At 56.8% G+C, this 57,161-nt stretch carries 54 protein-coding genes and 1 pseudogene (2 of these 55 running past the window's edge); 36 read left to right on the plus strand and 19 right to left on the minus strand.

What is annotated here, in order from left to right; all coding sequences use genetic code 11:
• The 4 genes from AC2FJ5_RS00555 to AC2FJ5_RS00570 all read left to right on the plus strand — a co-directional run.
• On the plus strand, nt 1-2,734 hold the 3' portion of the coding sequence (locus AC2FJ5_RS00555) for a 2Fe-2S iron-sulfur cluster-binding protein (protein WP_496792020.1). It extends 137 nt beyond the left edge of the window; only the last 2,734 of its 2,871 coding nucleotides appear in the window; the start codon falls outside the window, past its left edge; its stop codon occupies nt 2,732-2,734.
• A gap of 1 nt (nt 2,735) precedes the next feature.
• Complete coding sequence (locus tag AC2FJ5_RS00560; RefSeq protein ID WP_496792021.1) at nt 2,736-3,233, plus strand: sarcosine oxidase subunit gamma; 498 nt, start codon at nt 2,736-2,738, stop codon at nt 3,231-3,233.
• 13 nt (nt 3,234-3,246) lie between these two features.
• Nucleotides 3,247-3,657 (plus strand): RidA family protein, encoded by a 411-nt coding sequence (locus AC2FJ5_RS00565; RefSeq protein WP_496691493.1) that lies wholly within the window; start codon nt 3,247-3,249, stop codon nt 3,655-3,657.
• Nucleotides 3,658-3,749: 92 nt separating this feature from the next.
• Nucleotides 3,750-4,682: an AEC family transporter gene (locus AC2FJ5_RS00570; protein ID WP_496691494.1), complete on the plus strand. Its 933-nt coding sequence runs from the start codon at nt 3,750-3,752 to the stop codon at nt 4,680-4,682.
• A 22-nt stretch (nt 4,683-4,704) separates the two neighbouring features.
• On the opposite strand, the gene AC2FJ5_RS00575 is transcribed toward AC2FJ5_RS00570, so the two are convergent.
• From AC2FJ5_RS00575 to AC2FJ5_RS00605, 7 genes are read right to left on the minus strand one after another with little or no spacing between them, the layout of a single operon-like run.
• Nucleotides 4,705-6,003: an amidase gene (locus AC2FJ5_RS00575; RefSeq protein WP_496792022.1), complete on the minus strand. Its 1,299-nt coding sequence runs from the start codon at nt 6,001-6,003 to the stop codon at nt 4,705-4,707.
• Nucleotides 6,000-7,190: a YlbE family protein gene (locus AC2FJ5_RS00580; protein ID WP_496792024.1), complete on the minus strand. Its 1,191-nt coding sequence runs from the start codon at nt 7,188-7,190 to the stop codon at nt 6,000-6,002. Before AC2FJ5_RS00580 ends, AC2FJ5_RS00575 begins: the two co-directional genes overlap by 4 nt.
• Nucleotides 7,190-7,816, minus strand: coding sequence for a hypothetical protein (locus AC2FJ5_RS00585; protein ID WP_496792025.1), 627 nt, complete (start codon nt 7,814-7,816; stop codon nt 7,190-7,192). The genes AC2FJ5_RS00580 and AC2FJ5_RS00585 overlap by 1 nt, the downstream gene beginning before the upstream one ends.
• The gene (locus AC2FJ5_RS00590) at nt 7,816-8,448 is read right to left on the minus strand and encodes a hypothetical protein (protein WP_496792027.1); all 633 of its coding nucleotides are present in this window, start codon (nt 8,446-8,448) and stop codon (nt 7,816-7,818) included. The genes AC2FJ5_RS00585 and AC2FJ5_RS00590 overlap by 1 nt, the downstream gene beginning before the upstream one ends.
• Nucleotides 8,445-9,815 carry a Rieske 2Fe-2S domain-containing protein gene (locus AC2FJ5_RS00595; protein ID WP_496792028.1) on the minus strand — a complete coding sequence of 457 codons (1,371 nt, stop codon included), beginning with the start codon at nt 9,813-9,815 and terminating at the stop codon, nt 8,445-8,447. Before AC2FJ5_RS00595 ends, AC2FJ5_RS00590 begins: the two co-directional genes overlap by 4 nt.
• A gap of 31 nt (nt 9,816-9,846) precedes the next feature.
• A complete protein-coding gene (locus AC2FJ5_RS00600; RefSeq protein WP_496792029.1) occupies nt 9,847-11,307 on the minus strand; it encodes an aldehyde dehydrogenase in 1,461 nt (486 codons plus the stop codon).
• On the minus strand, nt 11,308-12,330 hold the full coding sequence (locus AC2FJ5_RS00605) for a succinylglutamate desuccinylase/aspartoacylase family protein (RefSeq protein WP_496792031.1): 1,023 nt from the start codon (nt 12,328-12,330) through the stop codon (nt 11,308-11,310).
• A gap of 131 nt (nt 12,331-12,461) precedes the next feature.
• Between AC2FJ5_RS00605 and AC2FJ5_RS00610 the strand changes: the two genes are divergently transcribed.
• From AC2FJ5_RS00610 to AC2FJ5_RS00620, 3 genes are read left to right on the plus strand one after another with little or no spacing between them, the layout of a single operon-like run.
• Nucleotides 12,462-13,556, plus strand: coding sequence for a pyridoxal phosphate-dependent aminotransferase (locus AC2FJ5_RS00610; protein WP_496702613.1), 1,095 nt, complete (start codon nt 12,462-12,464; stop codon nt 13,554-13,556).
• On the plus strand, nt 13,556-14,104 hold the full coding sequence (locus tag AC2FJ5_RS00615; RefSeq protein ID WP_496702615.1) for a decarboxylase: 549 nt from the start codon (nt 13,556-13,558) through the stop codon (nt 14,102-14,104). The genes AC2FJ5_RS00610 and AC2FJ5_RS00615 overlap by 1 nt, the downstream gene beginning before the upstream one ends.
• Entirely contained in the window at nt 14,101-14,673 is a 573-nt protein-coding gene (locus AC2FJ5_RS00620; RefSeq protein ID WP_496792032.1) for a thiamine pyrophosphate-dependent enzyme, read from the plus strand. The genes AC2FJ5_RS00615 and AC2FJ5_RS00620 overlap by 4 nt, the downstream gene beginning before the upstream one ends.
• On the opposite strand, the gene AC2FJ5_RS00625 is transcribed toward AC2FJ5_RS00620, so the two are convergent.
• Together AC2FJ5_RS00625 and AC2FJ5_RS00630 are read right to left on the minus strand one after the other, a co-directional pair.
• Nucleotides 14,660-15,550: a LysR substrate-binding domain-containing protein gene (locus AC2FJ5_RS00625; RefSeq protein ID WP_496691505.1), complete on the minus strand. Its 891-nt coding sequence runs from the start codon at nt 15,548-15,550 to the stop codon at nt 14,660-14,662. The two genes, AC2FJ5_RS00620 and AC2FJ5_RS00625, sit on opposite strands and share 14 nt — an antisense overlap.
• 141 nt (nt 15,551-15,691) lie before the next feature.
• The gene (locus tag AC2FJ5_RS00630) at nt 15,692-16,270 is read right to left on the minus strand and encodes a helix-turn-helix domain-containing protein (RefSeq protein ID WP_496691506.1); all 579 of its coding nucleotides are present in this window, start codon (nt 16,268-16,270) and stop codon (nt 15,692-15,694) included.
• Between the two features lie 269 nt (nt 16,271-16,539).
• On the opposite strand from AC2FJ5_RS00630, the pseudogene AC2FJ5_RS00635 reads away from it, so the two are divergent.
• Nucleotides 16,540-16,640 (plus strand): annotated as a pseudogene (locus AC2FJ5_RS00635) (IS6 family transposase); the annotation flags it as partial.
• A 51-nt stretch (nt 16,641-16,691) separates the two neighbouring features.
• On the plus strand, nt 16,692-16,886 hold the full coding sequence (locus AC2FJ5_RS00640; protein ID WP_496702425.1) for a hypothetical protein: 195 nt from the start codon (nt 16,692-16,694) through the stop codon (nt 16,884-16,886).
• 199 nt (nt 16,887-17,085) lie between these two features.
• On the opposite strand, the gene AC2FJ5_RS00645 is transcribed toward AC2FJ5_RS00640, so the two are convergent.
• Nucleotides 17,086-18,087: a nuclear transport factor 2 family protein gene (locus AC2FJ5_RS00645; RefSeq protein ID WP_496792034.1), complete on the minus strand. Its 1,002-nt coding sequence runs from the start codon at nt 18,085-18,087 to the stop codon at nt 17,086-17,088.
• A 158-nt stretch (nt 18,088-18,245) separates the two neighbouring features.
• On the opposite strand from AC2FJ5_RS00645, the gene AC2FJ5_RS00650 reads away from it, so the two are divergent.
• The 15 genes from AC2FJ5_RS00650 to AC2FJ5_RS00720 all read left to right on the plus strand — a co-directional run bounded on the left by AC2FJ5_RS00650 (nt 18,246) and on the right by AC2FJ5_RS00720 (nt 33,348).
• Nucleotides 18,246-19,295 carry an ABC transporter ATP-binding protein gene (locus tag AC2FJ5_RS00650; RefSeq protein ID WP_142639930.1) on the plus strand — a complete coding sequence of 350 codons (1,050 nt, stop codon included), beginning with the start codon at nt 18,246-18,248 and terminating at the stop codon, nt 19,293-19,295.
• A gap of 83 nt (nt 19,296-19,378) precedes the next feature.
• Entirely contained in the window at nt 19,379-20,605 is a 1,227-nt protein-coding gene (locus tag AC2FJ5_RS00655; protein WP_496691510.1) for an ABC transporter substrate-binding protein, read from the plus strand.
• Nucleotides 20,606-20,670: 65 nt separating this feature from the next.
• Nucleotides 20,671-21,699 carry a carbohydrate ABC transporter permease gene (locus AC2FJ5_RS00660; protein WP_496792035.1) on the plus strand — a complete coding sequence of 343 codons (1,029 nt, stop codon included), beginning with the start codon at nt 20,671-20,673 and terminating at the stop codon, nt 21,697-21,699.
• A gap of 1 nt (nt 21,700) precedes the next feature.
• Nucleotides 21,701-22,582, plus strand: coding sequence for a carbohydrate ABC transporter permease (locus tag AC2FJ5_RS00665; protein ID WP_281972841.1), 882 nt, complete (start codon nt 21,701-21,703; stop codon nt 22,580-22,582).
• Nucleotides 22,583-22,760: 178 nt separating this feature from the next.
• The gene (locus tag AC2FJ5_RS00670; RefSeq protein ID WP_496792036.1) at nt 22,761-23,750 is read left to right on the plus strand and encodes a nuclear transport factor 2 family protein; all 990 of its coding nucleotides are present in this window, start codon (nt 22,761-22,763) and stop codon (nt 23,748-23,750) included.
• 132 nt (nt 23,751-23,882) lie between these two features.
• Complete coding sequence (locus AC2FJ5_RS00675; RefSeq protein ID WP_496702212.1) at nt 23,883-24,413, plus strand: ester cyclase; 531 nt, start codon at nt 23,883-23,885, stop codon at nt 24,411-24,413.
• 11 nt (nt 24,414-24,424) lie between these two features.
• Nucleotides 24,425-25,765 (plus strand): histidinol dehydrogenase, encoded by a 1,341-nt coding sequence (gene hisD, locus AC2FJ5_RS00680; RefSeq protein ID WP_496792037.1) that lies wholly within the window; start codon nt 24,425-24,427, stop codon nt 25,763-25,765.
• A 79-nt stretch (nt 25,766-25,844) separates the two neighbouring features.
• Nucleotides 25,845-26,909: an ester cyclase gene (locus AC2FJ5_RS00685; RefSeq protein WP_496792038.1), complete on the plus strand. Its 1,065-nt coding sequence runs from the start codon at nt 25,845-25,847 to the stop codon at nt 26,907-26,909.
• A 1-nt stretch (nt 26,910) separates the two neighbouring features.
• Nucleotides 26,911-27,678: an SDR family NAD(P)-dependent oxidoreductase gene (locus tag AC2FJ5_RS00690; RefSeq protein ID WP_496792039.1), complete on the plus strand. Its 768-nt coding sequence runs from the start codon at nt 26,911-26,913 to the stop codon at nt 27,676-27,678.
• On the plus strand, nt 27,678-28,697 hold the full coding sequence (locus AC2FJ5_RS00695; protein WP_142639914.1) for a LacI family DNA-binding transcriptional regulator: 1,020 nt from the start codon (nt 27,678-27,680) through the stop codon (nt 28,695-28,697). Before AC2FJ5_RS00690 ends, AC2FJ5_RS00695 begins: the two co-directional genes overlap by 1 nt.
• Nucleotides 28,694-29,668 carry a nuclear transport factor 2 family protein gene (locus tag AC2FJ5_RS00700; protein WP_496792040.1) on the plus strand — a complete coding sequence of 325 codons (975 nt, stop codon included), beginning with the start codon at nt 28,694-28,696 and terminating at the stop codon, nt 29,666-29,668. The genes AC2FJ5_RS00695 and AC2FJ5_RS00700 overlap by 4 nt, the downstream gene beginning before the upstream one ends.
• Before the next feature lie 150 nt (nt 29,669-29,818).
• Nucleotides 29,819-30,781, plus strand: a complete 963-nt coding sequence (locus AC2FJ5_RS00705; RefSeq protein WP_496792042.1) for a cupin domain-containing protein — start codon at nt 29,819-29,821, stop codon at nt 30,779-30,781.
• A 58-nt stretch (nt 30,782-30,839) separates the two neighbouring features.
• Nucleotides 30,840-31,964 (plus strand): cobalamin-independent methionine synthase II family protein, encoded by a 1,125-nt coding sequence (locus AC2FJ5_RS00710; protein ID WP_496792043.1) that lies wholly within the window; start codon nt 30,840-30,842, stop codon nt 31,962-31,964.
• Nucleotides 31,961-32,656, plus strand: coding sequence for an alpha/beta fold hydrolase (locus AC2FJ5_RS00715; protein ID WP_496704995.1), 696 nt, complete (start codon nt 31,961-31,963; stop codon nt 32,654-32,656). The genes AC2FJ5_RS00710 and AC2FJ5_RS00715 overlap by 4 nt, the downstream gene beginning before the upstream one ends.
• Entirely contained in the window at nt 32,653-33,348 is a 696-nt protein-coding gene (locus tag AC2FJ5_RS00720) for an RraA family protein (RefSeq protein WP_496702200.1), read from the plus strand. Before AC2FJ5_RS00715 ends, AC2FJ5_RS00720 begins: the two co-directional genes overlap by 4 nt.
• Before the next feature lie 110 nt (nt 33,349-33,458).
• On the opposite strand, the gene AC2FJ5_RS00725 is transcribed toward AC2FJ5_RS00720, so the two are convergent.
• From AC2FJ5_RS00725 to ugpB, 5 genes are read right to left on the minus strand one after another with little or no spacing between them, the layout of a single operon-like run.
• Nucleotides 33,459-34,394, minus strand: a complete 936-nt coding sequence (locus AC2FJ5_RS00725) for a glycerophosphodiester phosphodiesterase family protein (protein WP_496702637.1) — start codon at nt 34,392-34,394, stop codon at nt 33,459-33,461.
• Nucleotides 34,394-35,449: a sn-glycerol-3-phosphate import ATP-binding protein UgpC gene (locus AC2FJ5_RS00730; protein ID WP_496792045.1), complete on the minus strand. Its 1,056-nt coding sequence runs from the start codon at nt 35,447-35,449 to the stop codon at nt 34,394-34,396. Before AC2FJ5_RS00730 ends, AC2FJ5_RS00725 begins: the two co-directional genes overlap by 1 nt.
• Nucleotides 35,450-35,452: 3 nt before the next feature.
• Entirely contained in the window at nt 35,453-36,289 is an 837-nt protein-coding gene (gene ugpE, locus AC2FJ5_RS00735) for a sn-glycerol-3-phosphate ABC transporter permease UgpE (protein ID WP_281973021.1), read from the minus strand.
• Nucleotides 36,290-36,309: 20 nt separating this feature from the next.
• Entirely contained in the window at nt 36,310-37,191 is an 882-nt protein-coding gene (gene ugpA, locus AC2FJ5_RS00740) for a sn-glycerol-3-phosphate ABC transporter permease UgpA (RefSeq protein ID WP_142639899.1), read from the minus strand.
• 57 nt (nt 37,192-37,248) lie between these two features.
• A complete protein-coding gene (gene ugpB / locus AC2FJ5_RS00745; RefSeq protein WP_271949090.1) occupies nt 37,249-38,559 on the minus strand; it encodes a sn-glycerol-3-phosphate ABC transporter substrate-binding protein UgpB in 1,311 nt (436 codons plus the stop codon).
• 181 nt (nt 38,560-38,740) lie between these two features.
• Here ugpB and AC2FJ5_RS00750 point away from each other — a divergent pair, with 181 nt between their 5' ends.
• Nucleotides 38,741-39,646 (plus strand): LysR substrate-binding domain-containing protein, encoded by a 906-nt coding sequence (locus AC2FJ5_RS00750; RefSeq protein ID WP_496702643.1) that lies wholly within the window; start codon nt 38,741-38,743, stop codon nt 39,644-39,646.
• Nucleotides 39,647-39,885: 239 nt separating this feature from the next.
• Nucleotides 39,886-41,865 (plus strand): bifunctional 2',3'-cyclic-nucleotide 2'-phosphodiesterase/3'-nucleotidase, encoded by a 1,980-nt coding sequence (locus AC2FJ5_RS00755; protein WP_496792046.1) that lies wholly within the window; start codon nt 39,886-39,888, stop codon nt 41,863-41,865.
• A gap of 117 nt (nt 41,866-41,982) precedes the next feature.
• Here AC2FJ5_RS00755 and AC2FJ5_RS00760 read toward each other — a convergent pair whose 3' ends face one another.
• The 4 genes from AC2FJ5_RS00760 to paaG are packed head-to-tail and all read right to left on the minus strand — an operon-like array spanning nt 41,983 to nt 45,131.
• Entirely contained in the window at nt 41,983-42,579 is a 597-nt protein-coding gene (locus AC2FJ5_RS00760; RefSeq protein ID WP_496691524.1) for a TetR/AcrR family transcriptional regulator, read from the minus strand.
• Between the two features lie 3 nt (nt 42,580-42,582).
• Nucleotides 42,583-43,893: a phenylacetate--CoA ligase PaaK gene (gene paaK / locus AC2FJ5_RS00765; protein WP_142639891.1), complete on the minus strand. Its 1,311-nt coding sequence runs from the start codon at nt 43,891-43,893 to the stop codon at nt 42,583-42,585.
• Between the two features lie 24 nt (nt 43,894-43,917).
• On the minus strand, nt 43,918-44,343 hold the full coding sequence (gene paaI / locus AC2FJ5_RS00770) for a hydroxyphenylacetyl-CoA thioesterase PaaI (RefSeq protein ID WP_142639944.1): 426 nt from the start codon (nt 44,341-44,343) through the stop codon (nt 43,918-43,920).
• Between the two features lie 2 nt (nt 44,344-44,345).
• On the minus strand, nt 44,346-45,131 hold the full coding sequence (gene paaG, locus AC2FJ5_RS00775) for a 2-(1,2-epoxy-1,2-dihydrophenyl)acetyl-CoA isomerase PaaG (protein WP_496792048.1): 786 nt from the start codon (nt 45,129-45,131) through the stop codon (nt 44,346-44,348).
• Between the two features lie 103 nt (nt 45,132-45,234).
• On the opposite strand from paaG, the gene AC2FJ5_RS00780 reads away from it, so the two are divergent.
• The 10 genes from AC2FJ5_RS00780 to paaB all read left to right on the plus strand — a co-directional run.
• Nucleotides 45,235-47,268 carry an FAD-dependent oxidoreductase gene (locus tag AC2FJ5_RS00780; protein ID WP_496698300.1) on the plus strand — a complete coding sequence of 678 codons (2,034 nt, stop codon included), beginning with the start codon at nt 45,235-45,237 and terminating at the stop codon, nt 47,266-47,268.
• Nucleotides 47,269-47,337: 69 nt separating this feature from the next.
• A complete protein-coding gene (locus tag AC2FJ5_RS00785; RefSeq protein ID WP_496792050.1) occupies nt 47,338-48,357 on the plus strand; it encodes a TRAP transporter substrate-binding protein in 1,020 nt (339 codons plus the stop codon).
• Nucleotides 48,358-48,414: 57 nt separating this feature from the next.
• Nucleotides 48,415-48,921: a TRAP transporter small permease gene (locus AC2FJ5_RS00790; RefSeq protein ID WP_496691527.1), complete on the plus strand. Its 507-nt coding sequence runs from the start codon at nt 48,415-48,417 to the stop codon at nt 48,919-48,921.
• Nucleotides 48,918-50,270 carry a TRAP transporter large permease gene (locus tag AC2FJ5_RS00795; RefSeq protein WP_496693796.1) on the plus strand — a complete coding sequence of 451 codons (1,353 nt, stop codon included), beginning with the start codon at nt 48,918-48,920 and terminating at the stop codon, nt 50,268-50,270. The genes AC2FJ5_RS00790 and AC2FJ5_RS00795 overlap by 4 nt, the downstream gene beginning before the upstream one ends.
• Nucleotides 50,270-51,457 (plus strand): cytochrome P450, encoded by a 1,188-nt coding sequence (locus AC2FJ5_RS00800; RefSeq protein ID WP_496792052.1) that lies wholly within the window; start codon nt 50,270-50,272, stop codon nt 51,455-51,457. Before AC2FJ5_RS00795 ends, AC2FJ5_RS00800 begins: the two co-directional genes overlap by 1 nt.
• A gap of 106 nt (nt 51,458-51,563) precedes the next feature.
• Nucleotides 51,564-53,594 (plus strand): phenylacetic acid degradation bifunctional protein PaaZ, encoded by a 2,031-nt coding sequence (gene paaZ / locus AC2FJ5_RS00805; RefSeq protein WP_496792053.1) that lies wholly within the window; start codon nt 51,564-51,566, stop codon nt 53,592-53,594.
• Nucleotides 53,595-53,643: 49 nt separating this feature from the next.
• On the plus strand, nt 53,644-54,459 hold the full coding sequence (locus AC2FJ5_RS00810; protein WP_496792054.1) for a PaaX family transcriptional regulator C-terminal domain-containing protein: 816 nt from the start codon (nt 53,644-53,646) through the stop codon (nt 54,457-54,459).
• 203 nt (nt 54,460-54,662) lie between these two features.
• Complete coding sequence (gene pcaF / locus AC2FJ5_RS00815; protein WP_282021795.1) at nt 54,663-55,865, plus strand: 3-oxoadipyl-CoA thiolase; 1,203 nt, start codon at nt 54,663-54,665, stop codon at nt 55,863-55,865.
• A 15-nt stretch (nt 55,866-55,880) separates the two neighbouring features.
• Nucleotides 55,881-56,858 (plus strand): 1,2-phenylacetyl-CoA epoxidase subunit PaaA, encoded by a 978-nt coding sequence (gene paaA / locus AC2FJ5_RS00820; protein WP_281972861.1) that lies wholly within the window; start codon nt 55,881-55,883, stop codon nt 56,856-56,858.
• Nucleotides 56,859-56,881: 23 nt separating this feature from the next.
• Nucleotides 56,882-57,161: the 5' portion of a 1,2-phenylacetyl-CoA epoxidase subunit PaaB gene (paaB, locus tag AC2FJ5_RS00825; protein ID WP_142639870.1), read on the plus strand. It continues 5 nt past the right edge of the window; the window shows 280 of its 285 coding nt (coding positions 1-280); it begins with the start codon at nt 56,882-56,884; its stop codon lies off the right edge, out of view.

Consider the following 57,161-nt stretch of genomic DNA (forward strand, 5'->3'; position numbering starts at 1 on the left):
TATCACAGCCCGCAGTTTCAAATATCATCGCCCGCGCGGCATCGTTGGTCATGGACCTGAGGAACCGGCGACTTTAGTCGAGCTGGACGGTGAAGATTCATCGGGTAACCGTCCGGCAACAACTGTGCCGCTGCGCGATGGGCTGAGCGCCCGCTCAGTCAACTGCTGGCCTTCGCTCGAGTTTGATCTTGGTGGCGTTAATCAGCTGTTAGGACGTTTCATTCCAGCGGGCTTCTACTACAAGACATTCAAGTGGCCCAACTGGCATCTGTTCGAACCATCTATCCGCAAAGCCGCGGGGCTGGCGGCAGCACCCGCGCAACCTCCTACTTCGGGCCACTTCGAAGCGCGTCATGCCTATGCCGATGTGTTGATCGCTGGTGCGGGACCTGCCGGATTGCAGACCGCGTTGGAGGCGGGCAGGGCTGGCAAACGTGTGTTCATTGCTGATGAGGGAACAGAGGCAGGTGGCAGCCTGTTAAACCGGGATCTAAATATCAACGGGCGATCCGCATTGGACTGGGTGGCTGAAGCTGTTGAAGAATTGCGTGGGATGGGCAACGTTATCCATCTGCAAAATGCAACTGTCTGGGCTTATCGCGAACATAATCTTTTGATTGCGAATGAACGGGAACCCTTAGAAGCCAATATTCTGGAGCGGAGCTGGCGGGTGCGTGCAGACGAGGTGGTTGTCGCCACCGGGTCCACCGAACGCGCCATGGTTTTTGCAGACAATGATCGGCCGGGCGTCATGCTGGCTTCGTCAGTACAGGCTTATGTCAATCGTTGGGGTGTCACTCCGGGACAACGAGTTGTTCTTTTTACCAACAACAACAGCGTTTACGCAGTTGCAGCTGACCTAATGGCAGCAGGTGTGTTGGTCGTCGCAATCCTAGACAGTCGCGATACAGTGCCGCAAGCCGCACTGGATATGGCAAAGGGCGTCACCGTTCATACAGGCACCGTCGCCGCAGGTGTGCGAGGTCACAAGCGGGTGCGCGCGGTACGTGCGGTATCCGTCAGTACTGGGGCGGAGACCTGGATCGATTGTGACCTGCTGGGCCATTCCGGCGGTTGGAACCCAACCGTGCATCTGTGGTCTCAATCCAGAAGTACTCTGCGGTTTGATGAGGAGTTGTCCGCTTTCGTACCCGATCAGGCCGCCCAAGCTTGCCGCGCTGTCGGAGCTGCCGCAGGAGAGTTGACGCTTGACGGGATTATCGAAGGAGGTTCGGACCTGCCCTATGCCATCGAGCCGCTATGGCGCGTAGACGTCGCGGGGCAACGTGGAAAGGCATTTCTGGATCTGCAGAACGATGTGGCGGTTAGCGATGTACACTTGGCCCTGCGCGAAGGCTATGACAATGTCGAGCACGTCAAGCGATATACCACCGGCGGCATGGGCATCGACCAGGGAAAAACCGGTAATATCAACATTATCGGTACTGTTGCGATGCAAAAGGGTGTGCCCTTGCAGGATGTCGGAACGACAACCTTTCGCTCTCCCTACACACCAGTTTCCTTTGGCGCGATCGGAGGCTTGCGCGAGGAGACAGTGCTGTTCCCCTACCGCCACACGCCGGTCACGCAGTGGAACAAGGACAATGGTGCGGTGATGTACGAAGCTGGCGCCCGTTGGCAGCGTCCTGGATACTTCCCCAAACCTGGAGAAGGGTTGCAGGAGGCTGTGAACCGCGAATGTCGTGCGGTGCGCGACGGTGTAGGCGTCTATGACGGCTCCCCCCTCGGCACATTCGAGCTGAAAGGGAGTGATGTCCCGCACTTTCTCGATTTTCTTTACTCAAATGTCATGTCCAGCCTGAAACCCGGTGACGGGCGTTATGGTCTCATGCTGTCTGATGACGGGCTGATCCTGGACGACGGGGTGGTCTTTCGGCTGGACGAGCACCGTTGGATGGTCTCAACGTCGACGGGTCATGCAGACGCGGTCAACCAGCACATGGAAAAGCTTCTTCAGACCGAGTTTCCCGACTGGCAGGTCATGATCACTACTGTGACCAGCCAATGGAACAACGCCACCATATGCGGGCCCCATGCACGCCATGTCATGCAGGCGTTGGGAACAGATATTGACCTGTCGTCTGAGGCCTTTCCTTTCATGTCTTTCCGCGACGGCACCGTGGCTGGGATCCCGGCCCGCGTCGTGCGTGTCAGTTTTACTGGCGAGCTGTCATTTGAGGTCAACGTCGCGCCGCGCCACATGGCTGCACTGTGGAACAAAGTGATCGAGGCGGGCGCGCCCTTTGGCATTCTGCCAGTGGGTTCGGAATCCAGCCACGTTCTGCGGGTCGAAAAGGGCTTTCTGTCACTGGGGCATGAGGTGGACGGCACTGTAGATGCCCACGATCTGGGTATGGGATGGGTCATGTCGAAGAAGAAGCCTGACTATTTGGGTAAGCGTTCGATTGAGCTGCGTCGTGAAGGTGGCGGCACCCGGCGAGAACTGGTTGGTATTCTTCCTGAAGACCCCAATCGACAAGTGCCCGAAGGTGCACCGCTCACCCCCGGAGGCCGAAAAGAAGCCACCGAGGGGCTCGTCACCGCCTGTGTCTGGAGTGTGGTGAACGACCGTTGGGTCGGTTTGGCGTTGCTGGAAAAAGGGCACGCGCGGCATGGGGAATCCGCCCATGTGCGCCTGAAAGATGGGGTGATCCCGGTCACCATTACCAAGCCGGTGTTCCACGACCCCGACGGCAAATTACTGAGGTCCTGAGATGAGCTATGACGTACAGATCACACGCCAGATTCTGAACGCACTGTTCGATCTCAAAGGGGCGTCGGCAGCGATTGAAAACTGGGTGGGGGACGCTTTGCCCCGTTTGTCCGATAAGCCTAATAGACGAACAGAGAAAGATGCGATTGAGCTGTATCACATCGGGCGAGACCACTGGATCGCCCGTGCTTCGCTGGATTTGGAACAAACGTTGAGAGCTCAGCTCAAGCCTACCGATTGTCCCGCCAATATCAGTATTGTGCAGATTTCGGATACTCTGGCCTTTTTCAAAGTAGTGGGTCCGCAGGCGGGCGAAGTGATGGCCATTGCCTGCCCGTTGGATCTGCATGACACTGCATTCGGCAAAGACGCTGTCACCTATACTGAACTGTTTGGCCTCAAGGCATTGGTGATGCGATGCAAGGATGGTTTCGAATTCGCTGTCGAACAGAGCTTTAGTGACATGGTAGAGGACTATCTGGCTCGCGCCGTCACCTGAAGAAAGGGATGCCATGACCCGCACACATATCCACAAGTACCAGACCCGCTATCACGCGCAGGCGACCTATTCCAAAGCGATCCGGGCCCGAGGTGATTTTGTGTTCATGCAGGGACAGGTTGGTACTCTGCTGGACGGAACATTGATTGGTGAAGGCGATCCGGGCGTACAGGCAGATCAGGCCTGCCGCAACATCCAGCGCTGGATGGAAGAAGCCGGGGGCAGTTTGGCGGATGTCTGCAAACTTACCGTCTATGTCACCGACATCTCCTATCGCCCCGCCGTTTACGAGGTGATCAATCGCTGGTTTGACGGCGTGCACCACTGTTCGACCGGTGTTGTCGTGCAGGGATTGGCTGATCCATCGTTATTGGTCGAAATCGATGCAATGGGCGTCATAGACGACGAGTCCGAAGCATCCTGATGACCGAGGTACAATTTCGGCGTCGAATGACATTGATCTTCACTCTTTGAAAGTGTCGGGTTGGGTGTGTTCATTTTTGCCCACGGATCGCCATGCTGACGACACTGACTTCCATCCTGCCGATCTTTCTGATCATCGCTTTGGGCTTGGCTCTTCGAAAGGGCGGCATCCCCAGCACCGATTTCTGGAACCTGAACGACAAGCTTGTCTATTGGGTACTGATGCCTTGTCTGCTGTTTACCAAAATCTCGCTGTCGCCACTCGATAAATCCGCGCTTGGCCTTTACTCGGTTACCATTCTGGGCGGGTTTGTTGCGGCGCTGATCTTTGCCTTCATAAGCGCGCGCCTTTTTGGGTTCGCGGCGCCGCAAGGTACGTCGATACTACAGGGAAGCGCCCGGCATAACTCATTCATCGGGCTGGCGCTGGCGGCAAATCTTTTTGGTCCCACAGGATTAGATATCGCTATTCTTGCGACTGCGATACTGGTGCCGACCACCAATATCGTAATGGTGGTCATGCTGGTCGGTGCACTGCAACGCGACAATGCCACCAGTTTGCCTGTAGCAATCCTGCGCGAGCTTGCCCGCAATCCTTATGTTATTTCGATATTGCTTGCGTTCGGCGCCAACCAGCTGATCGGTGACCGGATCCCGGTTTTACATGATGTAGCAGACGTTTTAGGGGCCGGGGCTTTACCGATTACCTTGTTGGCCGTAGGCGCAAATTTGAGAGTGCGCGCTATGGCCGCCAGTGTGTTACCGCTGATCCTTGCGTTCTTAGGCAAGATGGTGGTCTTCCCCATAGCGGTACTGGTGGTCGGGTTGGCGGTTGGATTGCCCCGGGACGTGCTGCAAATTGCTGTCGTTTATTCTGTGGTGCCAACTGGTGCATCCTCGTACACGCTGTCAAAGCAACTGGGTGGCGATGCCCCTTTGATGGCAGCGATTGTCACATTGCAAACCCTGATCGCCGCAGTGAGCATCCCTCTGTCTTTGGCAATACTGCTGCCGCTGGTCGGTTGATACAGCATCCGGAGAGCGGGATTTATGCTGCTCGGCAGGATACCTGCAGAATCCCGTGCACCCATTGGGCGATGTCCAGCAATCGCTTATCTGCTCCGTACGGGCCGATCAGTTGTATACCTAGCGGTAGACCAGAGTGATCCGTACCAAAAGGCAGGGCGATTGAGGGCACCTGAAGCAGAGTCCACATCCGCGAGAACACCGGGTCACCTGTCGCGCCAAGCCCTGCCGGTGCCGGACCAGGAGCTGAGGGAACCAACAACGCATCCACGTCGCGGAACATTTGATCCAGCATGGTTAATGCACGGTTACGGGTCTCAACCGCAGTAAGATATTCGTCTTCCGTAACCAGCAGCCCATCGGCTATTAAATCGTGGAATTGCCGGCTGATACCGGGGACGCCAATTTGGTACTCTGTTTTGCGAAGGCGGGCTGCCTCGTACCCCATGACGGTTATTTGCGCCTGTGTAAGCCGGGAAAATATCGGCGGGTGCGTGATTTCACCGGATTCCGCACCGGTCGCGGCAATGGCTGCCAGCGCACGGGTGCAGGTGTCGCGCATCTCTATCGATCCGTCGGCCCAATGGGGACCACGCATCAGGCTGACCCGGGGCAACGCAACGTCGTATTCAGGTGGCGGTGTCAGTTTTGCTCCACGCAAAACGGCATCTGCCAACGCCAGATCACGCGGATCTCTTGCCAGAACTCCCAGCGTGTCAAGGCTGCCTGACAAGCCCATAACCCCGCTCAGATCATAGTTACCGGTTGTTGGTTTGAGGCCGCAGATACCGCAATAAGCGGCCGGCCGGATCAAAGAGGCAGCTGTCTGCGAGCCAAATGCGAGCGGTGCCATGAAGTCGGCGACCGCAGCGGCAGACCCGGAGGAAGAGCCGCCGGGGGTATGTCCAGGACTTGCCGGATTTGCAGTATTGCCCGGTCGAAAATAGGCAAACTCGGTTGTGACCGTCTTGCCAACTGGGATCGCCCCTGCGTTCAGAAAAGCCTGGACGCATGTCGCGTTTTTGTCTGGTTGTCGATCGGAATAAAGATCGCTGCCCCAACCTGTTGGCAAGGCTTCTGTGTCGATAATGTCTTTGATAACAAAAGGTACGCCATGGAGCGGCCCACCGATTGGAAGTGTATCGGCAGCGTGAGCAAGCTCCATGGCGTGATCCGCATCGAGGTACTGAAACGCCCCGATCGCAGGCTCCCGTTGCGAAATTCGGTCCAGATGTGCTGCCATCACCTGAGACGGTTTGACTTCACCCTTGCGGATCAACCGGGCCAATTCATGCGCGCTGAACCTGTTTAACTCCGTCATTTCTCCAACATTTCCATGGCCACAGCGAAGGGGGTGACCGGCATGTCATAAATACCCCCTCCCAGCCGGCCAGCTTCGCCAAGCTTGTCGAGGATACCCAGACCAATTACCGGCCCCGACCCTTCGGCCACCGCGCCACGTGCCGTGCTGCCTAGTTGAATATCTAGTGTTCGAAAATAAGGATGTGTCCCTACGGATAGGCCGGAACTGCGTGCTTGAGCGTTGTCGGGGAGAAAGGCACCCAGACCCTTTTTCTGATCTGGGCTCAATTCGATGGCCATGGCGCCGAGTCCGAAAGCCTCAATTACGGCGCTGTCACCGATTGCTCCTAATGCCCTGTCCTGGGGCACATCGACTTCGAATTTCCCTTTTGGTGGATCGGCTTGAATTGTAAACCATTGGCCGGGCAAGCCCGAAATCTGGATGCCAACCTCGTGCCCGTTGCCACCGGCAGCAGTGACAAAACTTGAACCTTCGACACCTTCGGCCAACTTCATCATGCATTTTGTGGCTGCCATCCAAAGATTGAGGAACAGCGACGGCGAGCTAGCCATGAAGGCCAGCGCTTCTTCGTCTTTGATCCCGCCAATGGTACGATCTTTCAGTTCGGCGACAAGCGCGTCTGTTGCAACGGGTGTTCGTCCATGGCAGTCGTCCCCCCCTACCAGGCCAGTCACGGCCAGCGGCACAAGTGCGATACCTTCGGCGAGCCCATTGTCCAACACATCCACAAATCGGGTGTTGAGCCAGCGGATGTGCTCCAACACTGCCATGGATCGTTGACCCAGCCGCATCGCTGGACGGCTGCCCGCATTGATCGGTGTGAACACACGTTGCTGCCCGCGCCAGGCATCATAAATTGTGTGTAGCGGCATGTCTGCCGAGACAACAGCGGCCAGAGGAGTGACAAGATCGTGATCTTGAGCGGGTTTCAACTCGATTTCACCATTTAGGATCATCGCCTCGGCCTGGTCGAAATTCCGAGCAAGCCCCTGCCAGACTGCGGCGACGCAAGCTGAATTAAGGATCGGGGCCGTGATTAGATTGGGATCGGCAAAGGCGGGCCCTGCATGAAGCAGTGTGTTTTCCGCAAGCCCCAACGCGTCGGCGGCCGTGTTGAACCGGTTCCAGACCGGCTGTGTTACCATTGCCCTGTCAAATGCGAGTTGATCCGCAGGATGCAGCATCAAGGATCCTCCGGCGGGGTGATCCATGTCTCCGAGAAATATAGGAACGCGGTGGTCGTTTCGTAGCTGGCCTGTACCCTTGTTCCCAGCTTACCTGGCAGCCATTTGCCATTGACAATAATCTGTGCCGAATGCGCCGGCACGAGTAGCGAAAACATATTCTGTTCGCCCGAGGCAACCTCATGCGGCGACAGTTCCAGCGCCCGTGGCGGTTGGAGCCCCTCCCAGACGAGTTCGACGGTCAGGCTCTCACCTACTATTGTCTCGGTATAACGGTGGCTCATCGGATCGCCGGAGGTTCGCACAGCTTGTGCGCCGATTTCAGGCATGGTGGCAAATGCTGGTGCATCGGCAAATGCAGCCAGTTTGCTGATGAAGTTCTTTTTCAGGAATGTGGTTAGATCTGGATTGTCGCTGAGGATCACATTTGGAGCCTCTGGCGGTCCTTCAACCTGATCAGGTGTCCCATAAAGCAGCAATAACTGACCCTGTCCGACAGGCGACCAGGCAACGCGAAAGAACAAAGCCATCGCTGTGAAATCGCCATTGTCGTCTTTTAGCAGAATGCCCGGGTTTTCACCTGTCCAATCTACGGTGCCCGGTGTGACTGGCTCGGTCAATGGCATCACAGATCCTCCTGTGGCGTTACCCAGGTTTCCGAAAAGGCTAGAAAAGCCGTGCTCATGGTTCGGCCAAAGAACTGCCGATCGGCAACGATGCCAGGCAGGGGCGTACCGTTGATCACGACCTGTGCGGATTTTGCTTCCAGAAACACCGAATACATTTCATGCTCTTTGGTGGCCGAGTTTTCCTTGGTCACTTCGACCGGCAAAGGTGCACCCATGTCGTGCCAGATCATTTCGACCGTGACGCCTGATCCACGTAATGTTTCTGAGTAACGTGCCTTCAAATTGCCAGGACGCTTTTCGACACTGTCGCAGTCGAGCCAGGTCATCGCCTCTAGACCCGCTTTGCCGACGAAGGTCGGCATTTTGGTCACCCAGCCATCCACGATCCAACGCATCAAACGCTGGTTGTCGGTCATGATCAGATTTGGAAAATGTGGCCAACCTTGCGCCCGATCCGGTGCACCTAAGATGACTGCCGCGTGACCGCGACCATAAGGCGAGAGCACAACGCGGAAAAACAGTGCCAGAGTATCATACTGTTCCTGATCAGCGTTCTGCTTGAGGTAAATGCCTGGGTTTTCACCTGACCAGTCAACCCGGCCAGGGTTGTGAGGGATACGCGTGGTCATGACCAACTTGCCTCGTATGTTTTTAGTGCCTCAATGATGAAGGCTTTGCGATCATCGCCCTGCAAGTGATCGCCGGACATGTAAATCTCGGCCACCTGATGCGAGATCTCCTTGAGAACTGCACCATCGTCGCGCCCCTCCTGCACGGGAATTCTCAGCATCGTATCACCGGCGTAGGTTGGGATGATCTGTCCGGAGAAATTGTCAGACGGTTGTGCCGGACGTTCTCCGTTTTGCAGCGCGCGGATGGCATTTCGCAGCAGCCGGCGCGCCTTGGCCACCCCCCGGTCGGAAAAGCTGAGATTTTCGCGCGAATGGATATTTTTGGGTCCCTGACTGACCCAGGCATCATAGTCGCCAGGGTCACGTTGCCGCATTTCATATGGGCGATCGGGATCCTGCCCATAGAAGTCGGTCTTGCCAAAGCCCACTTTGCTTTTGTCAGTCAGGCCCTTCGGGTCATCGTTGGCATCAGCGTTGCGGAAATGACGCCAGGCAATGACCATGGTGTTCGTGTCGTCAATGGGTGTGATCCAGCGCGACAACCCGCAACGCCCAAAATAGCGCGGCCCGTTTGGCACCGGGAAATGTCCACCGTTCTGGGTAAATGACGGCAGCATATGATCATGGATACGGATCCAGACGATGTCATCTACACGCCGCACATTGGTGTAAAAATCACCAGTGACACTGGCATGAAACTCAATCATCGGCATTTCGGCGAAGGCGTCGATGAATTGGCTGCGCACGGCCAGCGTATGAAGATAGACCACATGAAACGGATCCCAGGCGTTCTCCATGACCTGAAGCCAGTTGCAAGGGGATTTGATCAGGTAGGGCACCAGCTCGTCACCCTCATCATCGAAAGTGTCCATTACAGGGAAAGGAGGTTGGGCTTCGGGTGGACCCATATAGGCAAAGGCGAGCCCTTTGTATTCGATCACAGGATACGCCCCCAAACAGGCCTTTTTCTTGACCTGTGATGCGGGCGGTTCGCAGGGGGTCTCCAGAATGGTGCCGTCAAGCCCGTATTTCCAACCGTGATAAGAGCAGCGAATGCCGCCTTCCTCCACGATCCCGAACTCTAGGCTCATGTTGCGGTGGCAGCAATGCAAGTGAGTCAGTCCCAGCTTGCCTTCTTTCTTCTCGCGAAACAGTACAAGGTCTTCGCCCAGAATGCGTAAACGATAGGGCAGATCACCAACCTGATCTGTCATTGCCACCGGCATCCAGAACCGGCGCAGATATTCACCGCATGGCGTGCCTGGGCCAACCTCAGTCAGCTCCGGGTCAGGTTTCTGAGCCCAAACTGACTGCTTGTCATGGCCTCTAAAATCGCCTTTGGGGGCGTCGAAATGGTCATTCATGGCGTCCTCCGTACGTATTGGTGCTGACAGATCAGGGAAACGGATCCGGGACCGGCGCTGCGCCGGTCCAGACGGATTTGATCTGACAGAAATCCTTGATCGCGTCCGGGCCAAGTTCTCGCCCATATCCGGACTGCTTGACCCCGCCAATAGGGCTGGCGGGATCGACGCTACGATAGTGATTGATGTAAACGGTGCCTGCTACGATAGCTTCGGCCACTCGCTCGCCTTTGGCGGGATCGGTGGTCCAGACACCGGCGGCCAACCCATAGTCGCTATCGTTGGACAGCGCGATGGCCTCGGCTTCTGTATCAAATGAGGTAACCGCCAGCACCGGCCCGAACACCTCTTCGCGCCAGAGCTGCATGTCGGGCGTCACATTGTCGAAAATGGTTGGGCCAACAAAAAATCCGTCTCGCCCAGCGGCAGTTTCAAGCCCGTCCAACAGGCAAACAGCCCCATCCGCCTTTGCCCGTGCAATCATTTCGGTCACTTTGCGCAGGTGCGGTTCATTGGCCAGCGGAGCAATCTGGGTCTCAAGCTCCATCGGATCACCAAGACGAAAGTCGCGCGCCCGTGACACCAGTTTTGCCAACAAGTTTTCTTTCATGCTGGCTTCGACGATTAGACGTGACCCGGCGACACAGGTCTGTCCATTAGACAGAAAAATACCAGAGAGAATGCCGTTGACGGTGTTGTCCAGATCACAGTCTGCAAACACAACCTGCGGTGATTTTCCTCCTAACTCCAGCACTGTCGGGACCACACCCGCCGCGGCTGCTTCGGCGACTTTACATCCTCCGAGATCTGACCCGGTAAAGGTCACCTTGCGGGTCAATGGATGGCGAACGAGCGACTCGCCAACTTCATAGCCGAGCCCAGTCACTACATTAAGGACGCCAGGCGGTAACCCAGCCTCATGTACAAGCCGGGCAAATTCCAGCGTTGAGGCCGACGCCATTTCCGATGGTTTGACAACAACCGTGTTGCCCGCCGCCAGTGCCGGAGCCAGCTTCCACGCAAGGATCATCAAAGGAGAATTCCAAGGTGTTATCGCCACAACCACGCCATATGGGATGTAGTGGCCTACGCTGCTCACACCGAGGACTGTATTTGCCTGTTGTTCGGGCTGCATTTTGCGAGCTTGTGCTGCGAAATGCCGAAACCAGCTATGCAATCCGGCAAATTGCCCCCGTACTTCGGAGATCCGCTTGCCATTGTCGCGGATCTCGGGCTCGACCAGTTCCTGCCAGCGGGTCTCCAAAGTATCGGCAAGCTGATCAATAACATAGGCCCTGTCATTTGGGCTGGTGTTGGCCCATGGGCCTTCCCGAAAGGCGCGGTCGGCATTTCGTATGGCTTGATCGGCTGTTTCAGCGCCACATCGTGCGATCTTGCTCCATTCAGTGCCGGTGGCCGGGTTAACACTCGGAAGTGTTTCAGCGGCCCAGGGTAGAAATGACCCGTTGATGAATGGCGTATAGGTCCGCATCTATGGCCCCTCGGGCAGAGGTTGCGCCACCAAGGTCAGCAAATCGCCCCGGCGCACCACACCGCGATTGCCATGGGCAAGAACAAGACCCGAAGCTGGAAACCTCAGATCCAACGGTGCGCGATCCGGTTCGGCCGGAAAAAAGAGCGTGCCAGCAGATGCTCCGGCCTCGACATATTGTCCGGCGGAGCAGCGTCGATCAAACAGGCCATCGGCAGGGGCGTAGAGACTGTGCGTTGGGTCCGCGATTTCTACGCAGTGCGTCGGGACAGATTCCGAGGATCTGCTGGGTAGAACACCCAGATGACGCAGGCAACGCATCAGGCCAGCCTCAGCAAGATCGGTCACATCAGGGTCGACACCGCCGCCACCGCTCAGTTCCGCCGCGATCATAGGGATCTTGGCCCGAGCCGCGGCGGAGTTAACAGATCGGTTGTCGTTGTTCGCACCGAGTACCCAGATCAACGGCAACCCAAAGGCCCGAGCCAATTCCATATTGGCTGCAGTGAGCTGCGCATCGTCTGTGCGTGCAGCCAACGCGCAGGGTTCGAACACTGATGCCTTGCCTCCGGAATGCAGATCAATCACGGCATCTGCCCGCGGGATCATTTCAGTTTCAATAAAATGGGCAAGCATGGCGGTTGGGCCGCCGTCTGCATTTCCGGGGAATGCGCGGTTCAGGTTTTGACCATCTAGCGGCGAAACACGCGAAGAGGCGTGAACCGCCGGCGCGTTCAGAGCTGGGATCAGGATGACCTGTCCGGTCAACTTTAACGGATCAAGTTGCGCTGCAAGCCGAAGGATAGCTGCTGGACCTTCGAATTCATCACCATGAGTTCCCCCAAGCATCAACACGACAGGCCCCGGCTGTCCGCGGATGCTGATGACCGGAACGGGGTAATACCCAAGGGGCACAGCATTGTCGGACCATTTCAACAACAGATCACCGGTATTCCGTCCCGGTAAGTCCAGATCCGTTGTGAGATGAAGCCTGCTGTTAGAGGTCGCGTGGGGATCAGTCATGTGAGTCCTTAGGGTGGCATTCTGCACATCAATATCATAACATTAAAGAAAGTGAATTGCTAAAAATGACTAGTTATGTGATATGAAGGAAAATCACAACCCACCCCGCCTATTGGTGCAGGAGGACATGAATGACCGTTGCCCTCGCGAAAGCGGGAATTGACAAGATCAAACCCCATATGGTGAGCGAGGCGGCCGATATCGCGCCGCCCTCCGCAGTCCTGCTCAATTCAAACGAAAGTGCGTTTGGTCCCAGTCCGATTGCCCGAGACGCGGCACGGGCTGCCGCCAGCTCGATTGAACGTTATCTGGAAAATCCGGATCACATTCTTGCCCCGGCAATCGCGAGCCATTTCGGACTGGATGCGGCGCGCATCACAACAGGGCAGGGGTCCGACGACTTGCTGGCGCGGCTGGCGCGGGCATATCTTGGACCCGGTACCGAATTGATCCGCAGTGCAAACGGCTATCTGAAGGTCCCGAACTACGCCTATGCCAACGATGCCGAGGTTGTGTCGGTTGCAGATGATCATTTCAAACCATCCGCTGACCGTATGATCAATGCGTTGACCGATCGGACGCGGGTGGTTTATCTGGCCAACCCCGAAAACCCGGCAGGTACTTACCTGAGCGGAACTGAAGTTCGCCGCCTGCATGCTGCACTGCCGGACAACGTCTTGTTGATCATCGATGCAGCTTATGAAGAATACGTCGACGCGCCGGATTATGAACCCGCCCATATTTTGGTCGAACAGGCGGAAAATGTCGTCATCTGCAGGACGTTCTCCAAGATTTACGGATTGGCCGGCGCGCGCGTGGGTTGGATGTACGGGCCCGATGACATCATCGATGCTGTTCGTCGGGTCGGTTTGACTTTTCCAGTGGCGTCGTCCTCTGCTGCAGCTGCGATTGCGGCATTGGAAGATGAGGCGCACACACGCTATGTCCACGATGCGAACCGTAGGGGCCGGGACTGGATCAGCGCCGAGATGCAGGCACTTGGGTTGGGCGTAATACCCAGTCAGGCAAATTTTGTTCTGGTTCATTTTCCCGATATGCAAAAATCCGCAGAAGCGGCCACAAGCGCGCTTTTGCAGCAAGGGGTCGCGGTGCGGCGGTTCGCCTCGTCCGCATACGGGGACTATTTGCGCATAACTGTCGGACATATGCGCGATCTGAGGATTGCGCGGGACGGTATTGCAAGATTTCTGGGCGGAGGCGCGTGATGGTCGCTTCGTCTAGGGTGGCGGCGGATGTGCCAAAGGTGGCGCATCCTTCTGGTGCAGCAATTCTGGCACAAATTAAGGCGGCGCATGTGCGTGAAATTGTGGCCCTGCCTGATATTGTTACCAGTGATGGGTTGCTATGGCCAATTTCTCGGGATCCGGAATTTCGGCTGACCCGCATCTGCAAGGAAGATGAAGGTGTCAGTATCTGTGGGGCTATGTCCTATAACGGAACCCGTGCGCTTTTGATGATGCAGCAAACAGGATTGATGGATTCTCTCAATGCAATCCGGGCTATCGGGGTGGATTACGAACTACCGGTCGTGATGATGGTGGGTCTGCAAGGGAAAGAGCCGCATATACACCCAGATTACTCGGCCTCTTACGGGGTCAGGATCGTCCGTCCGGTCCTGGATGCAATGGAACTGTCGCATTCGCTGATCGAAGAGCCCGGAGATGAGGCGCATATCTGCCAAGCCGTTGAGGCCGCCTATACATCGTCAAAACCTCATATTTTCCTGATCGGGCGCCCCCCGGAGACACCATGACAATGCACCGAGATGCGGCGCTCGAGGCGCTGATCCCTCATGTTCGCGACGACGATATTGTGGTCGCAGTCTATCAAAGCTGTTTCGACTGGCTGGCGCTGAACCCACGTGAACTGAACTATGTCGCAGTCGGGGCGATGGGGCAGGCCTCATCTCACGGATTGGGGCTGGCATTGGCCAATCCAGATCGGCGCGTGATTGTTCTGGATGGTGATGGCAGTCTGTTGATGAACCTCGGGGCATTGGTCACAATTGCCAGTGCCGGGGCAAGAAACCTGTATCACTTTCTATCTTTCAACAGGGTGTACGAAGTGAACGGAGCGCATCCTCTGCCTGGGGCGGACATGGTTGATTTCGCTGCTATGGCCTGGGCTGCAGGGTACGCGGGTGTGCAACGTTTCATGGATATCGACCGGTTTTCTGAAGCGGCACCACAGGTTTTATCTTTGTCGGGCCCGCAGTTCATTTCGATGGAGGTAAAGGCAGGCGCGTCCTATCCCCGCGACTATGCCTATATCCACAGCGCGCAGGCGCGATCGACTTTTCGGGCGGCTCTCAATCGGCGTTGAGATCTGATTGGACGATGTTCAGAAAAGACTTTCCAACGGCAGACAGGGTCTTGTTCTTTGACCAAAATAGAACAGCCCGGAAGTTCAACGGCGCGGCAAATGGTATAGCCACGCAACCTGGAATGGTCTTGAGGTAGTCCAGACTGGCGCCGACGACAGAAACTCCCAAACCACGTGAAACCAGCCTGCAGATAGAGTCGGTTGTGCGCGTCTCATACTGCATGCGCCGTGCAATCCCTTTTGCTTCGAAAAATTGGTCGATTTCATAGCGAAAGCGAGAGGAAGGCATATAGGAAATAAAACTTTCATCTGCCAGATCCCTCGCCTGGGCAAGAGCATTGTCGGCCAAGGCGTGATCCACCGAAACCACGCAGCACACATCACTGTCTTTGATCACAAGGCTTTCAAATGACGGATTCGCCGGTTGGGTTGTCGTGATGCCAAAGTCATAATTCTGGGACACCATCCATTCGACTGCATCATCGCTGGGGGCGATTTCCATTCGGGCCATCGCATGTGGGCAAGTGGCAGCAAATTTCCCTATCAAGTCCGGCGCGAGCTGCGAAGAAACGCCAGGCGTAATCACAAGATTGAGGCGCGCGTGGCCAAATTTCCCAATAGCTGTGGCAGAATCCTTAATATGTTCCATACCGCTAACGGCTTGGCGCACCTCTTCAACCAGTAATCTGGCCTCGTCTGTGGGTATCAGCACACGGCCGACACGCTGAAAAAGTGGAAACCCAACTTCTTCTTCGAAATCAGAGATCAGCCGGCTGACTGCAGGTTGAGAAATACCCAACATCGCTGCGGCCTCGGTCACAGTCCCGGTCGAGACCACCGTTCGAAACGCGTCAACTTGTCGGAATGTGATGTTCATTTGGCCTCAGTGGTTTTTGCCTTGTCATTTAGGGTGTCAGATTCGACCCATAAGATATGGTTATTCGAAATTCAAAAATCTGGCCAGCATGCGATATCACTTAGTTGGCGCCAAATTGGGTTGTGTATCTGGATTTCCCTGCTATTGCTGACGAGTAGAGACGGCTATGAATTCGATCTTTTGCGAGTGGATTTTACGGAAACCATGTGGAAGCTTGGCATCAAAACTCAACGTATCTCCCGCTGACATATCAAAGTCTTCGCTGCCGCAACGATAGATTGCCTGGCCTTCGATTATGTATATGAAGACATAGCCTTCATGCTGATAGCCGGGCAAATTGTCTGATTGTTCTTTTGAAATACTGATCCGTGCCGACTGGAACGTCCCTTGGGGTGCGCTGTGCTTGCCCAACAGAAGGTAGTTATGCGTGTGCCCCTGAGTGATACGCCGCGCCTGGAGACCATCCCCGGCACGCGCGTGATGCACATCTGCTGCCGCATCTGAGCGTGCAAACAATGCCACCAATGGCACATCAAGGGCATCCGCCAGTGATTGCAGCATCGCAAGCGAAGGTGAGACATTACCATTCTCTATACGACTGATCATCGCAGTGGACACCTGTGCCCGAGTAGCCAGGTCACCCAACTTAAGTTCACGCTCTTGGCGTAACCGTTGCAGTGTCTGACCTATTTCACTTTCAGTGCAGTTTTTCTTTTCCACTATTTTTGCTGCCGATCATGGAATTCAGGATATGGATACAGCGCATCCGGGATGTCAACATCAGTGCCCTAATTCGAAAATGCGTCAAGGCTCGAGTATTCAGAACACTTTTTGGATTCCCGATACCAGCAGATTGTTCAGCTGACTGGTCATTGTATTTGGGGCTTGGTCAGGTTGTTGATCGGAAAATGTTGCAATCTTTTGACCATCGACGCATTCGCAATTAGCGCGTGAATGACTGCTGGTCATATCAAGTCGAAAGCCGGTTCATGATTTCCTTTAAAGGCGCGCAATATCCGAAGGATGTATTACTGTTCTCAGTGTTCTTTCCCTCCGCTACAGTGTTTCCTATCGTGATCATGAAGAAATCTCGACCGTCACTATCATCTGCACAAATCAGCCTGCATTGTTGGCGGACGCGGTGACACGTCAGGTGGAGCAACCCGAACTTCAGCGGTTTGAGATTTCGGCGGCGCAGCTAGCAGCCAACTATAACCAAGCTTTGGAACAGGGGATTGAGGTTGACCCCGACCAATGGGACGCCCTGAACGCCGCCGCTTGGCCCATTCTCGTTCGCTCGGATACGCAATCCCGCTCAGGCGCGGGGCCCATGTGAGGCTTGGGATATGAGCCAGCGCTTGCTCCGTTTGCAAACAAGAAATGCCGCCCCGATTGGGGCGGCGTCGGACCGGAACTCGTTCAGCATGTATTCCAGGTGAATCGGCGCTGGGTCGCCAAAGAACCTTTTGACCCTACGCGCCATGAGCCAGGGGTAGTGCACAGAGCCAAGGTCTGATGTGCGTCAATCCTGCCGGTTATGTTCGCGGTAGCTCGGACATTCTGGCAAGGATGTCCACGCCCTGCTGTTTCCAGAAATGCAAAAGGTCGATGAATATCCAGTTCTCGGCCAGCTTATCCCCGTCTCGCCGATAGATATCTATCACCCGAAATTCACCGGCTTTGTCAGTTGCAGGCATTCCCATGAACCCGCCAGTTGGACGGGCTGTGAAGTTCGGCCAGCCAAAAAAACCGCCATAATGACCCTCTGCCAGGCGGCATATGTGTTTGGTTTTCGACCGGTCAGTGAAACCAGCACGGAAAGGGCCTGCATGCTGTTGGGCGTAGCGTTCGATCGTGTAGGTCGCCCCGATCCCGGATGGCCCCCACCAGATCATGTCTTCGGACCATGTGCGCCGTAGCTCGTCCTCAAGGCTGAGGCCGCTGTTCCATTGGCCCAGATCGGAGATCATAGAGTTGATGGCTGCCAGGGTCCGCTCTCCTTCCGCCTCAGGTTGCGGACCGACCATCAGGCCGTCATGGGTCATGGGCCCCGGCTGCACGAGCTGCGCGGCTGTCTGAGGCGGGAACGGCTGCAATCCGGCCTGCATCATGAAATGAGGTATGTCGAAATACATCGCGGTTTCAGTGATTTTTCCGTTTTCGACCTTGTTGAATTCGCAATAGCGCAGAAATGTCATTTTGCCGTTTGGCGAGATACCTAGCCAATCTTTGTCGAACAGCCCCATGAGATGGCCCATTGATACAACCCAGACCGAGGTGAAACCGTCCATCTCGTTTTCTCCGGCCATGAATATGTCCATGCGGCGCTGCATTCGGGTCAGGCTTTGTTTCAGCGGAAGCCAGAACTGGGTACCTACGTCACTGGGGCCATGCAGTTCGTCAAAGGGATGGAATCCGCGCCACAGATAGTCATCGGCGCAATATTTCGAGATCACGTCAGGGACCGCTGATTCTTCAGCTCGGCTCAGAGCTTCATAAAGATCCAGAACAATATTTTTCTCGGCTTCGTAAGGCATATTCTTTTCTTTCAGTGCTTTACCAGGAATTGAGCACAGGTTTTCAGTATAGTGAAACGTAGATTTGCAAACGCATGCAAAAAAAGCTTGCCTGATGTTCCATCAGATGTCTATGCTCTTGCAAACGTATGCACGAAAAGTGCACATGGGAGGACAGAATGGCCGAAATTCAACTTCGCAGTGTTGGGAAACGTTGGGGATCGTTTGTGGGGGTGGATAATTTCGACCTGACTATTGCCGATAAAGAGTTCCTGGTTCTTCTTGGCCCATCAGGCTGTGGCAAGACGACGACCATGCGCATGATTGCGGGTTTGGAAGACGCCAGCGAGGGCGATATTCTGATAGATGGCGAGCGTGTCAACGACATGGAGCCCAAGGACCGCGATGTCGCCATGGTGTTTCAGTCCTACGCGCTCTATCCGAACATGAATGTTTATGAGAATATCCGGTTCCCGCTGAAGGTGCGCGGCATCGACCCTTCCACGCATGACGAAAAAGTGCGCCGCGCTTCGGCCATGGTCGAACTGGATGACTTTCTGCATCGCAAACCGGCAGAGCTGTCGGGCGGCCAGCGTCAGCGCGTCGCTTTGGCCCGCGCCATTGTTCGCGAGCCAAATGTCTTTCTGATGGACGAACCGCTGTCAAACCTTGACGCCAAGCTGCGTGTTTCGACGCGCGCGCAGATCAAGAACCTCAGCCACGAGCTTGCCGTGACCACGATCTACGTGACTCATGACCAGATCGAAGCGATGACCCTTGCCGATCGTGTGGTGATCATGAAGCAGGGTATCGTGCAGCAGGTTGGCTCTCCGACCGATATTTACGATGCGCCCGCAAACACTTTTGTGGCCAGCTTTATTGGCAACCCTGCAATGAACCTTATCGATGGTCAGGTTCAGGATGGGGTGTTTCGGGCTCAGAATACTGAGGTGCATGGGCTGAATGCGTCGGACGGCCCGATTACGCTGGGCTTTCGCGCCGAGGACGCCAATGTCGTGGAAAGCGGCGGCGAGATTAACGGGCCCATCTACACGCAGGAGCTTTTGGGCGACAGCACGATGGTCTCGGTTCGGATCGGTGGCGCGCTGGTTTCGGTCAAAGCCGACAAAACCTATCGCGCTGAAATCGATGATCAGGTTTCAATCCATATCCACACCGATCACTGCCACTTGTTTGATGCGCAAACCGGAACGCGTTTGGAGCGCTGAACAGAAAATCCAAACCCGCATTGCCGGGTTTAATGCAGGTGCAGACTTCGAAGATGCACCCATCTACCTAGGGAGGAATACAAATGTTTCTGAAGAAAATAGCATTGGCTGGGTCCTTGGCCGCCTTTGCCGCCAGCGCAGGTTATGCCTGTGAAATTAACGGGCGCGTGAATATCGTTGGTAACGAATTTGCGGCCATTCAGGCCGTCGCAACCGGCGCGAAAGAATGCACAGGCGCATCGGTCGATTCAAACCTGACCTCCGAGCACCAGACCATCAACGTGGCTGGTCTGTCCGGAAACCCGTCTGAATACACCAGTGCCATCATCGCCAACAGCTCGATCGTGGCGTTGATGAACGAAGATGTTATTCGGCCGCTCAACGATCTGGTGGAACAGCATGGTCAGGACCTGCAGCCAGGTCAGTTGATCAAGATTGGTGATGACATTATGGCCGTGGCGTTCATGGCGAATGCTCAGCACCTGATGTATCGCAAGGACGTGTTGGAACAGGCCGGTGTCGAAGTGCCAACGACCTATGAAGAATTGCTCGAAGCTGCCAAAGCCATTCGCGAGCAGGGCATCATGCAAAACCCGGTTGGCGGCGCCTATGCGTCGGGTTGGAATCTGGCACAGGAATTCAACAACATTTTTCTTGGCTATGGCGGCAGCCACTTCAAAGCCGGAACAGCCGAGCCCAACGTGAATTCTGAGGCTGGTGTAAATGCGCTGAACATGATGAAGGCTTTGTCGGAATACATGAACCCCGACTTCCTGACCCACGATTCCAATGCCACTAATGCCGAATACCGTGCTGGTAACGTTGCAATCATGAATATGTGGGGTTCACGCGCATCGCAGCAAACCACGACCGAAGGCGTGCTTCAGGAAGTGATCGACGGTCATGCGATCGGCGCACCACTGACAGTCGGCGGCGGGTCGACGCCGGCATCGACCCTGTGGTGGGACGGCTGGACCGTCGGCAAGAACATCTCGGATGAAGAAGCCGAGGCTACGTTCATCGCGATGAAACACGGTATCCGTCCTGACATGCTGAACGATGAAACCACGCCGCTGGCGGTATGGTTGATCGAAGGATACGAGCCTGGTGCGGACGCCGAAGGCGTGTTTGAGGCGGCCAAAATGGGCACACCGCCTTATCCGATGTTGCCTTACATGGGCCTGATGCACAGCGCGCTAGGCAATGAACTTTCAGACTTCATGCAAGGCAAGGAAAGCGCTGAGCAGGCGCTGGCCGATGTCGAAGCCGCATATCGCGCCGCTGCCATCGAACAAGGTTTCCTCCAGTAGGGCCTGACTCGTGCGGGCGTCTGTAAGGGCCGCCCGCACAAACCAATTCACGTGGGGATTGCGACATGCGCCATAAGACCTTCCTGTGGTTCTTCCTGCCCACCGGGCTTGCGATGCTGCTGTTCATCGCGATGCCGATAGTCTCGGTGGTGACCCAATCCATTTTCGCGCCTCATCCAGCCGTTTTGTTAGAGGTCGAAAGCTGCACCCCCCTGATTGGCTGCACGACAGAGACCACGATTGATCAAGAGGCAACAGCCGCCCTTCGCGCCGAGAAACCACTGGGCCGATTTGTCGGATTGGACATTTACCTGGACCGTGGCCACCTGGCGATCCAGGAAATTGGCCAGATCTGGGCTGTGAATGAAACCTGGGGCGGTTTCTTCTCAAAGATCAGTAATTTGCCCTTTTACAGGGCAATGGCTTTTACGCTGACATTCACGTTTGTTGTGACGCCGCTCACAATCATTTTGGGGCTGGTGATCGCGCTGGCAATCAACTCCCTGCACCGAAATCTCAAAGGGCTGCTGATCTTTTTTTCGCTTCTGCCGATGATCGTCACTCCGTTGATTGGCTCGCTTATCCTGTTCTGGATGATTGACAGCCGCGGGGTCATCGGCAACGCCCTAGTATATCTGGCCGGGGATCCGGATTTTAGCCTGAAGGCCTCAACCGGGCTGATGTGGGTGGCGCTGATGGTTTATGGAGTTTGGCACGCCGCTCCATTTGCATTTGTCGTGTTCTATGCGGGGCTGCAAACATTGCCCCAGGATCAAATCGAGGCCGCCCAGATAGACGGGGCAACCCGCTGGCAACAGGTCAAGTTCGTGGTCGTTCCTCATCTCATGCCATTGGTCACATTTGTTGCGTTGATTCAGTTGATGGACAACTTCAAGGTGTTTGAACCGATAATCGGGTTCAGCGCAGGTGCGCACGCACAATCCCTTAGTACATTCATCTTCAACGACTTAGGCGGTGAAACCCGGCAGCTTTCTTCCGCGGCCGCGACCTCTGTGATCACGATAATCGGAGTCGCCATTCTGCTGTCACCCGTGCTTGTCCGCACCTGGCGCGACTTCAAAGGAGCAAGATAATATGGCCAGCCGCGCACAAAGAATGCCTAGAAGTCTCCGGATCGCCTCGTCCTTATTTGTGATCCTATGGTTCGTTCTGGCCGCTTTCCCGTTCCTCTGGACGGTCTGGGGTTCGTTCAAAGTAGAGTTGGATTTCTTTTCGATCGCCGACTGGACCAATGCCATCACCGGAGCACGGACCGAAGCCGTCTATGGCTCGCCCTTCACAACCACAGGGTACGAGGGTGCCTGGATACAGGAAGAATTTTGGCGGAATGTTCTCAACACGGGGATCGTCTGTTTCTTTGTTGTCACCATCTCGCTCACAATCGGAACGCTGGGGGGCTATGCCCTGTCTCGGTCGACCTACAACTATACGTTCTGGCTATTGATTACGGCACTTATCTTCCGGGCTATGCCACCGATTACGTTGGTCTCGGGATATTTGCTGCCTTTCTTCGAATGGAACATCTGGGGGATCCTTCCAACCACGATCATCGTGCTTGTGGCGATCAACCAGCCGTTCACTCTGTGGATGCTGCATTCTTTCTTTAAGAACATCCCAAGCGAGCTGGATGAAAGTGCCAAGGTCGACGGATGCAACCAGTTCCAGGCATTTCGTCGCGTGATCATTCCGGTGATGTGGCCAGGGGTGATCACCACCGGGCTGTTCTCGTTCCTTCTGGCCTATAACGATTTTGCCGTCGGGGCGATGCTGCTGTCCGAAAGCAACCGCACGATGGTGCCTGCCATTGCCGCGTTTCTTGGTACAACGCAGACTGAAGGTAACGTGATGTTCGCGGTTGCGGCTGTGGTTTCAGCCACAGTTCCACTGTTCATTCTGGTCATGTTCTTCCAGCGACAGATTGTGGGCGGTCTGACGGCCGGCGCTGTGAAAGGCTAACTCTGATGGGACGCACTCATCCTCAGTCCGTATCTGCCCATGCGCATACAGCCAGACTGAATGTGGCTGCGCGCAGGACCCGGCGGCCGGGACGAATTCCATTTGCTTTGATGCGCGCGGGACCTTGCGGGGCGCTTCTCCGAACACGCCCTGAACAGACCCCATTGAGACAGAGAAGATGAAAAACCTCGACCGTAAACCCTTTCTGAAATTCACCGAAGCACAACGCCATCCTGGCAACTTCTGGCCGGCATTTGACGCTTTCTTCGCCCCCGGTGCACATGTCAACGTGGTGCATCCCTTCAATGAGGTCGCGGGCGGCCTCGGGCTGCACGATCACGTCATCGCCCCGCTCGCCGCTGCCTTCGACGGGCTTTTTCGGCGCGATGACATCGTCATGGCCGGCGAATTTGACGGGCAGGACTGGATCAGCGCCACCGGCTATTTCGTTGGTCGGTTCTCGCGCGACTGGCTCGGCATCCGGGCCACAGGCGAGCTTGCCAATCTGCGCTTCGGCGAGTTCCACCGGATGCAGGACGGCAAGGCGGTGGAAAGCTATATCTTCCTCGATATTCCAGAGCTGATGCTGGCCGCTGGACAATGGCCGATCCCTGACAGCCCGGGCAAGACCCGCGGCTTCACCGGCATGATTCAGGGCCCTGCCAGCCATGATGGCATCTTGACCACTCCGCAGGATCCTGCGGAGGGTGCCAAGAGCTATCGTATGGTCACAGAAATGCTGGCCGGGCTTGCTACCGAGAACGAGGCTTGGCGCCCCTACTGGCATGACAACATGGTCTGGTACGGCCCCGGCGCCTTCGGTTCTTTCGTCGGGATTGAGAGTTTTGCCAGCTTCCAGGTGCCTTTCGAAGCCACCTTTGAAGGCTGGTCTGGCGGCACTGCGGGCAACGGTATGACGGCGCATTTTACCCGCTATGGCGAAGGTAACTACGTATGCTCGGGCGGTTGGCCCTCGTTAACTGGCGTCCAGGTGAAACCTTTCCTCGGCCAGTCCGCAAGTGGCAAACGCGTCTTCATGCGGGTCTGTGACTGGTGGCGCCGCGAGGACGATCTGCTGGTCGAAAACTGGGTTTTCGTCGATGTCCCGCATGTGCTGTTGCAACTGGGCTATGACCTCTTTGCTGAAATCGCCGAGCAGGCTGCATGAGCTGCTCTGCCAGACATAACGCCGTTGCGCGCCATCCGGCGCTCAACCGGATGCCAAGGGATTTTCTGACGGCGGATTAATCCTCGCCCTCCACACAGAAGATTCCTTGGTAACCATAAAAGGAAGAGAAACATGAAGGGCTCCCGCCCCGAACAGGCCGTGCTGACACGTGACACGGACATGAGCAAAACCGACGAGACCCGCGCCGTAATCGAGGGGATGGTCGATGGTTTGAACGACCACCGTATCGAAGACATCGGCGAATTCTTCGCCGAAGGGTTCCGCTGGCTTGGCAACCAGGGTTGCGGCACCAAGACGGGCCTGAAGGAATTCCAGGAAAACTGGCAACGCCCGTTCCAGGCTGCGTTTTCCGACAAGACCTGCATCGACGAGGCCCGGCTTTATATGGGCGAGTGGGCGGCAGCTTTTGGCCGCCAGGAAGCAACCCATTCTGGCGAATTTCTGGGGATTGCGCCCACCGGCAAGCGCGTCGAGATCCGTTACATGGATTTCTGGAAAGTTGTCGACGGCAAGATCGTCGACAACTGGGTGAATGTCGATTTTGCCCATGTCGCCTCGCAGCTTGGCATCGATCTGTTCCAGGGCAAAGGGTGGGAAACATTTGACCGGGGAGAAGAAATTCCGCCCCGGCCCGAAAATTGAGGATTAGGACAATGGCTATCGAATATCTGAAAAGCGGCAAACCCGAGGCCGACCGGGCCGAAGATGACGCCAAAACCCGCGCTGTCGTTGAAACGACTCTGAAAGACATCGAAACCCGCGGTGATGCGGCAGTGCGTGATCTGTCGGAAAAGTTTGACAATTACTCGCCGGAAAGCTTCCGCCTGAGCCAGGAACAGATCGACGAGCTGATCGCCTCATTGACCGAACGCGAGCTGGCCGACATCAAGTTCGCTCAGAAACAGGTGATAAACTTCGCCCAGGCGCAGCGCGACTCAATGCTGGATATCGAGGTTGAAACCTTGCCGGGCGTCATCCTCGGCCACAAGAACATCCCGGTGCAGTCTGTTGGCTGTTATGTTCCTGGCGGTAAATTCCCGATGGTTGCGTCGGCGCATATGTCGGTTGCGACCGCTAAAGTCGCGGGTGTGCCTCGCATCATCGCCTGCACGCCGCCGTTTCAGGGCAAGCCCAATGCGGCCGTGATCGCTGCCATGTATCTGGGTGGGGCGCATGAGATCTATGTCATGGGTGGTATCCAAGCGATTGGTGCCATGGCGATCGGTACGGAAACCATTGATCCGGTCCACATGCTGGTCGGCCCCGGGAACGCCTTTGTGGCAGAAGCCAAACGGCAGCTCTTTGGTCGCGTTGGCATCGACCTTTTTGCGGGCCCGACCGAGACCATGGTCATTGCCGACGAAACCGCTGCCGATGCCGAACTTTGTGCGACCGACTTGTTGGGGCAGGCCGAGCATGGCTACAACAGCCCGTGTGTTCTGGTCACCAACTCGCGCAAGCTGGCCGAAGAAACGCTGAGCGAGATCGACCGTATCCTCGGTATCCTGCCTACCGCCGGAACCGCAAAAGTCAGCTGGGAGGAGTATGGGGAAGTCATTGTCTGCGACACTTATGACGAAATGCTGCAAGTTGCCGATGATATCGCCTCTGAACATGTGCAGGTGATTACCGACCGTGACGACTGGTTCCTGGAAAACATGACCAGCTATGGCGCGCTGTTTCTTGGGGCGCGGACCAATGTTGCAAACGGTGACAAGGTGATCGGCACGAACCACACGCTGCCGACCAAAAAGGCTGGACGTTATACCGGCGGTTTGTGGGTCGGCAAGTTCATGAAAACTCACAGCTACCAGAAGGTTGTTACCGACGAGGCTGCGGCAATGATCGGCGAATTCGGCTCACGCCTGTGTATGCTGGAAGGCTTTGTCGGCCATGCCGAGCAATGCAATATTCGCGTCCGGCGTTATGGGGGTATCAACGTACCTTACGGCGAAGGTGCGGCTTATCGCGAGGCTGCAGACGCGTCCTCATAAGAGTGAGGTCATTGCTGCAGAACTTGCGCTTGGAGTTTGCCCGGGCGCCATGGGTTTTGAAAGAAAAGCAGAGAAAACAATGCGAGATTTCGCAATGGACACACATTCTACCCATAAGGCCCTGATCGCGCCATTGCGCGAAGCCATGTATAACTTTGACGAAACCGGCGTCCGAGCTGCACTGCAGGCGGTGATTGCGCCCGATGCCGTCATCCACATGCCCCATCCATTCGGCGACCTGACCGGGCCGCAGGAACTCTATGATGCCTGCTACACACCGCTTTTGAAATCCATGCCCGATCTGGAACGCCGGGATTGGATTGTGATGGGCGGGCCGACGCAACATGGTGATGATTGGGTCTGCTGTGGCGGCCACTACGTAGGCACCTTCGTCGCCCCTTGGTTGGACATCTCGCCGACCGGGCATCTGACCCATATGCGGTTCCACGAATTCTACCGCTTCGAAAATCGCAAAGTTGTCGAAATCCAGGCACTCTGGGACATTCCCGAAGTGATGATGCAGGCGAAGGCCTGGCCGATGGCCCCGTCTTTGGGGCAGGAGTTCTGTATTCCCGGCCCGGCGACGCTGGACGGTATCGTGCGGGGCCCCTGGGATGAGGCAAAATCGAAGGCCTCCTGCGAGCATATCGTTTCCATGCTTGAGCATCTGGAAAAGCATCCCAGTCAGGGTGGCCCCGAAGTGATGGAGATGGAAAGGTTCTGGCATCCGCGCATGAACTGGTACGGGCCCGCCGGGATCGGCACCGGGCGCGGCATTGCAGGGTTTCGCAACTGGCACCAGATCCCTTTCCTGAGTGGTATGCCGGACCGAGGCAAATACGCCGACGAGATCACCTTTCATTTCTTTGGTGACGGTGATTATGCAGCTGTTACCGGCTGGCCGGACATGATCCAGACCATCACTCATGACGGCTGGATGGGTATCGCCCCTTCTGGCCAGCGCATCACTATGAGATCGTTGGATTTCTGGCGATTGGAAGATGGCCTGATCCGGGAGAACTGGGTGTTGGTCGACCTGCTGGACGTGTACCGGCAACTGGGCGTAGATGTCTTTGCCCGCCTGCGCGAATTCAACAAAGCGCGTGTCGCAGGTGAAATTCCATACCCAGTCGGCGAGGTCTGATATGCTCAATTTTCCCAGTACCCCTAGTTTCAGTCTAGGCGGCAAACGTGCGCTAGTCGCCGGGGCATCGTCGGGCATAGGTCTGGCCTGCGCCGTAGCGCTGGCAGAGCATGGGGCCGAGGTCACATTGGCGGCGCGCCGCGCAAGTGCGTTACAAGAGATAGCCGATCAGATGACTGCCAAGGGTTGGTCTGCCAAGGTGCTTGAGATGGATGTCACCGATGTAGCAGGAACTGCCGCGGCTGTCGCCGAAAACGGGCCGTTTGACATCCTTTTGAACTCGGCAGGGTTTGCACGTCATAGCAAGGCGGTCGAAACGGTGCCCGAAGATTTTGACTCGGTCATGAACGTCAATGTCCGGGGGGCCTATTTCCTAACCCAAGCCGTTGCCAAAGGGTTGCTTGAGGCCGGGCGTCCCGGATCGCTGATAAATATCTCAAGCCAGATGGGCCATGTCGGCGGGCAGGAACGCGCGGTCTATTGCGCCTCCAAGTTTGCGGTCGAGGGCTTTACCAAGGCGATGGCGCTGGAATTCGGGCCCGCTCAGATCCGTGTCAACACGATTTGCCCGACTTTCATCCTGACGGATTTGTCCCGGTCTACATTCGAGGACCCGACCAAACGGGCCTGGATTTTGGACAAGATCAAGCTGGGCCGCCCGGGAGAGATTGAGGATATTATGGGCGCGGTAGTGTACCTGGCATCAGAGGCGTCGGCTTTGGTTACAGGAACAGCAATGTTGGTGGACGGAGGCTGGACGGCAGACTGATGGTTACTCAGAAGGTTACATCGTTGGACGTTGCCCGGCTGGCCGGGGTCAGCCAATCCGCCGTTAGCCGGGTCTTTACGCCTGGTGCATCTGCCTCGCAAAAAACGGTCGCGAAAGTGCGCAAGGCAGCGGATGAACTGGGATATCGGCCAAATTTTCTGGCCCGTGCGGTGGTCTCGGGCAAAAGCCGGATCATTGGACTTGTGGTCGCCTATCTGAACAATCAGTTCTATCCTGAAGCGTTGGAAAAGCTGACAAACAAGTTGCAAGAGCGCGGCTACCACGTGCTGGTCTTCATGGCGTCGCATCAGGCCGGCAACATAGACAACGTGATCGAAGAAATACTGGATTTTCAGGTTGATGGGATTATCGCGGCTTCGGTGGCTTTGTCGTCGGATCTGTCGGATCGTTGTCTGGCTGCCGGTGTGCCGATGGTGCTGTTTAACCGGGTTCAGGACGACCCGGCCATGTCGGCGGTCACCTCGGACAATATCGCGGGTGGGCGCAAGGCTGCCGAATTCCTTTTGGCCGGGGGGCATAAAAAGATCGGGTACATCGCCGGTTGGGAAGGCGCGTCGACCCAGCGCGACCGCGAAGCAGGTTTCAGGGCCGCCTTGCATGATGCGGGGGCGGAACTGCATGCGCGCGGCGTTGGGAACTTCACCAGCGAACAGTCGCGGGCGGCAACGCTGGAGATGTTTGCCTCGGACCCGCCCGACGCCGTTTTTGTGGCCAATGACCACATGGCTATTGCAGTGATGGACACCCTCAGATTCGAGTTGGGCCTAAGGATTCCCGAAGATGTTTCGGTTGTCGGATACGACGACGTGGCTGTGGCCGCCTGGCCAACCTATAGCCTGACCACTGTACGACAGCCTGCAAACCGTATGGTTGCCGAAACCGTGGACATTTTGCTGAGCAAAATCGAAGGGCCCGATGTTGGTCCGCACCGATTGGAAATAGATGGACCGCTGATTGTTCGCGGTTCTGCACGTATACCTGAAGGATGGAAGACATGAAGGGATTTGACCCGAAATTCAAAGATTTTCCTGACTATATTATTGGGATCACAAAAGAAATCTGGGAAGATCGGGGCATTGCCACGCTGCACCATTACTATGCGCCCGATATCGTAGTTCGATCCCCGGGGTCAGTTGTCGTTGGCAATCAGGGCGTCATTGCCGCTACCATGGCAACGCTTGCCGAGTTCCCCGACCGCACATTGCTGGGTGAGGATGTGATTTGGTCCGGCACACCGGAAGATGGCATGCTGTCCTCGCACAGGCTTTTGTCGACTGCGACCCATCTGGGCGACGGTGCCTATGGGAAGGCTACCGGGAAAAAGCTGGTCTACCGTATCCTTGCCGACTGTCACGCCATCAACAACCAGATCAACGATGAATGGCTGATCCGCGACCAGGGTGCGATTGTTCAACAGATGGGTTGGGACCCAAAAGAATATGCCCGCGATCTGATTGCCCGCGAAGGCGGCCCAGAGGCTTGCGCCCAGCCTTACACGCCGGCGAATGATCAGCCTGGACCTTACAAAGGGCGTGGTAATGACAATGAATGGGGTCAGAAATACGCCGACATTCTGAACCGGGTCATGTCTGCAGACCTGAGCGTGATCAGCGCCGAGTATGACCGCGCCGTGCAATCGGAATATCCGCGCGGCACGACTGGTCACAGCTGGGCTCCGGTCGATCGCTTTTGGATGGGACTTCGCGCCTCTTTCCCGAATGCCGAGTTCAAAATTCAACATCAGATTGGTCGCGACGACCCAACGATGCCGCCCCGCGCCGCGATCCGCTGGTCGCTGCATGGCAAGCATGATGGATGGGGTGTGTTCGGCACGCCGACTGGGGCCGAGGTCTTTGTGCTGGGTATTAGCCACGCCGAATTCGGCCCCTGGGGCCTGCGCCGTGAATACACTCTGTTTGATGAAACGTCGGTCTGGAAACAGATCCTTTTGAAAACCGGTGATCTGTAAATGTCGCACCGTCTCTCAAATCTGGAGGCTGGGCAGGCCCTGCGGCGTTTTCACGCCCACCGGGCCAGCCTGCGTGCCCGGCGACTGAACAACCGCCCGCCTGGTTTCGGAGTTTGACCGCAGCGAACTCCAACCAAAAGGAAGACAGAAATGAGTACCATCCAAAGCCGCATCGTCCGTTATGGCGAATTGAAACCCTGTAAAACCGCGTTCATCGACGCCCATACCCCGGGGTCAGATCAAAAGGAAAACTTCACCATCGTCGGCGGGGGCGTATCCGAAAGCCCCGATCAACACGTCCACATCACCGATAAGATCGGTTTCAACATCGGTGCTGCGGGCCAACCGCCGAGATGCCGGAACTCTCTGCATAGCCACACCACGGCCGAAGTGTTCTTTGTTGCCAAAGGCCGTTGGCGGTTCTTCTGGGGCAGATACGGATCGGCTGGTGAGTTCATTGCCGAAGAAGGAGACATCTTCAACATCCCGACCGGTATCTTCCGCGGGTTTGAAAATGTGGGGCAGGACTACGGGATGATCATGGCGGTCCTTGGCGGTGACGATGCCGGGGGCGGGGTCACCTGGGCGCCGCAGGTTATTCAGGATGCGCAGGCCCATGGCTTGATGCTGGGAAACAATGGGATTCTTTACGACAGCAAAAAAGGGGAAACGCTGCCGCATAATGTACAGCCCATGCCCTTGCTGACTGAAGAGCAGTTGAAAGCCTATCCCGAGGTCCCCGTCGAAAATGTGATTGGCAATTACGTGGCCCGCTATTGGGATTTGATGGCGCTGTCATCAAACAGGCCTGCCGTTGTGATCGGTGAAAACGGCCTGATCAAGGACAAGCCGGGTTTCGAGGTTGATTTCCTTGGTCGCGGCTCGTGCGTGTCTGATCCGGTTAAAGCCGAAAAGCCTGTGGTCTTGATGCCGGCCAGTGGCCACTGGCGGATTACGATTGAGGATGTTGAAACAACCCTGACAAATGGGGATACCGCACTGGTTCTGCCCGGCGAAAGCTATGGCGTCACGCCTTCGATGACCGGTGACGCGGGGCTCTATCGCGTTACCGCAACCGAAGATCCGGCCGGTACAACTTGGACAGGTGCATGAAACAAACTGCGCTGCCTTCCGGGCGGCGCAGATTAGACTTGCAGAGGGAGAAGAAGGAATGACCCGCATTTCAACCACACATGTCGGGAGCCTTCCGCGTAGTCAGGAGGTCGTGGATTTCATCTTTGCGCGCGAGCGTGCAGAGCCATTTGACGCGGAAGCTTTTGATGCCTGTATGACCTCGGCAGTGTCCGAGACAGTGCGCAAACAGGTCGAAGCCGGGGTCGATATCGTATCGGATGGCGAGACGTCGAAGATCTCATACGCCACCTATGTCAAAGATCGCTATTCTGGTTTTGACGGGGACAGCCCGCGCAACGCGCCAGCAGATCTGAAGATGTTTCCCGGCTTCCTGAAACGCCTGGCTGATGATGGCGGTACGCCACAATATGCGCGCCCAATGTGTGTGGGTGAGGTGCGGTCAAAAGGGCAAGGTGAACTGCAAAAAGACATCGACAACCTCAAGGTCGCCATGGCCGCGCATGGTGTCGAGCGTGGTTTTATGAACGCGGCCAGCCCGGGTGTCATCTCGCTTTTTCTGCAAAATGATTTCTACCCCACGCGTGAAGCCTATCTGGCTGCACTCGCCGATGCGATGAAGCAAGAGTACGAAACCATTGTGGGGGCCGGTCTGGATCTACAGCTGGATTGCCCCGACCTGGCCCTGTCTCGCCATATGCTGTTCTCTGACCTTTCGGACGAAGAATTTGTCAAGATCGCCAATTTGCATGTTGAGGCCCTGAATCACGCATTGCAGGACGTTCCCGCTGCCAAGGTGCGCGTCCATATTTGCTGGGGCAATTACGAAGGACCGCATTGTTGCGACATTGGAATGGACAAAGTATTCGGCACGCTGATGTCGACCAAATCCCGCTATGTCCTGTTCGAAACCTCGAACCCCCGTCATGCGCATGAATGGACGGTGTTCCGTGACCGCAAAGCCGAAATACCAGAGGACAAAGTGCTTGTACCTGGAGTTGTCGACACCACGACAAATTTTGTCGAACATCCGGAACTGGTCGCCCAACGTATTGAACGGTTTTCGAATATTGTCGGCTGCGAAAGAGTGATCGCGGGCTCGGATTGCGGATTTGGCACTTTTGCCGGATTTGGTGCGGTTGATCCCGATATCGCCTTTGCCAAGCTTGGATCTCTGGCCGACGGGGCTGCATTGGTCGCATGAAACCACTTGTAATGTTGCCCGGCATGATGTGCGACGCCCGGCTTTTTGCCCCGCAGGTCGCGGCGCTTTCGAGCAGCAATCCTGTCCTCTACGCGCCGATTGGGGGGCATGACACGGTGCAGGCTTTGGCCGCCGAAGTGTTGTCTTATGCGCCCCCGCGCTTTGTCCTTGCGGGTCTGTCCATGGGTGGCATCGTTGCGATGGAAATAATCCGGCAGCAACCGCAGCGCGTCGTCAGCGTGGCGCTGATGGATACCAACCACTTGGCCGAACGGGATGACGTCAAAGCCAGGCGTGGTCCACAAATCGCTTCTGTGTCCAGTGGGGGCTTGGGCCGGGTCATGGCCGAGGAGATGAAACCAAACTACCTGACCGATGGCCCGAACCGCGAGGCAATTCTGAACCTGTGCATGGATATGGCCTTGGGTCTTGGACCGGATGTTTTTATCAACCAGTCCAAAGCATTGCGAGATCGCCCCGACCAAAGCGATACCTTGCGCGGTTATCCCGGACAGGCCCTGATCCTGTGCGGGAAAGATGATGCTTTGTGCCCGGTTTCGCGACACGCCCTGATGCATGAACTTCTCACGAATAGCCGTTTCGAGGTCATCGAGCAGGCGGGGCATTTGCCTACACTTGAACAACCCGAACTGACGACAGCGGCTCTGTGCCGTTGGCTGGAGGCATTATGAAAAAACCCTTGCTGGACCTTTTGAAATCCGTCGACACCCCCACCGTTTGCAATGCGATAGAAGTGGCGCAAGGCAAGCGTGGGTTCGACAATTTCACGCGGGGCACAATGCTGTGCTCGGATCCCGATGCGGGGGCAATGGTCGGTTATGCCAGAACGGCAAAGATCGCGGCGGTGAACCCTCCCGAAGACCCTCCCGAAGTGATCCGTCAGCGCCGGATGGATTACTACCGGCACATGGCAACGGGCACAGGCCCGGCTGTTACGGTTGTCGAAGATTTGGATTTCCCGGACTGCATCGGTGCTTATTGGGGTGAGATCAATACCACGGTCCACAAAGGGTTTGGCATCAGCGGTGCGTTGACCAACGGCGTGATGCGGGATCTGGGCGATTTGCCGGATGGGTTTCCGGTTGTGTCGGGCTCGGTCGGTCCAAGCCACGGGTTCGTGCATGTCAAAGAGGTTGGCACCCCGGTGACCATCTTCAGCCTCTCGATCAAGGACGGGGACCTGGTGCATGCGGACCGGCACGGCGCTTTGGTGATCCCGCCCGAAGTGGTGGACAGCCTGGAACAGGCGATCCGTAAATTGCTTGAAACCGAAAAGCTTATTCTTGGCCCAGCACGCGCGTCAGAGTTCGATTTTGAAGCCTTTGAACAAGCATGGGCGGCGTTCGAATCCTCGCGCACGTAGTGCAGCAACAACCGCGCGGCCCAGCTATAGACTAACCCGATAGCGAGGCGATGTGATTCTGAATGGTCCCGTCATTAGCGATGGCGATCGTGTCGGAAATCGCGGCTGGATCACACCCATCTCATGCCCAAATCCGACAGATGCCTTTGAACCCGTCCAGGATAGTCCGAGACGATGGCATCAACGCCCAGATCAATCATCCTGCTGATTTCCGCCGGTTCATTGACCGTCCATACGGCTACGCAAAGCCCAAGTTCTTTGGCAACCGCGACGTCCTCAGATATCACATCTGCGAAATACGGACACCAAAGCGCGCCGCCCGCTTGCTTGACCATTTGCGGGATTTTTTCGCTTTGGCCTCGAAAGTCCGGACAAACGGCCTTGGAGGAATCCTCGCCAACGTCATCGGCATTTTCGGGAAGCTGCGTCAGGTAAGATGACGGCATGCCAGGTGCCTGCCGCTGACAGACTTCCAACAGGGTCCAGTCAAAGCTGTGCAGCAACACGCGATCGGATAGGCCAGCGGCCCGAACCTGCTGTACCACGCGTTCGACAAAGCGGTCCAGATAGGCCGCGTCATGGGCCAGATCCGGATCCGATTTCAGTTCGAGCATCAGATTGGCTTTGCTGTATTCCGGCCGATTGATCAGATCCAGAAGGTCCTGCAGCTTTGGCACGCGAACGCCGTCCAGTTGGGCCTGATCGGGGAACCGTCGACCATAATCCGAGTGTCCGTCCAAGCGCCCGATTTCGAACTGTTGAATCTGGTCGAAGGACAGGGACGAGACTTTGGGTTCTTTTCCGGTCAAAAACTGACCGCTGGCATCCCGAAAGGTCGGCGCGTGCAGCCGATGGTTATGGGTTATGACAGGCACATCATCCGCCGTCAGCACCACGTCAAACTCAAGAAGTGGAACCCCGATGGACAGCGTAAAATCGAAACCGATCATGCTGTTTTCGGGCAGGACGCCGCGTGCCCCCCGGTGCCCTACTACACGGATCAGGTTTTTACCGCCGCGAAACGCCTCGACCTGAGGGAAAGGCATCAGCCCTCGAGCCTTATGCCAGAGGTAGGGTCAAACAGATGCATATGCTCTGGCGCAACAGAAAAACGCATATTGGGATGACGGCCTTCGATCGGATGAACACCCGGAAGGCTGATCGTGATTGCCGCGCCAGAGCCTGACACCTGACCGTGCAACAAAGTATTCGCCCCCAGCGGTTCGGCTATCTGAACTATGACATCGAAGGGCCCGTTTTCATCAAGGAACAGATGCTCTGGTCGTATGCCCAATTTGAACGGGCCATCGGGCCCGCCTGATGGGCCAATCTCGTTATCGTTGATCCTGATCTTTCCGCCCTGGCGCTCTGCATCAAAGGTATTCATCGCCGGGCTGCCGATGAATTGCGCAGCGAACAGCGTCCGCGGCGTCTCATAGACCTCAAGCGGGGTGCCGATTTGCTCGGCAACACCACCGTTCATCACGATCATTCTGTCGGCCATGGTCATGGCCTCGACCTGATCATGGGTCACGTATAGCGAGGTGATACCCAGCTTTTCTTGCAGTTCGCGGATTTCCAGACGCATTTGGACACGCAGCTTTGCATCCAGGTTTGAGAGCGGCTCATCAAACAGGAACACGGCAGGTTCACGGACAATAGCGCGGCCCATGGCAACCCTTTGGCGTTGACCGCCTGAAAGCTGACGGGGCTTGCGGTCAAGCAGCGGCTCAAGCTGCAACAGCTTAGCGGCCTCGGTCACCTTCTGGTCAATCTGAGCCTTGGGCAATCCGGCGATTTTCAGACCATAGCCCATGTTCTGGCGTACCGACATATGGGGGTACAGAGCATAGTTCTGGAACACCATTGCAATGTCCCGGTCCATCGGCTCCTTGTCATTGGCGCGCTCTTCGCCAATCCGGATTTCGCCGGATGTCACAGTCTCAAGCCCGGCCACCATCCGCAGCAAAGTGGATTTGCCGCAGCCGGAGGGGCCCACGATCACGATAAACTCGCCATCCGCGATATCGACGTCGATGCCATGAATGACGTCCGTCGGGCCAAAGCTCTTTTTGACGTTCTCAAGGGATACTGTTGCCATTTCTTATTTCTCGCTATCGACAAGGCCGCGGACAAAAAGCTTTTGCATCGACACCACCACAAGGACCGGTGGGATCATTGCCAGGATCGAGGTCGCCATGATCGTCGGCCAATGGGCAAAATCATCGCCCGAGGGGAACATCTGTTTGATGCCCATCACGATGGTGTTCATCTCGGGGTCGGTCGTGATCAGCAGCGGCCAGAGATATTGGTTCCACCCATAGATGAACAGGATCACGAACAGGGCCGCGATGTTGGTTCGGCTCATCGGGATCACGATATCAATAAAAAACCGCATGGGGCGGGCGCCATCCACGCGCGCGGCCTCGGCCAGTTCGTCCGGGATGGTCAGAAAGAACTGGCGGAACAGGAACGTGGCGGTGGCCGAGGCGATCAGCGGAAAGATCAGCCCCGAATAGCTGTTGAGCATACCAAACCCGGCCACCACCTCGAAGGTCGGGACAATCCGCACCTCAACCGGCAGCATCAGGGTCAGGAAGATCAGCCAGAAAAACGTGTTCCGCCCGGGAAAGCGGAAATAGACGATGGCAAAGGCTGACAGCAGCGAGATGACGATCTTGCCCACGGCAATGCCAATCGCCATCACCAGGCTGTTGAACAGCATCGTTGCGACCGGGACGTTCACGCCTGAGAACAGGGCCGCCTTGTAATTCACCCAGAACTGATCACCTGGCACAACCGGCATCGGGGGCGAGATTATGTCGGCCTGAGTAACGGTCGAGGCCACAAAGGCCAGCCAGATCGGGAAGAAGATGACCAGAACGCCAAGGATCATAAACGCATGGGTCAGCCACAGGCCCGCACCACGTTTCTCGACCATTCCATGTTGTTGGGCCGCCATCAGTAATGCACCCTCTTCTCAACGTATTTGAACTGGATCACTGTCAGCAGGCCGACAACCACCAGCAGGATGACCGATTGGGCCGAAGACGACCCCAGATCCTGGCCCACAAACCCATCGGAAAAGACTTTGTAGACCAGGATGGTTGTGGCTTGTTGCGGACCCCCTCCGGTGATCGTGTGGATCACGCCGAAAGTTTCAAAGAAGGCATAGACAATGTTCACGACCAGCAGGAAGAACGCGGTCGGCGACAAAAGCGGCAGTACGATGGTAAAGAACCGGCGCCAAAAATGGGCCCCATCAATCGCCGCCGCTTCGATGACCGAGCGGGGCACGGATTGCAGCGCCGCAAAGAAGAACAGAAAGTTATAGCTGATGCGTCCCCAGGCCGAGGCGACAACGACCAGCCCCATGGCCTCGGCATCGTTCAGGACGTGGTTCCAGTCATAGCCGAGCTGGCCCAGATACCATGCGACCACACCAACACGGGTGTTGAACATGAACAGCCACAGCACACCCGCCACCGCGGGGGCAACGGCGTAGGGCCAGATCAACAAGGTCCGATACACGCCCGAGCCCTTGATCAGTCGATCTGCGATGACTGCCAGGAACAAGGCCGGGATCATCGAGCACAGGGTCACAAGCGTAGAAAACACCGCCGTCGTCACGAATGAGGCGCGGTAGTATTTATCGCTCAGCAGGAATTCGAAATTGCCCAGTCCGACGAACTGAGACGACAGCCCGAACGGGTCGGGAATGAACAACGATTGCCATACGGCCTGACCAGCAGGATAGAAAAAGAAGACGGCGGAAATGATGACCTGCGGGGCGATCAGCGCAAGCGGCAGCAGCCAGCCGCGAAAAATGACGCGTTTTTCCATTCTATTGACCCACCAAAGTAGAATGCGGGCCCAACGAGGCCCGCATCAGATTACGACTTATTGATTGGCGGATTCGAACCGGCGCAGCAGCGCGTCGCCGCGTTCCTTCGCACTGTCCATCGCCTCTTGGGCGGTCTTTTCACCAGCCCAGATGGCCTCAAGCTCTTCGTCGATGATGCCACGGATCTGGTCGAACGATCCCAGACGCAGACCTTTCGAGTTTGCCGTCGGCTCTTTCGCGGTCATCTGGATGACGGCGATGTCAGTGCCCGGGTTTTCGTCATAGAAACCAGACGCTCGGGTCGCCTCACCTGCCTCGGTAGTGATGGGCAGATAGCCGGTGTTCTGGTGCCAGGCCGCCTGAACGTCAGACGAGGACAGGAAGCTGAGGAACTCGCCGACGCCTTTGTATTCATCGGCCTCGTGACCTTCCATGACCCAAAGTGAGGCACCACCGATGATGGTGTTCTGCGGCTCGGCCGTGACAGCTTCCCAATAGGGCAGCGGACGCACGTCGAAATCAAACTCGGCTTCGGCTTTGATCCCGGCGTATCCCGCCGAGCTTTCGGTGAACAGGGCGCATTCGCCGGACCGGAAGTTCGCGCCACCTTCGTTGCGGCGGCCCGTGTAGATGAACTTGCCGTCTTTGGCCCAGTCACCCATCGCGGTCAGGTGTGCAACCTGGGCCGGACCGTTCAGCATCAGCTCGGTATCCAGGCCGGCAAAGCCGTTATCCTGCGAGGCGAAGGGGACGTCGTGATAGGCTGACAGGTTCTCAAGATGAATCCAGCTTTGCCATGCAGTGACCAACGGGCAATCTTCACCACCGGCCTTGAGCTGCTCCAGCGTTTCCCCGACCTTTTCCCAGGTCGACAGATCGGTGTCAGGATCAACGCCCGCCGCTTCGAACGCATTGCGGTTGACCCAAAGAACCGGTGTTGATGAGTTGAAGGGCAGGGACAGCATGTCGCCATCCGTGGTCGTATAATACCCTTTGACCGAGCCGATATAGGCGTCCGGATCAAATGACGCACCGCTTTCAGCCATCACCTCATAGACCGGTTTGATCGCGCCCTGGGCCGACATCATAGTTGCGGTGCCAACCTCGAATACCATCAGGATCTGCGGTTGTTCACCGGCGCGGAAGGCGGCGATGCCTGCATTCAGGGTTTCCGAATAGTTGCCCTTGTGGCTTTCAACCACGACATATTCATCCTGGCTGGCGTTGAATTCTTCAACCTGAGCTTTCACAAGCTCACCCAGGCGGCCGGTAAAGGCATGCCAGAACTGAACTTCGGTTTGCGCCATTGCCGCGATCGGGGACAAGGCTGTTGATACGGCAAGAGCGCCAAGCAATTTCGTTTTCATGATTCCTCCCATGCATCAAAGGCGATGCTTCGTTGAATACCGAGCGCTACGCGTAATCGGCACACATGACGATTTCACGACGTTAACGTTACAGAAATATAATTCAAGCCTGATTTTCTGGCAAAAAATATAATATGATGTTATGAACTGGCCGAGGTTTGCAGCAAAAACAGGACGCTCCATGAGCCAAACCCTGAGAATTAGGCAGCTTGAGGCACTTATGGCGGTGACCGTCAATGGCTCGGTCACGGCTGCCGCATCCGATCTGGGTGTCAGCCAGCCTGCGGTCAGCAGGTTGCTTTCAGATTTGGAAAAATCGCTGGGGTTTCAACTGTTCGACCGCCGCGAAGGTCGGTTGGTTCCGACGCAGGAAGTTCGCTATCTGCAACCCAGCGTAGAGCGCGTGTTGGAATTGATGCGGCAGATCTCGGATGTCAGTCAGGACATCACGCAACGCAAAGCCGGGCATATTCGCGTCGCCTGCCTTCCTGGCTTCGCCACCAGTCACTTACCAGACGTTGTTGCTGGATTTCTGAGCGACCGGCCTGGTGTCACCATGACGATAGAGCCGGATAGGCCCGAGCGTATCCTGGAGTGGATGATCGGCGAGCAATATGATTTCGGAATCACAGATGGGTTTAATGGCCACCCGGCTGTCGAAAGCACCCATATTGATATCCGCACAGTTTGCGTCTTTCCCGCAGGCCATGCGCTGGAAGACCTTTCGACCGTGACACCGGCAGATATTGCCGATCAGAAGATCATCCACACCCGGCGCGACAGCGACTTTTTCGTGCGCCTGTCGCGTGCATTTCAAAACTCGAATGTCGAACTGAACTCGCATATCGAGGTTCGGCAATTCACGGCCGCTTGCGAATTGGTGGTGAAGGGCGTTGGGGTGTCTGTCGTTAGCGAACTGGACGCAGTACAATATCAGAACAGGGGGTTGAGCTATCGGTCTTTCAGGCCATTTCTGCCTCATACGCTGTCGCTGGTGCGACCGGTTTTGAAGCAACCATCGCTGGTCACGCTGGAATTCATAGAACAGTTCAGCGACAGCCTTGGACCTTTCATCGCCGATCCTTAGCTGGATACAGCCGAAAGCGTTGCCCGATTGATTGCCTGAACGCGGCTTTGGGCATTGGCAAAATTTTACAAAAATCGAATTGAGACCCCGGGATTGCTTTACGCGCCCTGAAACTTGTGGGCAAACTGACTTGGTTCATGCCCAGTTCGACGCGTGGCGGGACCTGCCAGCCAGTGTCACACCACTGTTTCGCAGGGCCTGCACAAGTCGCGTCGACAAACGAAAATGAAAGGTGTCACATGCCATTTTCCAACCCCAGCTTGATGTCCCGCCGTCAGTTCCTTGCGACCACCACCGCCAGCGCCGCGGCCATTACACTTCATCCTTTTTCTGCGGCGGCTGCCAATAATCAGGCGCATTTACGGATAATGGAGACGACGGACATTCATGTGCATGTCTTCCCTTATGATTATTACGCCGACAAGCCTCGCGACACGGTAGGCCTGTCCCGCACCGCTTCGATCATCAACGGCATCCGGTCCGAGGCGACGAATTCTCTGCTGGTCGATAACGGAGACTTTCTGCAGGGCAACCCAATGGGCGATTACATCGCCTATGAGCGCGGGATGAAAGAGGGCGACAGCCACCCGATTATCACCGCCTTCAACACAGTCGGTTATGACGCCGCCACATTGGGCAATCACGAATTCAACTACGGTTTGGACTTTTTGGAAAAGGCGCTTGCTGGCGCGGATTTCCCGGTTGTACTGGCCAACGTCGCAAAGGAACAGGGGGCAAACCCGCGTGAGGATAAAACGCTAGTCAAACCCTATGCGATTCTCGACCGCGAGATTGAAATGGGCGATGGCAGCAAACACCCGATCAAGGTCGGTGTCATTGGGTTTACGCCGCCGCAGGTCATGAACTGGGACCGCAAGCATCTCGAAGGCAACGTGCAGGCCCGCGACATTGTCGAGACAGCGCAGGCTTATGTGCCTGAGATGAAGGAGCAGGGCTGCGACTTGATCATCGCGCTTTCGCATTCGGGGATTGGCGATGCCGACCATTCCGATGGTATGGAAAACGCCTCGGTTGTGCTGGCTGGCGTTGACGGGATTGACGCGCTGGCGACCGGTCACAACCACCTTGTTTTCCCGTCCGAGACATTTGCCGACCGTCCCGGTATTGACGTTGCAAAAGGGACGTTGATGGGCAAACCCGCCGTCATGGGCGGGTTCTGGGGATCACATCTTGGCCTTCTGGACTTGCTGCTGGAGCGCGATGGTAACGAGTGGCGTGTGGTGACCACAACGTCTGAGGCGCGCCCGATTTCGGTTCGCAACGAAGATCGCTCGATCACGGCGCTGGTCGAGGACGATCAAGCCGTGCTGGCCTCGGTCGCGAAAGATCACGACGAAACACTAGCCTATGTGCGCCGAGCGGTCGGCAAGACGTCGGCCCCGCTGCACAGCTATTTCGCGCTGGTTGCGGATGATCCATCTGTACAGATCGTGTCGATAGCGCAGAAATGGTACGTCGAAGAGATGATGAAGGGCACGGAACATGAAGGCCTGCCCATATTGTCAGCCGCGGCGCCTTTCAAGGCCGGCGGTCGTGGTGGCCCGGAGTATTACACCGATGTCCCGGTGGGTGACGTGGCAATCAAGAACGTGGCCGACCTTTACCTTTATCCCAACACCGTCCGCGCCGTACGGGTGAACGGAGCGCAGGTCCGAGGTTGGCTGGAGCGGTCTGCCGGGATGTTCAATCAGGTCGAACCGGGCGCAAGCGACGCGGTCCTGCTGAACCCAGAGTTTCCGTCCTATAATTTTGACGTGATGGACGGCGTCACCTATCAGATCGACCTGTCCCAACCATCGCGGTTTGGACCCAAGGGTGAAGAGGTCAACCCTGGCGCGGCCCGGATCGTGGACCTTGCCTTCAATGGTTCTCCGGTCACGGATGATATGGAGTTCATCATTGCCACCAACAATTACCGAGCGTCCGGTGGCGGATCTTTCCCCGGCGCGATGGGCGACACGGTTGTGTTCGAGGCGCCGGACACCAACCGCGACGTGATTGTCCGCTATATCGTCGAACAGGGCACGATTGACCCCAAAGCAGATGCCAACTGGTCGTTTGCGCCGCTGGACGGCACCACGGTCCTGTTCGAAACAGGCCCGAAGGCGCGTGACTATATGAGTGACGTCAAAGGTGTTTCGATCGAGGATGTCGGTGAGGGCGCAGATGGTTTTGCGGCCTTCCGCATCCAGCTGTAACAGATTGAAAGCAGGCTTATCCCCCTAATTTCTGACCCAATGGTATGGATCGGAGTTGGGGGGTGAGCCTAAATTATTCTGTCAGGCAACTGTCCTGCGAAGCGGCCCGTCCTGGGTCTAGAGTTTGCGTATTCCGTGGAGCGTTAGGGTGCTGACCAAATCAGCGTAATCCTCACGTGCTTTGGTGCCCGCGCCGGAGTTCCACATGTAATACCAGTTCAGCATGCCAAAAACTGACATCGTGGCGCCGCGCAGCTTGTCCTTGTCATCGCCGAACGACTCCGGGGACAGGTCTTTCAATATGTCCCGCACGACATTCACCAGATCCAACTGATACCCGCGCAACAGCTTTTGCTGATCGTCGCTCAGGGCGTTCATGCCGCTGATCTGCACCCGATGTTCATCATCCGCGCCCTGATAGGCGAACAGGATTTCACGCACGGTCTTTCGCAGCCTTTCTTCGGGCGTCAGGCCCGTCAGATCAACCTCGCAGATGCGATCGCGCAGCTCACGCAGATAGGTTTCGAGGATGTCATACAGGATGGCATCCTTGCTGTCGTAATAGTGGTAGATGTTCGCCTTGGAGATTCCGCACTCATTGGCCAAAAGGGTCATCGAAGCGCGATCAAACCCCTGGTCGGCAAACACTTTGGCTGCCGTTTTCAGGATTTGTTCCCGCTTTTGGTCGTGGTCTTTTGCGATTGTCCGGGCCAAGGCTTAATCCTTATCGCGGTTGTCGATGACGCGCTTCGCCTTGCCCTGAGAGCGTTCGACGTCGCCCGGCTCACCTACAACAATTTCTGTTGAAACTCCAACGATGTCCTTGATGCGTTTGGTCAGCATCCGGGCGGCCGCCGTCTTGGACATTTCATCGGTAGATCCCGGAGAGGCTTCGACAAAGACCCGCATGGCATCCATCCGGCCGGATTTATACAGCTCGACCTGGTAATAAGGCGCAAGGCCTCCGGTCGCCATGACCTGTTCCTCGATTTGGCTGGGAAAGACATTGACGCCGCGCAGGATCATCATGTCGTCGCTGCGGCCGGTGATCTTGGCCATGCGACGCATGGAACGGGCCGTTCCGGGCAGCAGGCAGGTCAGATCGCGCGTGCGATAGCGGATCATCGGCAGCCCTTCTTTGGTCAGGGTGGTAAAGACCAGCTCACCAGTTTCACCGTCGGGCAGTACTTCGCCGGTGGCGGGGTCGATGATTTCTGGCAGAAAGTGATCTTCCCAGATCACTGGGCCATCCTTGGTTTCGACGCATTCGCTGGCAACGCCGGGCCCCATGATCTCCGACAGGCCATAGATGTCGACCGCATGCATGTCGAATGCAGCCTCGATTTCCGAGCGCATCGCGTCGGTCCAGGGCTCGGCGCCGAAGATACCAACCTTCAGAGAGCTTTCGCGCGGATCAAGGCCCACCTTATGGAATTGTTCGAGGATGTTGAGCATGTAGGATGGGGTCACCATGATCCCATCGGGTTGAAAATCTGTGATCAGTCCAACCTGCTTTTCGGTTTGCCCGCCACCCATCGGAACGACGGTCGCCTCTAGACGTTCGATGCCGTAATGCGCGCCCAGACCCCCGGTGAACAGGCCATAGCCATAAGCGTTATGCACGATATCGCCCTTGCGCAGACCTGCGGCCCGCAGCGACCGAGCACCCAGATCGGCCCAGTTGTCGATATCGCCTTTGGTATAGCCCACAACGGTTGGCTTGCCGGTTGTCCCGGATGAGGCATGCAGCCGAACCAGTTGGCTGCGCGGCACGGCGAACATGCCGAACGGGTAGTTGTCACGCAGGTCGTTCTTGTAGGTGAATGGAAATTTCGAAAGGTCAGATAACTGTTGCAGGTCATCTGGATGCACGCCGGCATCGTCGAAGCGCTGGGTGTATATCGGCACGTTTTCGTAAGCGTGACGCAGGGACCATTTCAGACGCTCCAACTGGGTGGCGCGGATTTCGTCAACCGAGGCGATCTCGATCGGGTCCAGGTCAGCTTTGTTAGGGGACAGGTCCTCCATCGCGTTACTCCTTCGGTCGCGAAGCTATTCTTGAAAATTCGTGCCACCAATCGCGCGGGACATGCCGCGGAATTCGGCGACCACGTTGCTGTCTTGATTGGTGACGCGCACGTCATAGATGCCGCTGCGGCCCGTAACCGAGACCTCGGTCGCGGTGGCCGTCAGGCGATCCCCCAGCTTGCCGGGGGCGAGATAGCTCATCATCGTGTGCTGGCCAACGGTCGCGTGATTACGGCTGTTGCAGGCAAAGGCGAAGGCGCTGTCGGCCAGGGCATGGGTCACGCCGCCATGGCACATGCCGTGCCCATTACAGTGATGCGCAACGACGGTCAGCGCCAGAACTGCGCAGCCTTCGTCCACCTCGACAAGCTCCATGCCAAACCATTTGCTGGCTTCGTCACTCGCCCACATCGCAGCGGCTGATTTGCTGGCACGTTCCTTTGGTGTCATCGTCATTTACCCTGAAAATTGGGCGCGCGCTTTTCAAGAAAGCTGGACACGCCCTCGGCATAATCCGCGCTTTCGCCGCAGATTTTCATCGCATCAGCCTCGAATTCCAGATGATCGGACAAAGAGGTCGTCGCCGCTGCTTGGATACAGTGCTTGGTCTTGCCCAACCCAAGGGTCGGGCCATTGGCCAGTTGATCAGCCAGCGTACGAGCCTCTGCCAATAGCTGATCGTCGGGTATGGCTTTCCAGATCAGGCCCCAGTCTTCGGCCTGTTTGGCGGGCAGCGGCTGTGCGGTAAAGGCCAGCCCTTTGGCGCGCGCCTCGCCCAAAAGGCGGGGCAGGTGCCAGCTGCCGCCAGTGTCTGGGATCAGGCCGACCTTGGAAAAGCTCTGGATGAATTTCGCGCTTTCCGCTGCCAGAACCATGTCGCAGGCCAGTGCCAGATTGGCCCCGGCGCCGGCAGCGACGCCATTCACGGCGCAGATGACAGGGCAGTCCAACGACCGGATCAGACGCACGAGGGGGGCATAGAAACTGCGGACGGTCTTGCCCAGATCCGGTGGCCCGTCCATTTTCGACGGATCGCGGTCACCAAGGTCCTGACCGGCACAAAAGCCACGCCCGGTGCCCGTCAGCAGCACTGCCCGCGCGCCTGTATCGCGCGCGGAATTCAAGGCAGCCTGAAGCGCATGATGCATGTCTTCGTTGAACGAATTCAGCTTGTCTGGACGGTTCAACGTAATCTCGACCCAGTTCCCGTGATTTTCTACAAGAATCGTATCGCTCATCACTGCCTCGGCCGGTATCGTTTCAACTTTATGATTGCATTAACCGAACGGTTGGTCAATATATAAACGCAAGCCGAATCTGAGCAAATCAAAGGGATGGGTTATGGCAAAATCGCCGGTGGTGAGCGTTGAGCGGAAGGGTGACGTTGCCTGGGTAACGATCAACAATCCGCCAGTGAACGCGACATCCGCTGCGGTGCGTCAGGGGTTGGCCGACGCGGTAGGTGCCATCAAAGGCGCGCGCGTGGCTGTCCTGCGATGTGCGGGTAAAACCTTTGTTGCCGGTGGCGATATGTCAGAGTTCGACGCCCCACCGGTTGAGCCACATCTGCCTGACGTAGTACAGATGATCGAAGACAGTGAAGTTCCCTTTATCGCCTGCATGCACGGTACTGTTCTGGGCGGCGGGTTCGAGATTGCCATGGCTTGCGCTTGGCGCATTGCCGCGCCGGGCACCAGATTTGGTCTGCCAGAGGTCAATGTGGGTCTTATCCCCGGGGCAGGGGGCACCCAGCGTATTCCCCGTCTTGTGGGGATGGAGGCAGCGATTGACATGGCCTGCCGGGGCAAAATCCTGACTGCAGAAACGTTACTAGGGCTGGGTGGCCTTGATCTTGTCACTGAACAGCCTGAGGCTGCCGTTCAGGCCTTTGTGGCCAACCTGCCGCAGCGACCAGTGCCAGTCAGTCAGCGTAGCCTCACCAGCTTTGCACCGGACCTGATAGAGGTTTCGCGCACGGAACTTTTGAAACGGTCAAAGGGTCAGCAGTCTCCGCTGGAAAATCTGACGGCATTGGGGTGGGCAACCGAACCCTTTGCCGAAGCCCTGTCAAAAGAGCGCGCCCGCCATTTGGCCCTGCGCCAAGGTGCCGAAAGCAGGGCCCTTCGCCATGCTTTCTTTGCCGAACGGAGCGTGTCCAAACCTTCTTTGATCAGAGGCGTAACCCCGCGCGACATCAGCCGTATCGCGGTGGTCGGCGGCGGTCTGATGGGGGCCGGGATTGCAACCGCCGCCCTGAATGGGGGGTTTTCTGTCACGTTGATTGAGCAGAACGCCGAAGCCGCTGCGGCGGCCTTGGGGCGTGTTAAGGGTCTGCTCGAAGGCGCTGCCAAACGGGGAAAGCTGACTGAGGCGCAGATGCAGAGCCGCCTGAGCGCCTTTCGCGCCGTTGACAGCTATGCCGACGCACGGGATGCGCAACTGGCCATTGAGGCGGTGTTCGAGGACATATCTGTCAAACAGCAGGTTTTCGCGGAACTCGCCCGGCATATGGACACAAACGCAATTCTTGCCACCAACACATCTTATCTGGATCCAAACCAGATTTTCGCCGGTATCGACAGTCCGGCCCGCTGTATAGGTCTACATTTCTTCAGCCCAGCCCATGTCATGAAACTGCTTGAAATCGTACATTCCGGGCATTCGGACCCAGAGGTCATCGCCACCGGATTTGCGTTTGGCAAAAAGCTGGGCAAAGTGGCGGTCCTATCGGGCATTTGCGATGGCTTTATCGGCAATCGCATGCTGGCCGCCTATCGGCGCGAGGCTGATTATCTTCTGGCAGATGGTGCGCTGCCTTATCAAGTGGATCAGGCCATGCGCGACTTTGGTATGCCCATGGGTCCGTACGAATTGCAGGATCTGACCGGTCTTCAGATTTCATGGGCCAATCGCAAGCGCAATGCTGCAACACGCCCACCGGATGAGCGCTATGTTTCTGTGGCCGACCAGCTTTGCGAGATGGAGCGTTTCGGGCAGCGGTCCAGAAAAGGCTGGTATCGTTATGATGACGGCGACCGTACGCCGATCCGTGATACACAGGTCGAGGCTTTGATCGAAGCCAACTCGGCTGAACATGGCATCACCCGGCGCGCGTTTACGAGCACCGAGATTTCGTCCCGTTTGATGGCGGTACTTGCGAATGAGGGCGCATTGATCATCGAAGAGGGTATCGCCGAAAACGCGATGGCCGTGGATATGGTCCAGATCCATGGCTACGGATTCCCGCGCTGGCGCGGGGGGCCGATGAACTATCGGGATGAAATTGGGGCGCAGCTGTCGCGGGGAATAATGGAGACCGTCGCCTCTGAAAGCCCCGGGTCTTGGAGGATTGCGGGGCAGACCACATCACCATGACTATTGATGGTTACAAAACGGACTATTAACGCAGATTCAATGTATGTTTCAGAGGGAGGAGACAAAACCATGAAATTCAACAGTTTGAGCACGCTATTGGCCTCAGCCGCCTTGGCCGTTTCGGGCACCGTGGCGCTGGCCGCGGATTATACGCTGACCATATCCAGCTGGGCGCCGCCGACCCACGGTATCAACGCGAAGATGTGGCCAAAATTCGTGGAAATGGTTGAAGAGGCCACAGACGGTCAGGTCACCGCCGAACTGAAGTTGGGGATCGCGCCACCACCAGCACAGATGGACCTGATCATGGATGGCGCGGCGGATGCCTCGATCATTTTCCACGGCTACCAGCCGGGGCGCTTTGTCACCACAAAGATGATAGAACTGCCCGGATATGAAGGCTCGGCAGAGGCCGCATCGGTCGCCTATTGGCGCACCTATGACGCACATCTCAAGGCCGCGGACGAGCATCGCGGCGTGAAAGTGATCGCCCTGCATACGCATGGTCCGGCGCAGCTGCATTCCAGCAGCGCGGTGACCACGCTGGATGAAGTGTCGGGCCTCAAGGTCCGTATCCCGGGTGGGGTCGGCGGTGACGTCGGCACAGCGCTTGGCGCGACCGGCATCCAGGTGCCTGCACCGAAAGTCTATGAGACCCTTGCTTCGAAAGCAGCCGATGGCGTTGTCATGCCGTTTGAATCCCGCAAGGGTTTTAAGCTGACCGAAGTGGCGCAGAATGTGTATGAGGTTCCGGGCGGCCTGTATCGCGGATCCTTTGCCTTCATCATGAACGAAGACACATTCGCTGACCTGCCCCCTGAACTGCAGCAGGCGCTAGAAGAGAACGTATTCGGTGAACCGTTAAGCCGCGAGATTGGCAAAATCTGGGATGAGATCGACGGGATTGGCCGTGAGGCGACCGAAGCCACTGAGGGCAACGCAATCAACGCGGCCTCGGCGGAAGATCTGGAACAGTTCAACGCGATTGCCGTTGATGTCCGCGCCAGTGTGATTGACGAGGTCAACGGCACCGGCGTTGACGCGCAGGCGGCCTATGACATGATCGTAAATGAAATGGCTGCCCAGTAACGCAGTCCGGTTGGCGGGATCTCTCCGCCAGCCATTTTCACCAGCCGGGACCCAATCATGCAATCTCTCGTGACTTTTGCGCGTCGCGTCAGCATCGCTCCGACGCTGCTGGCCTGTATCGCGCTGTTCATCCTGATGGTGATGACCTTTTTTGACGTCATCCTGCGGTCTGTCTTCAACGCCCCGATTGAGGCGGCGACTGAGCTGACACGTATTCTCATGGCGATCATGGTGTTTTCGGTTCTGCCGATGATCTCAGCCGGAAAGGGTCAGATCGCCGTCGACCTTACGGACGGAGTATTTTCCCGCTTGCGGCTGAGCCGAGCGCGTGACGCTGTTGTATATATTGTGTCGGGCGTGATGCTCATCTGGCCGATCAAACGCGTCTGGATTCTTGCCGAGCGCGCACGGGACTATGGCGATGTGACTGAATACCTGTCGATCCCGGTATTCTATGTCGGCTGGTTCATCGCCGGGTTCACTGCGATCACGGCCATGGCGATGATTGTCACGGGCCTAATTACTATCTTCTCCCCCCAATCCTTGTCGGAGACCTCTCAATGACCGCCGCACTTATCGGTTTTGCCCTTGTTCTGGTGCTTGTACTGGTGCGTCTGCCTATCGTCTTCGCGATGGGTCTGGTTGGTACGCTTGGGTTCGCCTACGAACGTGGCGGCAGCATCTTTTCGGAGCGCGGCTTGAAGGCGGCGATGTCGATGGTGGGTCGCCAGATCACCGATACGGCACAGGATTACGGATTGTCGGTGGTGCCTCTGTTCATCCTGATGGGCCTGTTCGTGAACAAAGGCGGGCTCGCGCGCGAGCTTTATGCGGTATCCAATGCATTTCTCGGCCATTTCCGGGGCGGCATCGCCATGGCGACTGTCGCGGCCTGCGGCGGGTTCTCGGCAATTTGCGGGTCGTCTCTGGCGACAGCGGCCACCATGTCCAAGGTCGCGATGCCGGAAATGCGCCGGTATGGCTATGCGGATGAGCTTTCGACTGCGTCGATTGCAGCGGGTGGCACGCTTGGCATCCTGATCCCGCCCTCGGTGATCCTGGTCATATATGGCCTGCTGACGGAAACCTCGATTGGCAAACTGTTTGTTGCGGGCATTATCCCCGGTGTGCTTGGCATTCTGTTTTATCTTTTCGCGGTGCGCTGGACCGTCTGGCGCAAACCAGAGGCGGGACCGGCAGGCGAACGCCACGGTTGGGTCGAGCGCCTGAGGGCCTTGCGCTCGGTCTGGGCCGTGTTGCTGCTGTTCTTTCTGGTCATTGGCGGGCTTTATGGTGCCTTCGATTTTCAACCGCTGAACCTGACCTTCAGCCCGACCGAGGCGGCGGGGATGGGGGCCATGGGCGCCTTTTTGATTGCCTTGTCGCGCGGCGGGCTTAGCCTGGGTTCAACATTCGAGGTTTTGAAGGAAACCACCGCGACCGCTGCGGCCCTGTTCTCGGTCCTGATCGGGGCGCAGATATTTTCGAACTTCATCAACCTCGCCGGTTTGCCCGAAGCGCTGATCGCCATGGTCACAGCGTATGACGTTGCACCCTTTGTGGTGATCCTGATGATCCTTGGCATCTACATCATTTTGGGGTGTGTTTTTGAATCCCTGTCGATGCTACTGCTGACCGTGCCGATCTTTTTTCCTCTGGTCACATCGCTGGGATATGACCCGATCTGGTTCGGCATTGTTGTGGTCGTCGTCACCGAAATCAGCCTGATCACCCCGCCCGTGGGACTGAACGTGTTCATTCTGAAGGGTGTGGTCGGGGATGTGTCGACTGGGACGATCTTCAGAGGCGTCACGCCGTTTTGGATCGCAGATATCTTTCGGCTGGCCCTGATCGTTCTGGTGCCCTGGCTTGTGCTGGTTCTGCCGGAACAGATGGGGGCGATGGGCCACTGATGTTTGCGCTGACCAAGCTGCCTGACGGGTTCCACGATGATCCCTATCCTACCTATAGGGCGCTGCGTGAAGATACGCCCGTCTGCCTGCAACCCGATGGGTCGGTGATCCTGTCACGACATCAGGATCTGGACATCATCTATCGGGATACAACGCGGTTCATTTCGGACAAGAAGGCCGTGTTTGGCCCCAAATACGGGGTGGATAGCCCATTGTTTGAACATCACACCACCAGTCTTGTGTTCAATGATCCGCCCTTGCACTCGCGTGTCCGCAAGGTGATGGTCGGTGCGATGAATCCGCGCGCTTTGGCGCAGATGGAGCCGGGTCTGATCGAACTTGTCGACGGGCTGTTGGATCAAATGCAGGCCAAGGGCACAGTTGAGTTGATCGAGGATTTTGCCGGGGCGATCCCGATCGAGATCATCGGCAACCTGCTGGGCATCCCTCGGTCCGAGCGTGAGCCGTTGCGTGAGTGGTCCTTGGCCATTCTCGGGGCGTTGGAACCGCAGCTGACGCCCGAGCAGGAAGATTGGGGCAACCGCGCAGTCCGCGAGTTCAAAGCCTTTTTGCGCGATATCATCGACGACCGCAGGGCCAACCCGGGCAACCCGGAGACCGATGTTTTGACCAGGTTGATACAGGATGACACCGAGGGTGGCCTGACCGAGGTTGAACTGTACCAGAACTGCATCTTCATTCTGAATGCCGGGCATGAGACCACGACAAACCTGATAGGCAACGCTTTGGATCTGTTGGACCGCCACAGGGATAAGCGGACCGAGCTGTTGGTTAATCCAGACCTGATTTCCACCGCAGTTGACGAGTTTCTGCGTCTGGAAAGCCCGAACCAGTTCGGCAATCGCCTGACCACTGAAGAGGTGGAATTTCACGGACATGTCATTCCAACAGGAACCGATCTGCATCTTTGCATCGGCGCGGCCAACCGCGATCCGCGACAGTTTGATTGCCCCGATGACATGATGTTGGATCGCCGTCCCAACAAGCACCACGCGTTTGCGGGCGGACCGCATACTTGCGTTGGTCTGACCTTGGCCCGGATGGAAGGACGGGTTGCCGTTAGCCGGTTTTTGAACCGGTTCCCTGATTACCAGATCACGGAAAGTGCTCAGCGTGGGGGGCGTATCCGGTTTCGGGGGTTCGCCCACCTGCCCGCGCAGGTTTGAACTAGCCGCGCTGCTCGTTCTGAAATTTATTGACCGACCGTACGGTTAATAATAAGATATCGCAAACGCCCCGCGTGCTAGCCCTGCCGCGAGTAAGGAGAGACCTATGACGATCCAACAGATTTCAAGTTTTGCTGCGGGCGAGTGGATTGCGCCGGGGGCAGGTGCTCGCAACATCGCAAGCGCGGTGACGGGAGAGGTGATCGCAACAGCCGGAAACAACGCCTTGGACGTTCAGGGAATGCTGCATCATGCGCGCAATGTTGGTGGTCCTGCGCTGCGCAAGATGACGTTTCACCAGCGGGCCAAGATGCTCAAGGCGCTGTCTGTTCATCTGGGCAAGCACAAGCAGGCGATGTACGATCTGTCCTTCAATACCGGCGCAACCCAGGCGGATCATCTGATCGACATTGACGGCGGTATTGGCACGATGTTCGTCTTTGCCTCAAAAGGGCGGCGCGAGATGCCGGACGGGCATGTCTATCTCGACGGCGAGGTCGAGCAGCTTTCGCGCAATGGCACCTTTCTGGGGCAGCATATCTGCACCCCGTTGAAAGGTGTTGCGATCCATATCAACGCTTTCAACTTTCCGGTCTGGGGCATGCTGGAAAAGCTGGCTCCGACTCTTCTGGCGGGGGTTCCGGCCATCGTCAAACCGGCCACAAATTCCTGCTATGTGACTGAGCTGTGCGTTCGGCTGATGCTCGAGTCGGGCATATTGCCCAACGGTGCATTGCAACTGGTGTCAGGCGGGCTGGGCGACATGCTCGATCGCCTGACCATGCAGGATGTGGTCAGCTTTACCGGCTCGGCGGATACGGCGCTGAAGCTGCGCGCGAACCCCGTAATCCTGGAAAATTCGGTCCGGTTCGTGGCGGAACAGGACAGCTTGAACTGCTCGGTCCTGGGCCCTGATGCCGCGCCGGGAACGCCCGAATTCGATCTGTTCGTCAAAGAGGTTCAGCGCGAGATGACCACTAAGGCGGGTCAGAAATGCACTGCCATCCGCAGGATCATCGCGCCCGAGCCGCATGTGCAGGCCGTTATTGAGGCGCTGTCCGCGCGTTTGGCAAAGACCACCATTGGGGATCCGAAACTGGAAACCACCCGAATGGGTGCGCTGGTCTCGGCCAGTCAGAAGCGCGATGTTTTGGAGAAGGCCGCGATTATAGGGCACGAGGCCGAGTGCGTCTTTGGCAATCCGGACGACTTCGTGGTCGATGGGGCCGATGCGGATAAGGGCGCCTTTCTGCCACCGATGCTGTTCCATTGCAGCGATCCCGATGCCGCGCAACGTGTGCATGATACCGAAGCCTTTGGGCCCGTCAGTACAATCATGGGCTATCGCGATACCGACCACGCGATTGAGCTGGCGAACCGAGGGCAGGGGTCTCTGGTGGCCTCAGTCATCACACATGATGCTGATGTTGCCCGCAAATTTGTTATGGGGGCAGGGGCCTATCATGGGCGGCTCTATTTCAACAACCGAGACTCGATGAAAGAATCCACAGGCCATGGCTCTCCTTTGCCGCATATGGTCCATGGCGGTCCCGGCCGCGCTGGCGGTGGCGAGGAAATGGGCGGTGTGCGCGGTGTGATGCATTATATGCAACGTACGGCGATTCAAGGATCGCCGGACATTTTGACAGCTATTGGCGAGAGATGGGTGCCGGGTGCAGCCGAGGTCAATGCGCCAGCCCATCCATTTACACGCCGCTATCACGATCTGGCCATTGGTGAGACGATCCACACCGCACCGCGGACCGTGACCATGGAAGACATTGAACATTTCGCCGAATTCACCGGCGACACCTTCTATGCCCATATGGATCAGGCCGCAGCTGAGCGTAACCCGTTCTTTCCGGGCCGGGTCGCACATGGATATCTTTTGCTGTCTTTCGCGGCGGGTCTTTTTGTGGAACCGAACGAAGGGCCGGTCCTGGCCAATACTGGGCTCGATAACCTGCGGTTTATGAAACCGGTAGAGGCAGGCGACAGCATCAAGGTGCGCCTGACGGTCAAAAAGAAAACCCGCCGCAATGATGAATATGGCGAGGTGCGCTGGCATGCCACCCTGACCCAACAAGATGATGAGCCTGTGGCCGAATATGAGCTGCTGACCATGGTGGCCTACTAAGATTCTTGGGCCGGATGGTAATTCGATCTGGCCCGATTATACTTGCCGTATGAAAGATTCAGCCCCCGATTGGTTTGAAACCTGCGTTAGCCATCTGACCTCTGAGGGTACGCTACGGGTGTGGTCCGTGCTGGTGACGATATTCGGTGATCTGGCGCAGGAAGAAACAGATCAGATAAGTGGTGCGGTGATCACCGCACTGACCAGCCTTGCCGGGATCAAGGCCGAAGCCACGCGTGTTGCCCTGCATCGGCTGCGCAAGGATGGCTGGATCGAAAGCACCCGCAAAGGGCGCAGCAGCTTTCACCGCCTGACCGCGTTTGGCCGTCATCAGAGTGTGACCGCCGCACCGCGTATCTATGCCAAGGAAACGCCGGAACCCGGCCTCTGGCATGTACTTATCGCCAGCAATTCGGACTCATCGCGCAAGGAACTGGCTGACCTGATGCTGACTGGGGACTACATCTCTCTCAATCCCGCAACGTCGATGGCTCCGGGTCAGGTTCCGGCGGGTCTTGAAGAGCTGATGGGCGTGGAAAGCAACGCTATCTCTGTTCCTGGTTGGCTTCGGGGTATATGCGGGCCAGAGGCGTTGAAAACCGCCTATGATCAGTTCTTGAGATCGACACAGATCATCGGCCAAGAGATGCCGCCCGAGGGGGCGGGCGACCCGATGAAGACGGCCATTCTGCGTGTCCTGATCGTGCATAATTGGCGTCGTATTGTTCTGCGCCATCCCGCCTTTCCTGCAGCGTTTCTGCCCGCTGACTGGAAAGGCGCTACATGCCGGGCGGCTGTATCTCAGTTGTTGGAAAAACTGCCGCGCCCGGATTTAACATCCTTGGAAGCCGAGCTGGACAGCTAGGTTTTCTTTAGCGTCACCTATCTGATCCGCCCGATGCTGGTCATTCGGCGATCAATGCGGGCGTTTCTCTCTCGCTTAATGTTACAGAAAAACTAAAAAGTAAAAAGAACTCGTAACATAAAGCTTGCCTCGAATCGATGGACGCCCTAAAAACCGACCATGCGGTCAATGATACGGATCAGCACCTACAGGAGAACTAAGTGATGGACGCATTCATTTGCGACGCGACGCGCACTCCGATTGGGCGATATGGGGGGGCTTTGTCGTCAGTCAGGACAGATGATCTGGCCGCGATTCCATTGGCCGCCCTGAAAGAGCGCAACCCGCAGGTTGATTGGGCCAGCGTTGATGATGTGATCTATGGCGATGCCAATCAGGCGGGTGAAAGCAACCGCAATGTGGCGCGGATGGCGGCCTTGTTGGCTGGATTGCCGGTTGATGTGCCCGGAACAACAGTGAACCGATTGTGCGCCAGTGGAATGGATGCGGTTGGAATGGCGGCGCGGGGCATCAAGGCGGGCGATTATGATCTGGCTGTGGCCGGCGGCGTCGAAAGCATGTCGCGGGCGCCCTTTGTGATGCCCAAGGCGACCTCGGCCTTTACCCGCAGCAATGCGGTCTATGATACGACGATCGGCTGGCGCTTTGTGAACCCGAAGATGAAACAGGCCTATGGCATCGACTCGATGCCGCAAACGGCCGACAATGTGGCCGAAGACTTTGGTATCAGCCGCGATGACCAAGATGCTTTTGCGGCGCGCAGTCAGGCCCGATGGGCCGCCGCGCACGAGGCAGGTCTGTTCCGGGATGAAATCACCCCGGTCACGATCCCGCAACGCAAGGGCGATCCGATCATTGTCGATACGGATGAACATCCGCGCCCAGATGTTACCGTGGACAAACTGTCTGGTCTCAAAGGTGTCAACGGGCCGGATAAGACGGTAACCGCTGGCAACGCCTCGGGCGTCAATGACGGCGCTGCGGCCATTTTGATGGCCAATGAGGCGGCAGCGTCAAAGAACGGCCTGACCCCGATGGCCCGGGTCGTGGGCATGTCTGTCGCCGGGGTTGAGCCGCGTGTCATGGGCATTGGCCCGGTTCCGGCTAGCCGCAAAGTTTTGGCTCGCGCCGGGCTGAGCATCGAGCAAATGGACGTGATAGAGTTGAATGAGGCCTTCGCGTCCCAGGGTCTGGCGACACTGCGCGAACTGGGCCTGCCAGACGACGCGCCACAGGTGAACCCGAATGGGGGCGCGATTGCCATTGGCCACCCGTTGGGCATGTCCGGCGCAAGGTTGGTTATGACCGCGGCCTATCAGTTGCGGCGCACGGGCGGGCGATACGCGCTGTGCACCATGTGTGTCGGCGTCGGACAGGGCGCAGCGCTTATTCTTGAACGCGTATAGGGGAGATGACGGGACATGTATGCTCAGATGGTTAAGTCCGAGGCGACACAGGAAGATCCTGCAAAGCTTGCTGCCTTTCAGGCGCGCATAGACGCTGACGAAAAGATCGAACCTAAGGATTGGATGCCCGAAGGCTATCGCAAGACGCTGATCCGCCAGATCGGCCAGCACGCCCATTCCGAAATCGTTGGGCAACTGCCCGAGGCGAACTGGATCACGCGGGCACCCACACTGGAACGCAAGGCGATCCTGTTGGCAAAAGTTCAGGACGAGGCCGGGCATGGTCTGTACCTTTACTGCGCCGCCGAAACACTGGGTGTCAGCCGGGATGAGATCACCGAAATGCTGCTGGACGGGCGCATGAAATACTCGTCCATCTTCAACTATCCCACCCTGAACTGGGCTGATGTTGGTGCCGTTGGCTGGCTGGTGGATGGCGCCGCGATCATGAACCAGGTGCCGTTGCAGCGTACGTCCTACGGTCCGTATTCACGCGCCATGATCCGCATCTGCAAAGAAGAGAGCTTTCATCAGCGTCAGGGCTATGACGCCATCCGCAAGATGGCCGAAGGCACGCCGGAACAGAAACGAATGGCGCAGGACGCTTTGAACCGCTTTTGGTACCCATCGCTGATGATGTTTGGACCGTCCGACAAGGACTCGGTGCATTCGACGCAGTCGATGAAATGGAAGATCAAGATGAACACCAATGACGAGCTGCGTCAGAAATTCGTCGATCAGACTGTGCCACAGGCCGAGTATCTGGGCCTGACCATCCCTGACCCAAAGCTGAATTGGAACGACGATCGCGGTCATTATGATTTCTCAGAACCTGACTGGTCCGAGTTCTTCGATGTCATCAGTGGCAATGGCCCCTGCAACACCGACCGGCTGGCCGCCCGAAACCAAGCCTGGGACGACGGCAAATGGGTGCGCGACGGGCTGATGGCCCATGCCGAAAAGAAACGCTCTGGCACAGTGGCTGCCGAATAAGTCGACCCTGAGGAGGAAACCCGATGAAAAACGAATGGCCCCTGTGGGAAGTCTTTATCCGCGGTCAGCATGGTATGAGCCACCGTCACGTCGGCTCGTTGCATGCCCCTGACGCGGAGATGGCCATCAAGAACGCGCGCGATGTCTATACCCGCCGCAATGAAGGTGTGTCGATCTGGGTAGTCGAGGCGAATAATATCTCGGCCTCCTCGCCCAGCGACAAGGGCCCATTATACGAGCCCAGCGAAAGCAAGGTCTATCGTCACCCGACCTTTTTCGACATCCCCGATGAAGTGGGGGCCA

It is taken from the genome of Ruegeria sp. CDSA221 (genome assembly GCF_059611825.1).

Coding starts and splice junctions, on each gene's coding strand:
- AC2FJ5_RS00560 (WP_496792021.1), top strand. CDS start 2,736: ATGAGCTATGACGTACAGATCACACGCCAGATTCTGAACGCACTGTTC.
- AC2FJ5_RS00565 (WP_496691493.1), top strand. CDS start 3,247: ATGACCCGCACACATATCCACAAGTACCAGACCCGCTATCACGCGCAG.
- AC2FJ5_RS00570 (WP_496691494.1), top strand. CDS start 3,750: ATGCTGACGACACTGACTTCCATCCTGCCGATCTTTCTGATCATCGCT.
- AC2FJ5_RS00575 (WP_496792022.1), bottom strand. CDS start 6,003: ATGACGGAGTTAAACAGGTTCAGCGCGCATGAATTGGCCCGGTTGATC.
- AC2FJ5_RS00580 (WP_496792024.1), bottom strand. CDS start 7,190: ATGCTGCATCCTGCGGATCAACTCGCATTTGACAGGGCAATGGTAACA.
- AC2FJ5_RS00585 (WP_496792025.1), bottom strand. CDS start 7,816: ATGCCATTGACCGAGCCAGTCACACCGGGCACCGTAGATTGGACAGGT.
- AC2FJ5_RS00590 (WP_496792027.1), bottom strand. CDS start 8,448: ATGACCACGCGTATCCCTCACAACCCTGGCCGGGTTGACTGGTCAGGT.
- AC2FJ5_RS00595 (WP_496792028.1), bottom strand. CDS start 9,815: ATGAATGACCATTTCGACGCCCCCAAAGGCGATTTTAGAGGCCATGAC.
- AC2FJ5_RS00600 (WP_496792029.1), bottom strand. CDS start 11,307: ATGCGGACCTATACGCCATTCATCAACGGGTCATTTCTACCCTGGGCC.
- AC2FJ5_RS00605 (WP_496792031.1), bottom strand. CDS start 12,330: ATGACTGATCCCCACGCGACCTCTAACAGCAGGCTTCATCTCACAACG.
- AC2FJ5_RS00610 (WP_496702613.1), top strand. CDS start 12,462: ATGACCGTTGCCCTCGCGAAAGCGGGAATTGACAAGATCAAACCCCAT.
- AC2FJ5_RS00615 (WP_496702615.1), top strand. CDS start 13,556: ATGGTCGCTTCGTCTAGGGTGGCGGCGGATGTGCCAAAGGTGGCGCAT.
- AC2FJ5_RS00620 (WP_496792032.1), top strand. CDS start 14,101: ATGACAATGCACCGAGATGCGGCGCTCGAGGCGCTGATCCCTCATGTT.
- AC2FJ5_RS00625 (WP_496691505.1), bottom strand. CDS start 15,550: ATGAACATCACATTCCGACAAGTTGACGCGTTTCGAACGGTGGTCTCG.
- AC2FJ5_RS00645 (WP_496792034.1), bottom strand. CDS start 18,087: ATGCCTTACGAAGCCGAGAAAAATATTGTTCTGGATCTTTATGAAGCT.
- AC2FJ5_RS00650 (WP_142639930.1), top strand. CDS start 18,246: ATGGCCGAAATTCAACTTCGCAGTGTTGGGAAACGTTGGGGATCGTTT.
- AC2FJ5_RS00655 (WP_496691510.1), top strand. CDS start 19,379: ATGTTTCTGAAGAAAATAGCATTGGCTGGGTCCTTGGCCGCCTTTGCC.
- AC2FJ5_RS00660 (WP_496792035.1), top strand. CDS start 20,671: ATGCGCCATAAGACCTTCCTGTGGTTCTTCCTGCCCACCGGGCTTGCG.
- AC2FJ5_RS00665 (WP_281972841.1), top strand. CDS start 21,701: ATGGCCAGCCGCGCACAAAGAATGCCTAGAAGTCTCCGGATCGCCTCG.
- AC2FJ5_RS00670 (WP_496792036.1), top strand. CDS start 22,761: ATGAAAAACCTCGACCGTAAACCCTTTCTGAAATTCACCGAAGCACAA.
- AC2FJ5_RS00675 (WP_496702212.1), top strand. CDS start 23,883: ATGAAGGGCTCCCGCCCCGAACAGGCCGTGCTGACACGTGACACGGAC.
- hisD (WP_496792037.1), top strand. CDS start 24,425: ATGGCTATCGAATATCTGAAAAGCGGCAAACCCGAGGCCGACCGGGCC.
- AC2FJ5_RS00685 (WP_496792038.1), top strand. CDS start 25,845: ATGCGAGATTTCGCAATGGACACACATTCTACCCATAAGGCCCTGATC.
- AC2FJ5_RS00690 (WP_496792039.1), top strand. CDS start 26,911: ATGCTCAATTTTCCCAGTACCCCTAGTTTCAGTCTAGGCGGCAAACGT.
- AC2FJ5_RS00695 (WP_142639914.1), top strand. CDS start 27,678: ATGGTTACTCAGAAGGTTACATCGTTGGACGTTGCCCGGCTGGCCGGG.
- AC2FJ5_RS00700 (WP_496792040.1), top strand. CDS start 28,694: ATGAAGGGATTTGACCCGAAATTCAAAGATTTTCCTGACTATATTATT.
- AC2FJ5_RS00705 (WP_496792042.1), top strand. CDS start 29,819: ATGAGTACCATCCAAAGCCGCATCGTCCGTTATGGCGAATTGAAACCC.
- AC2FJ5_RS00710 (WP_496792043.1), top strand. CDS start 30,840: ATGACCCGCATTTCAACCACACATGTCGGGAGCCTTCCGCGTAGTCAG.
- AC2FJ5_RS00715 (WP_496704995.1), top strand. CDS start 31,961: ATGAAACCACTTGTAATGTTGCCCGGCATGATGTGCGACGCCCGGCTT.
- AC2FJ5_RS00720 (WP_496702200.1), top strand. CDS start 32,653: ATGAAAAAACCCTTGCTGGACCTTTTGAAATCCGTCGACACCCCCACC.
- AC2FJ5_RS00725 (WP_496702637.1), bottom strand. CDS start 34,394: ATGCCTTTCCCTCAGGTCGAGGCGTTTCGCGGCGGTAAAAACCTGATC.
- AC2FJ5_RS00730 (WP_496792045.1), bottom strand. CDS start 35,449: ATGGCAACAGTATCCCTTGAGAACGTCAAAAAGAGCTTTGGCCCGACG.
- ugpE (WP_281973021.1), bottom strand. CDS start 36,289: ATGGTCGAGAAACGTGGTGCGGGCCTGTGGCTGACCCATGCGTTTATG.
- ugpA (WP_142639899.1), bottom strand. CDS start 37,191: ATGGAAAAACGCGTCATTTTTCGCGGCTGGCTGCTGCCGCTTGCGCTG.
- ugpB (WP_271949090.1), bottom strand. CDS start 38,559: ATGAAAACGAAATTGCTTGGCGCTCTTGCCGTATCAACAGCCTTGTCC.
- AC2FJ5_RS00750 (WP_496702643.1), top strand. CDS start 38,741: ATGAGCCAAACCCTGAGAATTAGGCAGCTTGAGGCACTTATGGCGGTG.
- AC2FJ5_RS00755 (WP_496792046.1), top strand. CDS start 39,886: ATGCCATTTTCCAACCCCAGCTTGATGTCCCGCCGTCAGTTCCTTGCG.
- paaK (WP_142639891.1), bottom strand. CDS start 43,893: ATGGAGGACCTGTCCCCTAACAAAGCTGACCTGGACCCGATCGAGATC.
- paaI (WP_142639944.1), bottom strand. CDS start 44,343: ATGACACCAAAGGAACGTGCCAGCAAATCAGCCGCTGCGATGTGGGCG.
- paaG (WP_496792048.1), bottom strand. CDS start 45,131: ATGAGCGATACGATTCTTGTAGAAAATCACGGGAACTGGGTCGAGATT.
- AC2FJ5_RS00780 (WP_496698300.1), top strand. CDS start 45,235: ATGGCAAAATCGCCGGTGGTGAGCGTTGAGCGGAAGGGTGACGTTGCC.
- AC2FJ5_RS00785 (WP_496792050.1), top strand. CDS start 47,338: ATGAAATTCAACAGTTTGAGCACGCTATTGGCCTCAGCCGCCTTGGCC.
- AC2FJ5_RS00790 (WP_496691527.1), top strand. CDS start 48,415: ATGCAATCTCTCGTGACTTTTGCGCGTCGCGTCAGCATCGCTCCGACG.
- AC2FJ5_RS00795 (WP_496693796.1), top strand. CDS start 48,918: ATGACCGCCGCACTTATCGGTTTTGCCCTTGTTCTGGTGCTTGTACTG.
- AC2FJ5_RS00800 (WP_496792052.1), top strand. CDS start 50,270: ATGTTTGCGCTGACCAAGCTGCCTGACGGGTTCCACGATGATCCCTAT.
- paaZ (WP_496792053.1), top strand. CDS start 51,564: ATGACGATCCAACAGATTTCAAGTTTTGCTGCGGGCGAGTGGATTGCG.
- AC2FJ5_RS00810 (WP_496792054.1), top strand. CDS start 53,644: ATGAAAGATTCAGCCCCCGATTGGTTTGAAACCTGCGTTAGCCATCTG.
- pcaF (WP_282021795.1), top strand. CDS start 54,663: ATGGACGCATTCATTTGCGACGCGACGCGCACTCCGATTGGGCGATAT.
- paaA (WP_281972861.1), top strand. CDS start 55,881: ATGTATGCTCAGATGGTTAAGTCCGAGGCGACACAGGAAGATCCTGCA.